This is a genomic window from Saccharopolyspora shandongensis (genome assembly GCF_900106995.1).
Lineage (GTDB): Bacteria > Actinomycetota > Actinomycetes > Mycobacteriales > Pseudonocardiaceae > Saccharopolyspora > Saccharopolyspora shandongensis.
Genome location: NZ_FNOK01000070.1, coordinates 1 through 45479 on the forward strand (window position 1 = coordinate 1; position 45479 = coordinate 45479).

The following is a 45479-nucleotide window of genomic DNA, read 5'->3' on the forward strand; positions in this document are numbered from 1 at the left end:
GAACCCGCGGCGGTGCCAGTTGCGAAGGGGCCCGAAAGCGCCTGACGGCGCTTGGCGACGGCACGCACGCAGGCGCAGGTCAGACACCGCAGCTGCGGTACCCGACCAGGATGAAAGAACCTCATTGAAATCGCGGACATCGTCCACGGGCCCCGGGTTCAGTAGGCCTTCGGGTAGACCACGCGCCCGCGCCGGATCGCGCGCGCCAGCATGCCGATCACGCCGAGCACGAGCACTCCGCCCAGCGCGATCGCCGCCCAGCGCGGCATCTCGTACAGCGGCGTCACGTCGTCGAAGACCGAGCCGATCACGATCTGCGACACGATGCACAGCGCGAAGGTCACCACTGCCGCAACGGCGTAGACCTGGTTGCGGGCCTTCGCGGTGAAGGCCGCGAAGAACAGCATGGTTCCCGACACGATCAGGACCAGCAGCGTCACCAAGGCCACCGTGTCCTTGAGCGTGTACGGAATCGTCGCGGCATCCGCGAAGAGCCCGTCCAGCAGGTAGTCCGAACCGAACATGGTCAGCGCCGCCACCGCCGCCCCGCTGGCCACGACCTCCATCGTGGACCTCTTCCCGGTGCCGCGATCGAGCTGCTCCGCGACCTGCGCGGCGTACTCGCGCGGTCGGCCGAAGGCCTCGACCGGGTCTTCACCGGTCTCCGTCACGTGCGCCTCGACCTCGGCGAGCACCTCGCCGACGCGTTCGCCGGAGATCTCGTGCATCCGCAGCGCGACGAGCAGCTCGTCCCGGTACTTCTTGTCCAGCGTCATCATTCCTGCACCCCTCGTTGCACGAGCCGGATCGAGTTGTTCGCGAACTCGATCCACCTCGGTCCCAGTTCGACCAGCGCCGCCCGCCCCTCATCGGTCAGCGCGAAGTACTTGCGGCCTGGCCCGCCTTCGCCGGCCCGCCATTCGGCCCGCAGCAACCCGTCCGCGGCGAGCCGGTTGAGCAGCGGGTAGAGCGTGCCCGCCTTCATGTCGGGCAAACCCGCCTCGGCCAGCCTCTGCAGCAGCGTGTAGCCGTAGCCCTCGCCTTCCTCGGCGAGCAGCGCTAGCACGGCCAGATCCAGCACGCCGCGCAGCCATTGCGTCTGCCTGGCCGAGATCGCCTTGTCAACCACGGGAACAAGGTAACACCAACTAGTGTGTCTCGCCAACTAGTAGGCGACGCGCAGTCTCCCTGGCTCGTCAATCAACCGGAAACCGGCTCCGCGCCGGAAGTCGCACACCTCGCCGCGAAGGCGGGTCGCGTCAGCGGATCTGCCAGTCGAGGCGGCCGTCTTCGGTGACGGTCGGATAGCTGTGCCCCGCCGGAATCCCCTCGGTCAGCGACCGGTGCACGTCCGCGAGCATCGACCCGACGCCCCGCCACTCCGGCCTGAGCACCTGGGCTGCCTCCTGCTCCCACTCCAGCACGCAGCCCGTCAGCGGCCCCGGCCGCAGATCCACCACGAGCTCATCGGCGAAGCCATCACCGGCGATCGGGATCCACGACGGGTGGAAGCTGGAGCCCGGCGAGCCCGCGTAGTAGTCGCAGGCCGGCCGGTCCCACTGCGCCGTCCAGTTCTTGCGGTGATCCCGCCACGACTGGAGTGCCTGCGCCGCGCTGTACGGCGTGTAGAAGGGCGGCAGGACGTCGGCCAGCACATCCACATCGGTGCCGCCGCAGCACGCCCACAGCTCGCGAAGTTCGACGGGCAACTCGACCGCGTACTCCGCTTCCAGCTCGGCGAGGTCCGGCGGCTCCGGGGAGCGTAGGGCGGCTGCGGTGACGGGCGCGTGCTCCGAAAGCCACAGCACGATCTTCGTCCACAGCTCCGTGACAACCATTCCGATCATGGTCGTCCGGAACTCGCCAAACCGGTACCGCCAAAGGTGACCCCGCCGCCAGGTGCGAGCCACGGCTGCGCCGAAGGGCGCAATGTGGATTGGACCACCGCCGCAGTTCCGAATGGGGATCGTTACGAACTGTTCCGTCGACCGTTGCTTTCCGCGGGCTCGATACGGTGAGAGCCGGACCGGGGAACACGCTGTGAACGCGGAGCCCGTAGGCTTCCGCGAGGTCTGGTTCGGTGACCGGAGGTAGAGAGATGGCGCAGGACATCGTCCCCATCGAGCTTGGGCTCCCGCAGGGCGACGTCGTCACCCTGTGGGCACCGCGCTGGCGCGAGGACGGCGAGGAGTGGGAGGCATTCCTCGGACACGAGGACGACCTCTACGCATTCCCCGACGCCGCACACCTGGCGGCGTTCGTGCGCACCGCGGAGGAGCACGACCTCGACGACCACCCCGCGTGGCACGTGGTCCCCGAGCTCCCCGCCGAGGACCTGAGCCCGGACGAGGACCACCAGTACGACCTGGTCGGCGTCCCCGAGCTGGTCGCTGAGCCGATGGACACCTGGACCATCGGCGAGCTCGCCGACATCGTCGAGATCGCCCGCTCGCTGGCCGACGTCTGCGAGCTGGACGCGGTGCACGACGTGCTGGACGCGGCCGACGGGTTCGCCATGCTCGACCAGGGCACCTTCGCGTTCTCCGGCAAGGACGGGCAGCGCCGCTGGACCGACCTGTGCCAGGTCGTCGTCGAGCGCTGGGACGAGGTGCTGGACGCCATCGACGCGGTCGTCACCACCCCGGACGTGCCCGCCGACGCCCTCGCCACCGCCGAGACCGAACTCGCCGAGGCGCTGGAAGCCGACGACGAGGCGGCGGACACCGCCGAAGCGCCCGAGGTGGACGACATCGAAGAGGTCGAGGTCGGCTTCTGGGGCGAGGTCGGCATCGACCCGATCCTGATCATCACCAGCACCGGCGAGCACTACTCGCTGCGCTGCTACCTCGACGACGACCCGATCTTCCTCGGCAGCGGCGGCAAGATCGACGTGTTCCCGTCGGCGCGCGCGCTGGCCCGGTTCCTGGCCGACGAGAGCGCCATCGAGGACACCGACCTGGCCCGGGTCGCGACCTGGTCGCAGGTCGTGGAGAAGGCGACCGCCGGCGAGCTGCAGGTCGAGGTCGACTCCGAGAACACCTACGTGCTGACCGGACTGGACGCCGACCTCGGCACCGGACCGTCCGAAGTGGACCCGACCCAGCTGGACCTCGCCGAGGAACTGCTGATGGACGCGGCGGCGTGGGCCGGCGACGACACCGTCGAGCAGGCGCTGCAGCCGTCGGAGCGGCTCGGCTGGCTGGTTTCCTTCGTGCTCCGCCCGAACCCGAACCGGCTGCCGCCGAGCGCGCCGTTCGACGCCGAGGTCGAGACCTGGCGCAAGCTGGTGGAAAACCTGGAAGCGCGGTTCCGCTCGCACTGAACCCGAAGCGCGGGTGCCGGTTTCCGCGCGAGATCGGCACCCGGGCGTCAGGCCACCTCGGCGAGGAGCTGCCCGGGGGCCGCGAGCCTGCGGCGCGTCGGTTCGCCCGCGCACACCTGCGAATAGGCCTCCCGGAAGCCCTTTCGCGCGCGGTAGACGAGCGCGGCCGCACTGTTGCGGCTGATGCCCAGCCGGTGGCTCATCTCGGCCGTCGTCTCCTCCTCGACCTCCATGCACCACAGGACGTGCCGCCAGCGGCGCGGCAGCCGGGCGAACGCCTTCGCCACCAGCTCGCGCTCCTGCTTGAGCACCGCGGGATCGATGAACGGCACGTAGTTGTCGGGCCGGTAGAAGCCGTCGAGCTCGGCGGCCAGGAGCACCCGGCGGTCCCGGTTGTTCAACGTCATCGCCAGGTTCCGCACCGTGGTGAGCAGGTAGGCGCGGAACGCGGAGTCCGGGCCGCCACCGCGGCGCAGGACGTCCAGGATCTTCACGAACGCTTCCGCGACCAGGTCTTCCGCGTCGCTGTGGGTGCCGACGACCTGCTTGGCCATGGTGTGCGCCGCCATGCGATGCCGCGAGTACAGCTCACCGAACGCCTCGGTCGACCCAGTCCGAACCGCGTCCAGCAGCGTCCGATCGTCACCCGCGATCATCGTTCCTCTCACTGCTTTTGCACCGGTGGGGGACGTGCTGCAGCGCGAAAGCGGCGGCCGTCCCCCACCGGGTACGCCCCCACTGCGAGAGATGCTCGTCGGGACCGGGACGACGAACAAGGCAGAGAATTTCAGATAGTGATTACCCCTCGAAAGGGCGACGGTGCCCCGCCGAAACATCACCCGGCAGCCGGAAAACGGCCCGCCACCGCGAGGGTCCGGGAGATCTCCACGGCCGCGGTCCGCAACGGCCGCACGTAGGACTTGGTGTCGGCGAGCTTGCGCGCCGGGAACGAGATCGCCAGCGTCACCGGACCGCTGGCGCCGATCACCGGCGCGGCCAGGCACGCGGTGCCCAGCGAGTACTCCTCGGAGTCGGAGACCACCGGCCGGACCGGGCGGTTCACCAGGTCGCGGATCCGGGTGATCGTGCGCGGGGTCAGGTCGGCGGGCGGGTGCCGGAGGAAGTGGTCGGCGCGTTCTTCCTGGCTCAGCCCGGAGAGCAGGCACTTGCCGATCGCCGTGGCGTGCGCGGCCTCGCGGAAGTCGGCCCAGGTGTCCACCCGGGGCGTGCGCGGGCTGTCGACGATCTCGGCGACCTCCACCTCGCCCTCGTGGTAGCGGGCCAGGTAGATGGCCGCGTTCAGGTCCTCGCGCAGGCCCACCATGACGGTGCGGACCTGGCTGCGCAGGCCTTGGTTCTGGCCCGCGACGTGCAGCCCGCTCACCTGCTCGCCCAGGATGAAGGCGCCGTCGTCGAGCTTCTCCAGATAGCCCTCGTGCACCAGGGTGCGCAGCAGGTGGTAGGTGGTCGGCAACGCGATTCCGGTGCGTCTGGCGAGGGTTTTCGCGGTCGCACCGCCCGCGTGCTCGCCCACCACCTCCATCAATCGAAGCGCGCGCTGCACCGATGCGATCAACGTGGGTTCGCCGCCCCGTGCCACCTGTCCCTCCTGAGCTCCGCGGCGCCGTGGTGCTCGCGCCGATTGTGAAACAAATTCAGGCTTGGCAGTATCCACCGCCGCCGAGGGGCACGCACCCGTTTCGGCGGCGATCTCCGATCATTCCGACAGCGCCGCGTAGCCGGGCTTGATCACCTCGTTGATGATCTCCAGCCGCTCGTCGAAGCCGATGAACGCCGACTTCATCGCGTTCACCGTGAACCACTGCATGTCCGACCAGCCGTAGCCGAACGCCTCGTGCAGCGCGGCGAACTCACCGGACATCGAGCAGTGGCTCATCAGCCGGTTGTCGGTGTTCACGGTGACCCGGAACCGCAGCTTCGCCAGCAGGCCGATCGGGTGGTCGGCGATCGACTTGGCGGCCCCGGTCTGCAGGTTCGACGACGGGCACATCTCCAGCGGGATCCGCCGATCCCGGACGTAGGACGCGAGCCGGCCCAGGTGCACCGCGCCGTCCTCGGCGACCTTGATGTCGTCGACGATCCGCACCCCGTGCCCGAGGCGTTCCGCGCCGCAGTGCTGGATCGCCTCCCAAATCGACGGCAGCCCGAACGCCTCACCGGCGTGAATGGTGAAATGCGCGTTCTGCTGACGGAGATATTCGAAGACGTCCAGGTTCCGCGTGGGCGGGAATCCGGCTTCCGGTCCCGCGATGTCGAAGCCGACCACCTCCGCGTCGCGGTACCGAACAGCGAGGTTCGCGATTTCCGCCGACCTCGCGTGCTGCCGCATCGCGCAGAGCAAGGTACCGATTCGGATACGTTTTCCGGCGGCCGCGGCACGGCGCTCACCATCCCGGAATCCGTCTTGCACGGCCTGCACGATCTGGTCGAGCGCCAGGCCCCGCTCTTGGAAGAGTTCCGGCGCATAGCGGATCTCCGCGTACACCACTCCGTCGGCGGCCAGATCCTCGACGCACTCGGCCGCGACCCTGGCCAGCGCCTCCTCCGTCTGCATCACGGCGACGGTGTGCGAGAAGGTCTCCAGGTAGCGCTCCAGAGACCCCGAGTCCGCCGCCGCGGCGAACCATTCGCCCAGCTCATCGGCGTTCTCGTGCGGCAGGTCGGAGTACCCGACCGCCTGCGCCAGATCGATCACGGTCTGCGGGCGCAGACCGCCGTCGAGGTGGTCGTGCAGCAACACCTTCGGAGCCAGCCTGATGGAGTCCAGGTTCACCGGAGTCGACATGCGCCCACGTTACAGCGCGCAGGCAATCACCTCACGCACAGCTACGAACAACAAGCTCGAAGAAACCCCAGATACGCCCGGATTCAGGCCTCGTTCAACCGGACGGCCGTCACGCAAAACTCACCCAGATGGAGGCAATCGCGACTCTTAGAGCATTCAGCAGCGAGTTCATTGGTCTTTTCGGCCTAATAATCCACTGCCGAACGGAGTCATAATTGGCACCGCAGTCACGCAATGTATCGGGGGGTGGCTGGGAACGCGAGAACCGACTAGCTAGGCTCCTGGAGTCCTCACCCCCCTCGACGAAGGACGCCCCTAGCCGTGACCGAGAACATGTCGTTCGACCGCATGCGCAACATGCTCACGCGTGCGGCTGAGATCCGCGAGAGCGAGCAGCAGCAGATCTTCGACGCCCTAGACGAGATCCATGCCCGGCTGTCGCCGCTGGAGTCCCTGGGCTCCGTGCGGAAGCGCCTGTCCGAGCTGCCGGATCGCACCGAAGTCAGCGTGCTCGCCGAACGACTCGACGAGGCACTGGCCAAGCTGGAAGCGCACGACGGTGCGCTGGTCGAGCTGAAGAGCTCCGTCGACGGCCTGGTCGACAAGCTCGCCAAGCCGTTCGCCCAGCTGGATGGGCGCCTGGACGGGGTCGCGGGCCGGATGGACGGCGTCTCCGGCCGGATGGACGGCCTGGAGGACAAGCTCGGCCACATCCACAAGCGCCTCGACGAACTCGGCCTGCACCTCGACAAGCAGGACGGCCGGCTGGAGGCGCTGCCGACCGCGGTGCACGGGCCGGTGCGCGAGCGCATCGACTCCTTGGAGACCAGCCTGCGCGGCCGCTTCGCCGAGATCGACGAGGGCGTGCACGAGCACCTCGACGGCACCCGCGAGGCGCTGCAGCGCGCGGTCACCGACTCCACCGCCAACGCCCAGAGCACCCTCTCCGAGGCGGTCTCCGGCACCCGCGAGCAGCTGGACGCCAAGCTCGACCAGCTCGCCGCGCGTCCCGCCGTGGACCCGACCGACAAGCTGGACAAGCTGGCCGATCGGCTGGAGCAGCTCACCAACCGGCTGGACCAGGTCTCCGGGCGCCTCACCCAGGTCGAGGACAACGTCAACACCCGGATCGACTCCGTCGAGCAGGGCTTCACCAACCGCCTGGACACCGTCGAAGAAGGCGTCAAGAGCGGCCTCGGCGAGCTCGGCGGCACGCTGTCGAAGAACCTGTCGCAGCTGTCCGGCACGCTGTCCTCGCGTCCCGACAGCGAGTCGCTGGGCGCCCTGGTCCGCGAGGCCAACGAGGAGAGCGAGCGGCGGCACGCCGGTCAGCTCGACGAGGCGATGGCTACCTTCGCGGAGCTGATCCTCGGCGGCAGCGCGCCTTCCGCCCCGCCGCCGCCCACCACGCTGCCCCGGCAGCAGCGCCGCGGCCGGTCCAAGAGCGCGAAGCGCGACCCCGACAAGGCCCTGACCGCAGACGGCGACGAGGACTTCACCGCCGAAAGCGCCTAGTCCGAGCCGCGCGCCGGCCGTCCCCTGGATCAGGGTGGTCCGGCCGGTGCGCGGTCCGCGACCACTCGATCCAGGATCAGCGGCGTCGACACCTCGTCGGCGCCGCTGATCTCGTATGCACCCACCAACGCCTCCCGGGCGCCGGTGACGGTTTCCGGCCGGTCGGTGTGTAGTTCCAGCAGCGGTTGGCCCGTCGTCACGCGATCGCCCGGCTTCGCCAGGCACAGCACTCCTGCGGCGTGCTGGACGTCGTCCTCCTTGCGGGCCCGGCCGGCCCCGAGTCGCCAGGCCGCGATCCCAACCCCGTACGCGTCGAGCCTCGCCAGCGTCCCGGTTTCAGGTGCGGTGACGACCTCGACGTGCTCGGCTCGCGGCAACGCGGCCTCCGGGTCGCCGTCCTGGGCCCGGATCATCCGGCACCACGAGTCGTACGCCCGCCCGTCTGCCAGCACCTCGGCCGGGTCCACATCGGACAGACCGGCGTGCTCGAGCATCTCGCGGGCCAGCGCCAGCGTCAGCTCCACGACGTCCGGCGGCCCGCCGCCCTGCAGCACCTCCACCGCCTCCGCCACTTCCAGTGCGTTGCCGACCGCGCGGCCCAACGGGACCGACATGTCGGTGATCAACGCGCTGGTGCTCAACCCGTTGGCCATGCCGATCTCCACCAACGCGGTGGCCAGTTCCCGCGCCTGGCCCAGGTCCTTCATGAACGCACCCGAACCGCACTTGACGTCCAGCACCAGCGACTGCACGCCCTCGGCGATCTTCTTGCTCATGATCGAGCTGGCGATCAGCGGGATGGACTCGACCGTGCCCGTCACGTCGCGAAGCGCGTAGAGCTTGCGATCGGCCGGGGCCAGCCCTTCCGTCGCGGCGCACACCACCGCGCCGACGTCGTCGAGCCGGTCGCGGATCTCGTCGGGCGACAACCGGGCCCGCCAGCCCGGGATCGACTCCAGCTTGTCCAGCGTGCCGCCGGTATGACCGAGCCCTCGGCCGGACAGCTGCGGCACCGCCGCGCCGCACGCGGCGACCAGCGGCGTCAGCGGCAGCGTGATCTTGTCGCCGACGCCACCGGTGGAATGTTTGTCCACAGTGGGCCTTCGAACCCCGTCCAGCACCAGCGTCTCGCCGGAGGCGACCATCGCCGCCGTCCAGCGCGCCGTCTCCGCCGGCGTCATGCCGCGCAGCAGCACCGCCATCGCCAGCGCGGCCATCTGCTCATCGGCGACCTGACCCCGGGTGTACGCGTCGATGACCCAGTCGATCTGCGCATCGCCGAGCACCTGCCCATCGCGCTTCGCGCGGATCACGTCAACAGCGGAATGCACCGCCACCACCTCCACGGCTCACAACAACTTCCCGCCTATAAAGAGAACCGAACCCCACCTACAGATACACCCCAATCGGGTGATCTATGCCAAAAGCGTTGTGTACGACCGAGATGTGCAACCTACCCGTGCGCAATGTGGATCTCGACGGCCAGTCGGAGCACGTTCCCACAACGCTAGGCTCGCCGGGTGATCCTCCCCGCCGCAGCAGGCAACCAAGCCTTTGCCGACGAATCGTTCCACGAAGCCGAAGTCGGCGGTTACTACATCCTCGCTGCGGTGATCTTCGAGGTTGCCACGCACGATCCAGCGAGGTTAGCGATGCACGAGCTGCGTGGCAGGCGCAACGCGTACAAGTTGCACTGAGGTTTTTCCAACCTCGTTCTGCGTGGCGGTGCGGGTGGCGGAACCTCAGCGTCCGCCTGGACTGTGGGTGCCCTGACTTATGTATGCCAATACACGGCGTCAGGGCCGTCCTCGCCAGGCGAACGCTGAGAACCCGCGGCGGTGCCAGTTGCGAGGGTGGGCCCGAAAGCGCCTGACGGCGCTTGGCGACGGCGCGCACTCAGGCGCAGGTCAGACACCGCGGCTGCGGTACCCGACCAGGATGAAAAACCCTCAATGGAACGAGATGACTTCGCAGGAGAAGCACAATGCGGCGAAGATCGTGGCCGAACTCGAAGGATTTCACATCGTCGTGGTCGGAACCCCCGTGCCCAGGCGACGACAGGAACGCGCCCGCGCACTGTGCCTCGGCAAACTGGTACCCGAGCTACACAGCTACGGAATCGATCGCCTGCTGATGGAGGGCCGCTCGCGAGCGCTCAACGAACGAGGTGTTACGACCGTCCGCGGAGCCCGATACGAGCTCCCCAAAGGAGCCGTCTTCGAGATCGAACACCTGCCAGGAAGTAGCGAGGCGCTGCTCTGGGCGGCGGACATCGTGGCTGGTGCTGTCCGGTCCAGCAAAGAAGGATCGGACAACTGCCGCGAGCTCCTGGACGCCCGGCTCTACCAGATCGACTTGGCGATCGATTGCTAACAACCTCAGAGATGCGTAAGGCCAGGGTCCCGGTCTGCCCCAGGAAGCACCTGACCTTGCGACTCGCCCGACACCCACGATGCCGAACTCCCGCGCACACCATACACCGCTCGCGCAGCGGCCGCTTACAGTTCGAAGGCGTCGGGGAGGACTTCGGTCATCGGCAGTACTCCTCGCGGCGTGTCCACCAGGCAGTCCCGGCCGCCCAGTTCGAAGAGGAGCTGGCGGCAGCGGCCGCACGGCATCAGCAGGTCGCCCGTTCCGCTCCGGCAGGCCACCGCGACGAACCGGCCTCCGCCGGTCAGCCGCAGTTGGCCCGCCATCGTGCACTCCGCGCACAGCGTGAGCCCGTAGGAACCGTTCTCCACGTTGCAGCCGACGACCACCCGGCCGTCGTCGCACAGCGCCGCCGCTCCCACCTGCAACTTCGAGTACGGGCAGTACGCCAGCGCCGCGGCCTCGACCGCCGCGGCGCGCAGCGCCTCCCAGTCCACAGTGGTCGTCACTAGTCCTCGCCTCTGCGGTATTGCAGGCCGTCTGCGGCGGGTGGTCGTAGTCGTTGCGATGCCGCTGCGAGGATCACCAGGGTGACGAGGTGCGGCGTGTAGGCCGTCAGTTCGTCGGGGAGCTCGTCGGTGAACCAGTACACCGCGTACGTGACCGCCGCGAACACCAGGGCCACCCCGGCGCCGAACCACATCCGCCGCCACAGCTGCACAGCCACCACCACGACCAGCAGCAGCGTCGCCGCGTACAGCAGCGCGTGCACGCTGGTCTCGCCGCTGCGCAGCTGCAGGCCGTCGGCGTAGCCGAACAGCGCCGCGCCGCCCAGCAGGCCGCTGGGCCGCCAGTTGCCGAAGATCATCGCCGCCAGGCCGATGTAGCCCCGGTTGTTGGTCTGGCCTTCCAGGTAGCCGGCCTGCCCCGGGTTGAGGATCAGCGCCGCGCCGCCGATCCCGGCCAGCGCACCCGAGATGATCACCGCGATGTACTTGTAGCGGTAGACGTTCACGCCGAGCGACTCCGCCGCGACCGGGTTCTCGCCGCAGGACCGCAGCCGCAGTCCGAACGGCGAGCGCCACAGCACCAGGTAGCTCACCGGCACCAGCAGGTACGCCAGCATCGTCAGCGGCGAGACCTCGGTGACCAGGCCGCCGAGGATGCCCGCGAGGTCGGAGATCCCGACCCGCTGCAGGTCCTCCAGCTGCTGCAGCCAGGTGCCCAGCGGCTGCGCCGAGTAGGTGTCGAACTTCGGCACCGGCGGCGACTCCCGCGGGTTCCGCGAGATCGGCTCGAACAGCAGCGTCGACAGGTACTTCGCGGTGCCCGCGCCGAGCAGGTTGATGGCCACACCGGACACGATGTGGTTGACCCCGAAGGTCACCGTCGCCACGGCGTGCACCAGGCCGCCGAGCGCGCCGAACACCGCGGCGGCGACGAGCCCGGCCAGCGGTCCCCACTGGTAGCCGGCCCAGGCACCGCCCCAGGTGCCCAGGATCATCATGCCTTCCAGGCCGATGTTGATGACCCCGGCCCGCTCCGCCCACAACCCGCCGAGGGCGGCCAGCAGGATCGGGATGCCCAACCGCACCGCCGCCTGCACGGTGCCGGACGAGGTCAGCTGCGGCACGCCGGTCTGGTACGAGGTGATCGACACCGCCAGGAAGCCGACCGCCACCCACAGCAGGACGCGGGCCCAACTGGGCATCCGGCCGCCGAGGGCGCCCGCTTTCCGGTCCGCCGGTGCCGATGATTTGGTCGCGACCGCGGTCATGCCCGCTCACCTCCGGTTCCGGCGGCGGCCGGCGCGGCCGCGGTGCCCAGCGCACGCCCGACCCGCCGCTGCTCGGCGGCGAGTTCGCGGCGGCGCACCAACTCGTACGCGACGACGACCGACAGCACGATCGCGCCCTGCAGGATCGTCACGATCTCCTTGGGCACCCCGATGTTGTCGAGCGTCAACGAGCTCTTGTCCAAGAAGGACCAGAGCAGCGCGCCGAACGCCACGCCGATCGGGTGGTTGCGGCCGAGCAGCGCGATGGCCAGTCCCGCGAAGCCGTACCCGGTCGGGAAGTTGAGCGTGAAGGTGTGGTCGCGGCCGAGGATCTCCGGCAGGCCGGCCAGGCCCGCGACGGCGCCGGAGATCAGCATCGCGGACATGACCATGCGCTTGGAGTTCACGCCACCGGCGGTGGCCGCGGTCGACGACAGGCCGGAGGCCCGCAGCTCGAAGCCGTAGCGGGTCCGGTCGATCAGCACCGCGTAGCCGACGCCGACGGCGGCCGCGAGCAGCACGAGGCCGAACATGGTGCCCGCGCCGCCGAACGGGATGCCGGGCACCTGGCCGCTGTCCGGGATGATCTTGGTCCCCTGCGTGTTCCCGCGCAGCTCGCCGAAGGTCGGGACGAGGTAGGCGACCACGCCGATCGCCAGCATGTTGAGCATGATCGTGGAGATCACCTCGGACACCCCGCGGTAGACCTTGAGCAGCGCCGCGATGCCGCTCCACGCGGCACCGACGACGGCACCGACCACCACGATCACCACGGCGTGCAGCCCGAACGGCAGGCTGATGGCGCCGCCGACGATCGACGCCACGCAGGCGGCCAGCTTGTACTGGCCCTCGATGCCGATGTTCAGCAGGTTCATCTGGAACCCGATCGCGGCCGCGATCGCCACCAGGTAGTACGCCCCCGCCGTGTTGACGATGTCCACGGCGGTCGTGCCGCGGGCGACCTGCGCGATCATCTCCGCCAGCGTCGCGAGCGGGTTCGCGCCGGAGACCAGCAGCACCACGCTGCACAGCACCGCGGCGAAGACGATCGCCAGCGCCGGTGGCAGCAGCCGTGCGCGCCACGTGTTCATGCCGCCTCCCCTGCACCGGTCATCGCCGCACCGAGGTCCTCCGGGGTGACCGAGCGCGGGTCGGCCGTCGCGACCAGCCGCCCCCGGAACATCACCCGGATGGTGTCGGACAGGCCGATCAGCTCGTCGAGATCGGCCGAGATCAGCAGGACCGCCAGGCCGGCCGAGCGGGCGGCGCGCAGGTGGCCCCAGATGCCGGCCTGGGCGCCGACGTCCACGCCGCGTGTCGGATGCGCGGCGATGAGCAGCGCCGGGTCGCCGGAGAGCTCCCGGCCGACCACGAGCTTCTGCTGGTTGCCGCCGGACAGCGCGGCCGCGTCCACGTCGATGCCGGGCGTGCGGACGTCGAACTCGTCGATGATCCGCTGGGTGTCGGCCTTCGCGCCCGCCCGGTCCAGCCAGACGCCGCGGGCCGTCGGCCTGCGGGTCTGGTAGCCGAGGATCCTGTTGATCCACAGCGATTCCTGCAGCAGGAGACCCTGCCGGTGCCGGTCCTCCGGCACGTAGCCGATGCCCGCTTCCCGCCTCGCCAGAGTGGACAGACCGGTCAGGTCGCGGTCGCCGAGCACCACCCGGCCCGCGGTGACCGACCGCATGCCCATGATCGCCTCGACCAGCTCGGTCTGGCCGTTGCCCTCGACGCCGGCGATGCCGACGACCTCGCCGGCCCGCACCGTCAGGTCGACGTCCGAGAGCACCGCCCGGTCCTGGTCCGATGCGGACAGGCCGGTGACGACCAGCACCTCTCGGTCGGTCACGGTGGATTCGCCGTGCTCGGGCACCGGCAGCTGGCTGCCGACCATCATCTCGGCGAGGCCGCGGCTGCTGACCTCCGCGGCCGGCACCGTGCCGACCGTGGTGCCGCGCCGCAGGACAGTGATGGTGTCGGCGATCGCGCGCACCTCGTCGAGCTTGTGCGAGATGAAGAGGAACGTGAAGCCCTGTTCGCGCATGGTGCGCAGGGTGTCGAACAGCTCGTCGACCTCCTGCGGGACCAGCACGGCGGTCGGCTCGTCGAGGATGATGATCCGCGCGCCCCGGTACAGGACCTTGAGGATCTCCACCCGCTGCCGGTCGGCCACGCCGAGCCCTTCGACCAGCGCGTCCGGGCGCAGCTCGAAGCCGGCCTGCTCGGCGAGCTCCAGCACCCGCCGCCGCGCCTTCGCGCCGATGCCGTGCTCGCGTTCCGCGCCGAGCACGACGTTCTCCAGCACGGTCAGGTTGTCGGCGAGCATGAAGTGCTGGTGCACCATGCCGATGCCGGCCCGGATCGCCTCGGCGGGCGTGCGGAACCGGATTTCCTCGCCGTGCACGCGGATGGTGCCGGAGTCCGGCGCCTGCATGCCGTAGAGGATCTTCATCAGCGTGGACTTGCCGGCGCCGTTCTCGCCGCACAGGGCGTGCACCTCACCGGCGCGCACCAGCAGGTTCACATCGGAGTTGGCGACCACGCCGGGGAAGGTCTTGGTGATGCCGGTCAGTTCGACGGCCGGTGCCCCGGCCGTGCCGGGTGGGCCGCCGGAATCCGGCGCAATCGAGGTGTTCATGGGGCTCCGTGGTACGTCGACACCGGCAGCGAAGCAGAAAGACGCTCAACAATGGACGGTTTCAGCGAGAACGTGACGATCTTGGCGCGAACCCGCCAACCGACCCGTTGACGGATGAGGGGCACCCCCGACGCGTCGACCGCGCCGGAAGTGCCCCTCATCTGGGATGTCACGGCTTGTCGGAAACCTTGATGTCGCCGCGGGCGATGGCCGCCTTGTAAGCGTCCACCGTGGGGACCAGCTCGGTGATCTTGCCGCCGGAGGTGGAGTAGCCCACGCCGTCGATGCCCAGGTCGAACTTCTTCGGCAGCGTGCTCAGGTCGTTGCGCGCGACCGCCGCGATGTAGTCGTACACCGCGAAGTCGACCCGCTTGAGCATCGAGCTGATGATCACGTCCTTGTACTCCGCGACCGTCGGCTGGTTGTACTGGTCGGAGTCCACGCCGATGGCCTGCGCGTTCGAGGACTTCACCGACGAGAACACGCCCTTACCGGAGGCGCCCGCCGCGTGGTAGATCACGTCGGCGCCGGACTCCAGCTGGCTGGTCGCGACCTCGGAACCCCGGTTGGGGTCCTGGAAGCCGCTGAAGTCGCCGGCCGGCGACAGGTACTTGCTCTCGATCTTGATGTCCGGCGCGGCGGCCTTGGCGCCCGCCACGTACCCGGCCTCGAACTTCTCGATCAGCGGCGTCTTCACGCCGCCGACGAAGCCGACGTGGCAGTTCTTCGACCGGTGCGCGGCGATCACGCCGACCAGGAACGAGCCCTGCTCCTCGGCGAACACCAGCGACGTGACGTTCGGGATCCCCTGCACGTCCTCGTCGATGATCGCGAACTTGGTGTCCGGGAACTCCGGAGCGACCATCTTGATCGAGTCCGCGTAGGAGTAGCCGACCGCGATGACCGGGTTGTAGCCCTCGCGCGCCAGCTGCCGCAGCCGGGTCTGCTTGGCGTCCTCCGGCTCACCCGCCCCGGCGTCGAGCTCCTTGATGTCGCTGAAGCCCATCTGCGCCTTGGCGCGGTCCAGGCCCGCGACCGAGGCGTCGTTGAACGAGGCATCCCCGCGTCCACCGATGTCGAAGGCCAGCCCCACCCGCATCCCGGCGGCCTGCGGGGCGGGCTGCTGCTGCTCGTTGCCCGAAGTGGTCGGTGCGGCCCCGGCCGGCGGCGCGCTCAGCTGGCACCCCTGGCCCTGGGCGTTGTTGGTTCCCCCACCCCCGCTGTCCTTGGCACAACCCGCCAGCGCCAAGGCGCCGGTGAGCATCACTGCGACCACTGTGGCGCCGTTCCGGCGCACTCCTCCGGCACCCGAGCGCCTTCCCCATATCGGCGTTCGCCGCATGCCGTTCCCCTTTCCTGTCGGTCCCACCGCGCTCCCACCGCCGCTCCGGCTTGACCGGAGGTCCGCGGCGTCGGGTGAACTCCACACGAAGGTGTTGTCTCCGGTGAATTGTTCTTCCGGGGCGCGGCGCACGCCATTCGGTGACGTGGCTCTCGAAATTAAGTCTTGACGCTGCCGCTTGCGCATTGCTCGCATGTCACGAAATGGTTTCTACATCGATCAACCGAGATGGGGCGCTTGTCTGGTCGATCACAGACGGCGCAGGCGAGTAGGCCGGGGCGATTCGCCGGGTCTAGCATCCGATGAGTCAAGGCCCCAGTTCGTGGCCGGTGACGGGCGTGCACCCAATGCCAATTGGGACCAACTGCAACTCGGGGCCGGTCGCCCCTTGTTCCCGAACGGGGCCGTCAGTCCACCAGCGAGGTTGGAGGCCTTCCACCATGGCCAGCACCACCGCCTCCGCGGCCGAGGCCCCGCAGCGCGCCACCGCACCGCGCGCGAAGGGCCGCCTCTACCGCGGCGATCTGGGCATGTGGTCGTGGGTCGCCCACCGGATCACGGGCGTACTCACCTTCTTCTTCTTGTTCGTACACGTCCTGGACACGGCCCTCGTCCGGGTTTCGCCGAACGCGTACGACACGGTCATCGAAACCTACAAGCACCCCGTGATGATCCTGTTCGAGCTGGGTCTGCTGGCGGCCGTGCTGTTCCACGCGTTCAACGGCATCCGGGTCATGCTGGTCGACTTCTGGGCCAAGGGCACGCAGTACCAGAAGCCGATGCTGTGGACGGTCGTGGCGCTCTGGCTGGTGTTGATCATCCCGGCCGCGATCAGCCTGATCAGCCGCGCACTCACGGAACTCTTCGGGGGTTGAGCAAAATGACCGTCACCGACGCTCCGCTTTCCGTGGAGAAGCCGCGCACCCCGTCGCGCCCCGCCGCACGCCGCAACAACTTCGAGCTCTACAGCTGGTTGTTCATGCGGCTGTCCGGTGTGCTCCTGCTTTTCCTGGTGCTGGGCCACCTGCTGATCATGCTGTTCCTGGACGGCGGCGTTCACAAGATCAACTTCGCGTTCGTCGCCGGCCGCTGGGCGTCCCCGTTCTGGCAGTTCTGGGACCTCACCATGCTGTGGCTGGCGGGCCTGCACGGCGGCAACGGGCTGCGCACCGTCATCAACGACTACTCCCGAAAAGACGGCACACGCTTCTGGCTGAAGATGCTGCTGTACGTCTCGGTCTTGCTGACCGTGGGTCTGGGCACCTTCGTGATCTTCACCTTCGACCCGAACATCGGCTAGCGCCGCAGACGACCACAGCGTGGCGAGATCGACGCCCCACCCGCGGGTCCCGCCACAGCCCGAGGAGGCGACCATGCAATTCCACAAGTACGACGTGGTCATCGTCGGCGCCGGTGGCGCCGGGATGCGCGCCGCGATCGAATCCGGCCAGCGCGCCCGCACCGCCGTGCTGACGAAGCTCTACCCCACCCGTTCGCACACCGGTGCCGCCCAGGGCGGCATGTGCGCGGCGTTGGCCAACGTCGAAGAGGACAACTGGGAGTGGCACACCTTCGACACGATCAAGGGCGGTGACTACCTGGTCGACCAGGACGCCGCCGAGATCATGGCGAAGGAAGCCATCGACGCGGTCCTCGACCTGGAGAAGATGGGGCTGCCGTTCAACCGGACCCCGGAAGGCAAGATCGACCAGCGCCGGTTCGGCGGCCACACCCGCGACCACGGCAAGGCCCCGGTCCGCCGCGCCTGCTACGCCGCGGACCGCACCGGCCACATGATCCTGCAGACGCTGTTCCAGAACTGCGTCAAGCACGGCGTGGAGTTCTACAACGAGTTCTACGTCCTGGACATCATGCTCAGCGACGGCCCGGACGGCCAGCAGGTCTGCTCCGGCGCGATCGCCTACGAGCTGGCCACCGGCGAGATCCACGTCTTCCAGGCCAAGTCCGTCATCTTCGCCACCGGCGGCTTCGGCAAGGTCTTCAAGACCACGTCGAACGCGCACACCCTCACCGGCGACGGCATGGGCATCATCTACCGCAAGGGCCTGCCGCTGGAGGACATGGAGTTCTACCAGTTCCACCCGACCGGCCTGGCCGGCCTGGGCATCCTGATCACCGAGGGCGTCCGCGGCGAGGGCGGCATCCTGCGCAACGCCGACGGCGAGCGGTTCATGGAACGCTACGCCCCGACGATCAAGGACCTGGCGCCGCGCGACATCGTCGCCCGGTCGATGGCCCTGGAGGTGCTGGAAGGCCGCGGCGCGGGTCCGAACAAGGACTACGTGCTGCTGGACGTGACGCACCTCGGCGAGGAGCTGCTCGAGGCGAAGCTGCCGGACATCATGGAGTTCTCCCGCACCTACCTGGGTGTGGAGCCCACCAAGGAGCCGGTGCCGGTCTACCCGACCGCGCACTACGCGATGGGCGGCATCCCGACCAACATCATCGGCGAGGTGCTGCGGGACAACGACACCGTCATCCCGGGCCTGTACGCCGCCGGCGAGTGCGCGTGCGTCTCGGTGCACGGCTCGAACCGGCTGGGCACCAACTCGCTGCTGGACATCAACGTGTTCGGCCGCCGGTCGGGCATCGCCGCGGCCGAGTACGCGCTGGGCCACGAGCACGTGGAGATCCCGGCGGAGCCGACCAAGCTCGTGCAGGGCATGGTCGACCACCTGCGCACGGCGCACGGCGGCGAGCGGGTCGCCACGATCCGCACCGAGCTGCAGCAGACGATGGACGCCAACGCCTCGGTGTACCGCACCGAGGAGACCCTGAAGACGGCGCTGTCGGACGTGCAGGCGCTCAAGGAGCGCTACGGCCGGATCTCCGTGCACGACAAGGGCAAGCGGTACAACTCGGACCTGCTGGAGGCCATCGAGCTGGGCTTCCTGCTCGACCTGGCCGAGGCGCTGGTCAACGCCGCGCTGGCCCGCAAGGAGTCCCGCGGCGGCCACGCCCGCGAGGACTACACCGCCCGGGACGACGTCAACTTCATGCGGCACAGCATGCAGTACAAGGTCCTGCCCGAGGAGGAGGACCCGAACGCGCCGCTCGGGTTGACCGGATTCCAGGCCGACATCCGCCTGGACTACAAGCCCGTCGTCGTCACCCGGTACCAGCCGATGGAGCGTAAGTACTGATGACCGCCGCTACCACGAACAACGACACGACCCAGCTCCCGGCTGACGCACCGCCGATCCCGGACGGCGCGACGATGGTCACCGTCAAGATCCTCCGGTACAACCCGGAGGTCGACGAGGACCTGCACTGGGAATCCTACCGGATCCCGGCGCTGCCGTCGGACCGCGTGCTGAACCTGCTGCACTACATCAAGTGGTACGTCGACGGCACGCTGACCTTCCGCCGGTCCTGCGCGCACGGCGTGTGCGGGTCCGACGCGATGCGGATCAACGGCGTCAACCGGCTGGCCTGCAAGGTGCTGATGAAGGACCTGCTGGCCAAGGGCGGCGAGACCACGCTGACCATCGAGCCGATCAAGGGACTGCCGGTCGAGAAGGACCTGGTGGTCGACATGGAGCCGTTCTTCGAGGCCTACCGGGCGGTCAAGCCGTACCTGATGACCACCGGCAACGAGCCGACCCGGGAACGCATCCAGTCGGTCGCCGAGCGGGCCCGGTTCGACGACACCACCAAGTGCATCCTGTGCGCGGCGTGCACCACGTCGTGCCCGGTGTACTGGTCGGACGGCAACTACTTCGGCCCGGCGGCGATCGTCAACGCGCACCGGTTCATCTTCGACAGCCGCGACGAGGGTGCCGAGGAGCGACTGGACATCCTCAACGACGTCGACGGGGTGTGGCGCTGCCGCACGACCTTCAACTGCACGGACGCCTGCCCGCGAGGCATCCAGGTGACGAAGGCGATCCAGGAGGTCAAGCGGGCCCTGATGTTCCGCCGCCGCTGACCTCGGCAACAACCAACGGCGCTCGCCTCCCCGGAGGCGGGCGCCGTTCTGGTTTCACGATTTCGCCTGGGATCGGGCGCTCTTCGCGCCCCGGGCCGGTCAGCGGCGGGTGGCGCGGAAGGCCCGCCAGCCGAGGACTCCGATGATCGTGCCCAGGACCAGGGAGACGATCGCGATCACGAAGTGGACGATCAGGTAGGACGTCGGCGAGCCGCCTGCCCAGGAGCGGTCGCTGTTCCAGATGTTGCGCATGAAGTTCGGCCACAGCAGGTACGACCAGACGCCGAAGGACAGCAGGAACAGCGCAACGCGGCGGGAAATTGTCACGGCCCCCAGTATCCGCTGTAACCTGCTTCACCCACCTGCCCGGGTGGTGGTCAGCGTCTCGCCGCGCACCGGGATTGGTTAGCCTGCTTCGTGTGCCTCAGAGTGCCTGCGGTCCGCTCCGCATGAAGTCCGTGCTCCGCGTGGCCGTTTGCACCATCGCGGCCGCGCTCGTGCTGGGGACCGGCGGCACCGCCGCGGCCCAGCCGCCGGCCGCGTGCCCCAACATCGCCCCACCGCCGCCGGTGGACACCTCCGAGGTGCCCGCGCCGGGCATGCCGGTGCCCGAACCGGTGCCGGTGCCGGAGAACCCCGTCGGCGGCGACCGCCTGGTGGAGTGCGGCGTGGTCATCGCGCAGGGGCTGCCGGAGCCGCCCGCCGAGGTGACCGCCGCCAGCTGGGTGCTGGCCGATCTGGACAGCGGCGCCGTGCTGGCGGCGAGGGATCCGCACGCCCGGCACCGCCCGGCGTCCACCATCAAGGTGCTCACCGCGCTCACCGCGATCCACGCGCTGCGGCTGGACGACACGATCGTCGTCACCCAGGAGGACGCCAACCAGGAGGGCAGCCGGGTCGGGCTGAGCCCGGGCGTCACCTACACGGTGCAGCAGGTGCTGACCGGGCTGATCATGCGGTCCGGCAACGACGCCGCGCACGCGCTCGCCATGAAGATGGGCGGCGTGGAGGTCACGCTCGACAAGGTCAACGCGCTGGCCCGCGAGCTCGGCGCGCTGGACACCCGGGTCGCGACGCCGTCCGGCCTGGACGGCCCGGGCATGAGCACCTCGGCCTACGACCTGGCCGTCGTCTTCCGCGCGGCGATGAGCGAGCCCGCGTTCGCGTCGATCGCCGCGACCCACAACACGCAGCTGCCGGGCAAGCCAGACGGCCCGCCGCTGGAGGTCTGGTCCGACAACCAGGTGCTGCTGAACTACCCGGGCGGCATCGGCGGCAAGACCGGGTTCACCGACGACGCGCGGCACACGTTCATCGGGGCCGCCGAGCGCGACGGGCGCCGGCTGGTGGCGGTGCTGATGCGCGGCGAGAACCAGCCGGTCCGGCAGTCCCAGCAGACCATGCGCCTGCTGGACTACGGGTTCGGGCTCAGCGACGACGCCCCGGTGGGCCGGCTGGTGACGACGTCACCCGAACCGCCCTACGTGGACGCCGACGCCCCTGCCGCGCAGGCGAAGGCGGACGCGTCGGAGAACGGCCGGCCGCAGGAGTCGTCGATGTTCGGCACGGTCGGCGGGCCGTTGACGCTGATCGTGATCCTGGCCGTCGCGGCGATCGGCGTCTTGACGCTCCGCCGGCGCCGCGCGCGGCTCGCCGCCGCCGCGCGCCGCAGGCACAACGGCAACGACCACCCCTGACGGAAACCTCTTCCGGCGCGTCGCCGGATGTGCTCCAATTAGTTAACGGTACCGGTTCGTTAATTAATTGGAGCGGCCATGGAGACGACAACCGCACTGGTGGTGGGCGCCGGGCCGGCTGGCCTGGCGCTGGCCTGCGGGCTTCGACAGCACGGCGTCGCGGTGCGCGTGATCGACCGAGCGGCCGGACCGGCGAGCACCTCGCGGGCGAACATCCTGCACGCCCGCGGAGTCGAGGTGCTGAACCGGCTGGGAGCTCTCGGCGACCTGCCGGACCGCGCGCTGCACGCCGTCCGGATGACCTTCCACGTCGAGGAGAAGCCGCTGGCCACGGTCAGCTTCGGCCAGATCGAGGGCAACCAGCTCTCGGCCCTGCTGTTGTCGCAGGCCGAGGTGGAGGCCGTCCTGCGGGAGCGGCTCGCCGAGCTCGGCGGCACCGTCGAATGGGGCCGTGAGCTGACCGGCCTCGACCAGCGGCCCGACGGCGTCACCGCTGAGTTGCGGGATGGCAGCTTGAGCGCCGAGTACGTGGCGGGGTGCGACGGCGCGCACAGCGCGGTCCGAAAGCTCAGCGGCATCGGCTTTCCCGGCGTCCCGCTGGTCGACCAGTGGCTGCTGGCCGACGTCCGCGCCGACTGGCCCCTGGACCGCACCGGTTCATCCGGGTGGTTCCACCGGGACGGCTTGTTCTTCGCGATGCCGATGCGCAACGGAGCGGACGACGCGTGGCGGCTGATGGCCGACGTCCGCGCGGGCGACGCCGACGACGTCCTCGACCGGCTGCGGGAATTGCTGCCCGAGCGCACCGGCCGGACCGACGCGAAGATCCGCGACGTGGCTTGGACGTCGACCTTCCGCATCCACCGCCGCCTCGCCGACCGCTACCGCGACGGGCGCGTGCTGCTCGTCGGCGACGCCGCGCACATCCACAGCCCGTTCGGCGGCCAGGGCATGAACACCGGCATCGGCGACGCCGAGAACCTGGCCTGGAAGCTCGCGCTGGTCGTGCAGCGCCGCGCCGACCCGGCGCTGCTGGACACCTACCAGGCCGAACGGCGGCCGCTGGCCGAGGACGTGCTGCGCAGCACCACGGCGAACACCAAGATCATGCTGGCCGATGGCGCGGTCGCCCGGTTCGCCCGCGACCGGCTCGTCACCCCGTTGGCGAACCTCGGCGTGGTGCAACGGCGGGCGACCTGGCTGGCCTCGCAGCTCTGGGTCAGCTACCGCAAAGGCCCGCTCGGCTCGCGGCGAGGCCCCCGGCCGCGGCCCGGTGACCGGGTGCCCGACCTGGCGTGCCGGGGCGACCGCGGGCCGACCCGGTTGCACGCCGAGCTCGGCGGGAAGTGGGTGCTGCTCGCTCCGCCGGGGACGAGTTTGGAAGTCCTTGCGCCGCTGGGAGAACATGTCGTACGCCTCGCACCGGACCGGCCGCAGCGGGACGTCTGGCTGATCCGGCCCGACGCGCATCTCGCGTGGCGCGGGACGGAATTGCACTCCCTGGCGCGATGGCTCGGCAACGCGCTCGGCAACGGAAGGACGACATGACCAACCGTCGCGGACGACCGCGCAATCCCGCCGCGGACAAAGCGATCCTGCAGGCCGCGCTGGACCTGTTCATCGAGGGCGGCGTCGAAGGCACCAGCATCGAGCAGATCGCCAAGCGGGCCGGGGTCGGCAAGCTCACCGTGTACCGGCGCTGGGACTCCAAGGAAGCGGTGATCGCCGCCGCGATCGAGTCCGCCCGCGACGAGATTCCCGAGACGATGCCGGCGGACTTCGCCGACCTACCCGTCGCCGCGCTGGTCGAGAAGGCCCTGCCCGGGCTCGCCGAGGCGATCGCCGACCCCCGGCTGCGCGCGATGATCGCCCGCGTCTTCGGTTCCAGCGTCAGCAACCCGGCGCTGATGGCGACCTACTGGGAGAACTACGTCGTGCCGCGGCGGCGCATCACCCGCGCGTTGCTGGAACGCGCGCAGGCCGACGGGGTGCTCGACGCCGCCGCGGACCCGGACGTGCTGATCGACATGATGGTCGGCGCCGTGCTGTTCCGCCTCATCCAGCCGGAACCGCTGGATGCCGCCGGAGCCCGCGAGTACCTGGAGTCGGTCTACCGCCGGGCCGGACTGCTCGACACTCCGATCGAAACTCCGGTTCGAGAACGGCGATGAGACGCAGTTTCAATTGAAACCGTGCACGACGATCTCCGGTTGACCACAGTTTCAATTGAGCGTTTTTCATCTTGGTTGGTGGCCGCAGCCGCGACGGCTTACGGGCCGTGTCCCGGAAGCAGTCGCATGCGCCGCAGGCGCATAGCCCACCTACGCAGCTCGCACCGCCGCGGGTTCTCAGCGTTCGCCTGGCGAGGACGGCCCAAGCCGCCGTGTATTGGACATACATCAGGTTGGGCACCCACAGTCCAGGCGGGCGCTGAGGTTCCGCTACCCGCACCGCCACGCAAATCGAGGTTGGAAAAACCTCATTGAAACTGTGGTCACCCGTCCACAGCCGAGTCATGACCTGCCTGGGCCATCAGTCGGACCGCGAGCTCGCGCACGGCAGAGCGCAGTTCGTCCGGGCGGCGGATGACGAACGGCCAGCCCAGCCCGGCGAGCATCTGCGCCATGCCGTCCAGGTGCTCCACGCGCATCGACAGCAGCACACCATCGGAGGTTTCCGCGAAAGTGCCCACGGAGGGCGGAATCCGGGTCCGGGCCCGTTCCGGCGTGGTCTTCAGCAGCACCTCGACCTCGTGCGCGTACGGGACGCCGGCCAGCGACGTCGTGACCTGCCGCACCGGGTCGGCGTCGGGCGGCATCTCGAAGGTTTCGGCGCGCAGCTCGGTCGACCGGATCCGGTCGACCCGGAAGGTGCGGACCTCGCCGCGGCCGTGGTCGTACCCGGTCACGTACCAGCGCCCGGAATGGAAGACCAGCCCGTGCGGGTCGAGCTCGCGCTCGCTGGCCGAGCCCTTCCAGGACACGTAGTTCAGCCGCACCCGGCGACGATGCCGCGCCGCCTCCGCCAGGGTCAGCACCGCCGCGGTCGCCGGAGCCGCGCCGTCCCGCGTGCCCATCGTGAAGCCGAGCGTCTCCTGCAGCGCCTGGACGCGGTCGCGCAGCGCGGGCGGGAGGACCCGCTGCACCTTGGCCAGCGCGGCCTCCGCGGCCGGCCCGGGGAGGCCGAGGCGTCGCCCGGTCAGCAGGCCGAGCACGACGGCGGTGGCCTCGTCGTCGGTGAGCATCAGCGGCGGCAGCTTGTACCCGGGCATCAGCCGGTATCCGCCGTACCGGCCGCGCTCGGCGACCACGGGAATGCCCAGCTCCACGAGCCGCTCGGCATACCGGCGGACGGTGCGCTGGTCCACGCCGAGGCGCTCGGCCAGCGCCGCTCCGCCGACCCGCTGGTTCGCCTGCAGCAGCTCCAGCATCGCCAGCAATCGGCTCGTCGGATGTGACACGCGTCTCCCGGGGGATCAATCAGGGCGAGTTCTGACCGGTATCGAGCCTAATGTCCAACGCATCGAATCCCACGGGGAAAGGAACGTCGAAATGGCGACGATCGTGCTGGTTCCCGGCTTCTGGCTCGGAGCGTGGGCTTGGGAGGACGTGACGCGGGAGCTGCGGGAGCTGGGCCACGACGTCCACCCGGTGACGCTGCCCGGGCTCGCCGACCGCGCCGCCGAAGCCGGCCCCGAAGTCGGCGTCGAGAGCCACATCGCGGACCTGGTCGGGCGCATCGAGGGCAACGACCTCCGGGACGTCGTGCTGGTCGGGCACAGCGGCGGCAACGTGCCCGTCACCGGCGCCGCCGACCGCGTTCCGGACCGGGTCGCGCGCGTCGTCTACGTCGACGCCGGGCCGATGCCGAGCGGCATGTCCGTGCTCGATTCCAACCCGCCAGAGGTCCAGGCGGAGTGGCGCAAGGCGGTCGAGGCCGACGGCGACGGCTGGCGCCTCCCGCTGCCCGAGTTCGGCGCGGAGGACCTCGCCGGGCTGTCCGACGAGCAACTGGCCCGCATGCGCGCCATGAGCACGCCGCAGCCGTTCGCCACCGTGACGCAGGCCCTGCAGCGGCCGGACGCCGTCCCGGACGTGCCGATCTCGGTGATCGCGTCCACGTTCACCCCGGAAGAGGTCAAGGCCCTGGTCGACGCCGGGATCCCGATGTTCGCACTGCTGGCCGGGGCCGACCTGCACCACCTGCCGACCGGGCACTGGCCGATGTTCTCGCGCCCCGCCGACCTCGCGGCGATGCTGTCGGACATCGCCGGCTGACGCCCCGCGATTTCCATTGAGGTTTTTTCATCCTCGTTCCGCGTGGCGGTGCGGGTAGCGGAACCTCAGCGCCCGCCTGGACTGCGGGTGCCCAACCTGACGTATGTCCAAGTCGTCCACAACCTCCGGCGTGTCGTGCCCCGACTCGCCGGAGGTTGGTCAGCGCTTGCGGCGCCAGGCCCAGCCGGCGACGGCTCCGAGACCCACCAGGCCCATCGTGGCGCGGACGCCCGCCCGCTCCCGCACCTGGACGACCGGGCGGATGATCGCCGGGCCCGGCGGCTGCGGCGGCGCCACCTCCATGTTCTCCCGGGCCGACGCCGTCCACGCCGTCACGAACAGGATGAACCGCGAGGCCAGGTTCGCGAACACCAGCAGACCGAGGACCGGGCCGAACGCCACGCCCGCCGGCGAGCTGGTGACGCTGTTCAGGTAGACCACGCCGACCTGCTTGAGGACCTCGAACCCGACGGCGGCGAACAGCGCACCCCACACCGCGCTGCGCAGCGTGACCGGCTTTCGCGGCAGCCGCGAAAGCACCCACAGGAACACCAGCCAGCTCGCCAGCAGCGACAGCACTATCGACAGCGCCCGCAGCGCGAACACCGCGGCCGGGCTGTCCTCGATCCCGACCAGCTCGAAAAACCACCGCCCGACCCCGCCACCGAGGGCGCTGATGCCCAGCGAGACGGCCATCGCCGCGCCGAGCCCGATCAGCGATCCCAGATCGGCGGCCATCCGCCGGATCATCGACTGGTTGCTGCCCTCCTGCGTCCACTGCGCGGTCAGCGCCTCGCGCAGGTTCGTCATCCAGCCCAGCCCCGAGTACAGCGCGGCGAGCAGGCCGATCACACCGACCGTCCCGGCCTGGCTGATCGCCTGCTCGACGACGCGGTTGAGCATGTCGCTCATCGCCGAGCTGGGCACCGCCGCGGTGATCGACGTCTGCAGCCGGCCGAGCAGCTCCGGGTTCCCGCCCAGCACGAAACCGGCCGAGGCGAAGGCGATCATCAGCAGCGGCACCAGCGCGAGCACGCTGAAGTAGGTGATCGCGGCGGCGTAGTAGTCGCCGTACTGGCGCTGGTATCGCTCGAACGCGCGGATGAGGCGGTCCAGCCGCTCGTAGCGGCGGCGCAGCAGCGCTAGTCGTCCCGGTTTCGCTTCCTGCTCCTGACCGGCCACGGTGCGCCTCCCGCCGCAACGGCATCCCCCGAACGGTGGCAGGCTACCCGTGGATGATCAGTTCAGCCCATCGGCGGAAGGAAACCCACCCGATCGAAGACCGTCCGCAGCGTCTCCGCGGACACCGCCCGCGCCCGCTCCGCGCCCCGGTGCAGGACCTTGTCCAGCTCGGTCGGGTCGTCGAGGTACTCGCGGACCCTCTCCTGGAACGGGGTGACGAACTCGACCACGACCTCGCCGAGCTCCTTCTTCAGGTCGCCGTAGCCCTTGCCCTCGTAGGCGGTCTCCAGGTCGGCGATGCCGCGGCCGGTGAGCGCCGAGTAGATCACCAGCAGGTTGCTGATGCCCGGCTTGTTCTCTACGTCGTAGCGGATCTCCCGCTCCAGGTCGGTGACCGCGGAGCGGATCTTCTTCGCCGAGCGCTTCGGCGACTCCAGCAGTTCGACGACCCCGGCGGGCACCGACTTGCTCATCTTCGAGGTCGGGTCCTGCAGGTCGTAGATCTTGGCGGTGCCCTTGGGGATGTGCGCGGCCGGCACCGTGAAGGTCTTGCCGTAGCGGGAGTTGAACCGCTGCGCCAGGTTGCGGGTGAGCTCCAGGTGCTGGCGCTGGTCCTCGCCGACCGGGACCGCGTCGGCCTGGTAGAGCAGGATGTCCGCGGCCTGCAGCACCGGGTAGGTGAACAGCCCGACGCTGACGTGGTCGGCTTCCTGGCGGGCGGACTTGTCCTTGAACTGCGTCATCCGGCCGGCCTCGCCGAATCCGGTCAGGCATTCCAGGACCCAGCTGAGCTGGGCGTGCTCGGGGACGTGGCTCTGCACGAACAGCGTCGACCGCTCGGGGTCGATGCCGAGGGCGAGCAGTTGCGCGGCGGACAGCCGGGTGCGCTGGCGCAGCAGCTCCGGGTCCTGCGCGACGGTGATGGCGTGCAGGTCGACGACGCAGTAGAAGGCGTCGTGCTCGTCCTGCATGGTGACCCATTCCCGCAGGGCACCCAGGTAGTTGCCGAGGTGGAACGAGTCGGCGGTGGGCTGGATGCCGGACAGCACGCGCGGCCGCGCCGCGGGCTGGTCGCTGGTCTGGGTTGCGGGGCTGTCGCTGCTCACGTGCTGATTCTCGCAAGCCCCGCGAAAGTTGGTGGGAGCGACCTCTCCGGTTCTCCGGCGGGTCAGGTCTTGCGCTGGTTCTCCGGTTGGATCTTCTTCTTCCGGAACATGCCCGCGACCATGCCGACCACTCCGAGCCCGATCGCGGTGAGGCCGACCGGGGCGCTCAGCGAATCCAGGGCGCCGGCCGCTTGGGCGGTCGGCTCGGCGGCGGCTGCGGCGGCGGTCGCCAGGAGCGCGGCGGCGGCCGCGGCACCAAGCACGGAGACTCGCGTTGCCACGCGAGATATTCGGCTACGCACGGGCGTGCCCTCCCTGCGACAGTTGACCCGATCAGGTCAGCACTCGTCTGAGTTCGGTGGCGGACCGTACCGACCACTCACTACCGGCGTGGTCGCTTTGCGTAAACCGGCCACGACGCAATGATCATATTTTCCGGCCCGGGGCCGCTGTCGTCGGGTCCACGGATCCTGGAATCGCGCAGGCCAGCGGCCGGAATCACCCCGAGGGGCGATCCCGGCCGAGAATTCACCTGTGTTCCACAACACACCAGATCGAGCTATGCCGGGCTGATGCCCAGCTGAACCCGGCCGCTTCGCTCGTAAGTGGTACTGCGCTGCCGCGCCGAGCGGCCCGCCCGCGCGGCCAGTTCGTGCAGCTCCTCGACGCTGCGCTCCGAGCCGTGCTCGGAACCCGCCATCCGGCTGATGGTCTCCTCCATCAGCGTTCCGCCGACGTCGTTGGCGCCGCCGTTGAGCACCTCCGACGTGCCTTCGTCGCCGAGCTTCACCCACGAGCACTGGACGTTGTCGATCCGGCCGTGCAGCAGGATGCGCGCCATCGCGTGCACCGCGCGGTTGTCCCGGCGGGTCGGGCCCGGGCGCGCCAGCCCGGCGAGGTAGATCGGCGCGTTGCGGTGCACGAACGGCAGCGGTACGAACTCGGTGAACCCGGCGTTGCCGTGCTCGGCCGCGGCGTCCTGCACGCCGGCCAGGGTGCGGAGGTGCCCGAGCCAGTGCTCCGGGGTGTCCACGTGGCCGTACATCATCGTCGACGAGGACGGGATGCCCAGCCGGTGCGCGGTGCTGACGACCTCGATCCACTCGGCGGCGGGCAGCTTGCCCTTGGTCAGCACCCAGCGCACCTCGTCGTCGAGGATCTCTGCCGCGGTGCCGGGAATGCTGCCCAGCCCGGCCTCCTTCAGCTCGGCGAGCCAGTCGGCGATGCTCGCCCCGGCCTTCGCCGCGGCGCTGACGATCTCCATCGGGCTGAACGCGTGGACGTGCATCTCGGGAACCCGCTGCTTGATCGCGCGCACCAGGTCGGCGTAGCCGGACACCGGCAGCCGAGGATCGATGCCGCCCTGCATGCAGATCTCGGTCGCGCCGGCCCGCCACGCCTCGTCGGCCCGGTCGGCGACTTCCTCCGGCGAGAGCCGGTAGGCGTCGGCGTCGCGCTCGCGCTGCGCGAAGGCGCAGAAGCGGCAGCCGACGTAGCAGATGTTCGAGAAGTTGATGTTGCGGTTCACGACGTAGGTGATGTCGTCGCCCACGACGTCCCGGCGCAGCCCGTCGGCGATCCCGGCGAGCGTGTCCATCGCGGCTCCGTCGCAGGTCATCAAGGCCATCGCGGCGGCGGTGCGGCTCTCGTCGAGCAGCGCGGCGGGATCGGTCTCGGCCAGCCGCAGGCCCTCCCGCACGTCGGCGTCCAGCCGCTCCGGCGCCGCGTCGGCGGGCAGTTGCCTGCGCAGCTCGTCCCAGTCGCCGTAGACCGTGTCGAAGTCGCCGCGGCGATCGTCGGTGCGACCGGTCGTGTCGATGCTGCGGTGCAGGTCGGTGCGGCCGATGGACTCGAACCCGCCGTCCGGCTCCTGCCACTCCCGGCCGACCGGCGCGGCGTCCGCGGCGGCGAAACCGTCCGAATCGGACAGCGCCGCGACGTGGCCGGCCACCCGCAGGTCCAGCCACTGGGTGCTGTCCCCGGCCAGCCCGGCGCGCACGTAGCGCGGGTAGGCGGTGAGGCGTTCGCGCATCTCGAAGCCGCCCTCGCGGGTCTTCGCGGCGAGCTCGTCGATCTCCGGCCACGGCCGTTCCGGGTTGACGTGGTCCGGTGTCACCGGCGAAACCCCGCCCCAGTCGTCGATCCCGGCGCGCAGCATCAGCAGCTGCTCGTCGCCGATGAGGTTCGGCGGCGCCTGCACGCTCACGCCGGAGGGCATCAGCAGCCGCGCGACCGCGATGGTGGCGGCCAGGTCCTGCAGGTCGGCGTCGGGCATGCCGCGCATCGCGGTGTCCGGCTTGGCCCGGAAGTTCTGCACGATGATTTCCTGGATGTGCCCGTACTGGCGGGCGACGCCGCGCAACGCGAGCAGCGACTCGGCCCGCTCGGCGCGGGTTTCACCGATTCCGATGAGGATTCCGCTGGTGAACGGCACCGCGACGCGGCCGGCGTCGGCCAGCACCCGCAGCCGGACGGCGGGTTCCTTGTCCGGGCTGCCGAAGTGCGGGCCGCCCTTCTCCCGCCACAGCCGCTCGGACGTGGTCTCCAGCATCATGCCCATGCTCGCCGCGACCGGTTTGAGCCTGGTCAGCTCCGACCAGCTGAGCACGCCGGGGTTCAGGTGCGGCAGCAGGCCGGTCTCCTCCAGCACCGCGATGGCGCAGGCCCGCACGTAGTCCACTGTGGATGAGTAACCGCGCGCCTCCAGCCACTCCCGGGCGGCGGGCCAGCGCTCCTCCGGCCGGTCGCCCAGGGTGAACAGGGCCTCCTTGCACCCCGCCGCCGCACCCTGGCGGGCGATCTCCAGCACCTCGTCGCGTTCCAGGTAGGCGGACTCCACGCGGTGCGGAACGGTGGCGAACGTGCAGTAATGGCAACGATCCCGGCAAAGCCGGGTCAACGGGATGAACACGTTGCGGCTGTAGGTGACCACGGCTTCGTGGCCCTCGGCCACCAGGTGCGCGTCCCGCGCGCGACCGGCCGCCGTCAGCAGTCTTTCGAGGTCATCGCCGCGGGCGTGCAGCAGGACCGCGGCTTCGGCGGCGTCCAGCGAAACGCCGTCCGTGGCGCGGCGGAGCGCACGGCGCATCGCCGAGGCGCTCGGAGTGGGTTCCGGCGGGGCAAGTTCCAGGTCTGCAACCGACACCAGCCGACTCTAAGTCTCCGAGCACGCACCGCCCAACCTCGTAGACGTGCCACGCACCTCACTACCGGCTATTGAATTACTCCGTTCTGCCCTACCGATACTCACCGAATCAGGCGCAAAATCCGACGAATACCACTGGGTGGATCACACTCTGTCTCCATAGGAGGGACACGTGTCACGCACTAGAAGGAGCGGCCGGGCGATGCGTATCGCCGGCTCAGCGCTCGCTCTGGCGTTGCTGGTACCCGCGGGCATCGTCGGCGCTGCCGAATCCGCGCCCGCGGCCACCGCCGCGCCGGTGCACTTCGTCGTGCTCGGCCCGACCGGCGACGGCCTGCAGCAGACCGAGGAATCGGTTCGCGCGGTCGGCGGAACCGTCGTGCAGAGCTGGCCCCAGATCGGCGTGATCGTCGCGACCTCGACGGATCCCGGTTTCGCCGCCGCAGTTCGCACCCAGCCGGCCGTGGAGCAGGCCGGTGCCAGCCGCAACCTCGCCGAGCAGCTGCCGCCCGCGCAGTCGCAGCGGCTGGAGGCGCTGGAGGGCAAGGTCGGCGCCGTCCCCTTCGCCGCCGTTCCCGGCGAAGAACCGCTGGAGCCCGAGCAGTGGGACATGCGGCAGATCAAGGCCGAGCAGGCAAGCGCGGTCTCCCAGGGCAGCAAGGACATCACGGTCGGCGTGCTGGACTACGGCATCGACCCGACGCACCCGGACCTGAAGCCGAACCTGGACGTCACCAAGTCGGTGAGCTGCGTGAACGAGGGCGTCCCGGACACCCGGCAGGAGGCCTGGCAGCCGCAGGACCCGACGCAGGACCACGGCACCCACACCGCGGGCACCATCGCCGCCGCGCGCAACGGCGTCGGCATCGCCGGTGTCGCACCGAACGTCTCGCTCGCCTCGGTGCGGGTCATCGACGACGGCGGCTTCATCTACCCCGAATACGCGGTCTGCGGCTTCATCTGGGCCGCCGAGCACGGCTTCGACGTCACCAACAACTCGTACTTCGTCGACCCCTGGTACCTGTGGTGCGACAGCGACCCGGACCAGAAGGCCGCGGCCGAGGCGGTGCGCCGCGCCGTCGCGTACGCGCAGAGCAAGGACGTCGTGAACGTGGTCTCGGCGGGCAACAGCAACTGGGACCTGTCCAAGCCGATCCGCGACACCAACAGCCCGAACAACGGCGGGCCGACCCAGGACCGCAAGACCGGGCACGAGTGCCACGTCCTGCCCGGTGAGCTGCCGGGCGTGGTCTCGGTGTCCGCGGTGGGCTCGGACGCGGTGAAGTCGTACTACTCCAACTACGGGCTGGGTTCGATCACGGTCACCGCGCCGGGCGGCGACAAGAACCAGATCCCGCAGACGCCGTCGCAGAACGGCCGTGTGCTGTCCACTGTGCCCGGCGGCGGCTGGGGCTGGATGCAGGGCACCTCGATGGCCGGGCCGCACGCGGCCGGCGTCGTCGCGCTGCTGCGCAGCACCCACCAGGAGTGGAACGCCCAGCAGGTGGTCGGCGCGCTGACCAACCAGGCGGACGCCCTGGAGTGCCCGACCAGCTACGACCCGGACGGCGACGGCAAGCCGGACGCGGTGTGCTCGGGTGGCAAGGGCGGCGCCGGTTTCTACGGCGCGGGCCTCATCGACGCCCTGGACGCCGTCCAGAAGTAAGCCGCAACGAGTGACACCCGAAGGGCGCCTTCCACCGATCCGGTCGGGGGCGTCCTTCGCGTTGTCGCATTTCGCACGATCTGGGGTTGCCTGGGCGAGTTGGCCGCAGGACGCTGGCGGTCCGGAGGGTTGTCGCTCGGGAATGAGGCGCTGTCGTGGCTGATTCGGAGACCTTCGTGATCGTCGGTGCCGGCATGGCCGGCGCCAAGGGTGCGCAGGCGCTGCGCGATCTGGGGTTCGACGGGCGCATCGCCCTGCTCGGCGACGAACCGCACCGCCCGTACGAGCGCCCGCCGCTGTCCAAGGCGTACTTGATGGGCAACGCCGGGTTCGAGAGCGCGTACGTGCACGACGAGTCCTGGTACGCCGACAACCGGGTGGATCTGCAGCTGGAGGTGTCGGTGCGGCGCATCGACCGGGCGCTGCGGCAGCTGGAGCTCATTGACGGCGGGCGCCTCGACTTCGACAAGCTGCTGATCGCGACCGGGGCCAACCCCCGTTCGCTGCCGGTGCCCGGCATCGACGCCGAGGGCGTCCTGCACCTGCGGCGGGTCGAGGACTCCGACCTGATCAAGCGGACCCTGGCGGGCATCGAGCGGCTCGTGGTGGTCGGCGCGGGCTGGATCGGCCTCGAAGTCACCGCCGCCGCGCGCGAAGCGGGCGTGGCCGTGACCGTTGTCGAGACAACAGAGCTGCCGCTGCTGCGGGTGCTCGGCCCGGAGGTGGCCGAGGTCTTCGCGGCGTTGCACCGGGACCACGGCGTGGATTTCCGGTTCGGCACCGCGGTCAGCGAGATCCTGGTCGACGGCGATCGCGCGGCCGGGGTCCGGCTGACGGACGGCACCGAGGTCCCGGCCGGGGCGGTGCTGGTCGCGGTCGGCGTGGAGCCGGCGGTCGCGCTCGCCCGGGATGCGGGCCTGCGGGTCGACAACGGCATCCTGGTCGACGCCTCGCTGCGCACCGGCGACCCGAACATCGTCGCGGCGGGCGACGTGGCGAACGCGTTCAACCCGTTGCTGGGCAAGCAGATCCGCGTGGAGCACTGGGCGAACGCGCTCAACCAGCCGGCCACCGCGGCGGCGTCGATGCTGGGGCGCGACGGCAAGTACGCGGAGCTGCCGTACTTCTTCACCGACCAGTACGACCTGGGCATGGAGTACCTCGGCCACGTCGCCCCGGACGGCTACGACCAGGTGGTGTTCCGCGGCGACGTGGCGGCCCGCGAGTTCATCGCGTTCTGGCTGACCGACGGCCGGGTCCTGGCGGGCATGAACGTCAACATCTGGGACGTCCAGGACCAGATCAAGACCCTGATCACCTCGGGAACCACGATCGACCCGAACGCGCTCGCCGACCCGGACACGCCGCTCGACGAGCTCATCGCCCGCTGATCCGCGCGCCGCCGGATCACGACTCCGCGAGGGAGCGGTTCACGAACGCGGCGATCAGCTCGTCCACGTCGAACCGCGCCAGGACCTCGGGCACCGTCAGGTGCTCCAGGATCACGCCGGTCATCGCGTAGTAGAGCAGCACCGTCGTCGTGTCGTCGCCGGGAATGCCGGATTCGCGGCGGCCCTCGATGTTCGCGTTCAGGTTCGTGCGCAGCGTTTCGGTCAGCGCCCCCTGGAGCTCGGGACGCCGGATCGCCTCCAGGCGGAGTTCCAGCAGCGCGAGCCAGCCGGTGCGGTCGTCCGAGATGTGGTGGAACAGCGCGCGCATCACGTCGGTGAGCAGTTCCGGAGACGGCGGGCGCTCGAGGTCGTACTGCCCCGGATCGAGGGTCATCCGCTGGTGGATGTGCGCGCCGACCTGGTTGAGCAGGTCCGCGCGGTTGGCGAAGTAGTTCGACGCCGTCCCCTTCGGCACGCCGGCCTCCACGTCGACGGCGCGGAAGGTCAGGCCGCGCGCACCGTCCCGCGCCAGCACCTCGATCGCCGCGTCGACCAGCGCCGTTCGCCGCTCGGTGTTCTGCACCATCCGCTCCTCCTGAGCAACCCGCTTGCAATCACTACAGACATAGTACTAAATTTGAAGCACTACATTCGGAGTGGTTCTAGTTGGAGGCACCGTGCGAAAGCTGACCTACCTGATCGCCGCGACCATCGACGGCTTCATCACCGGCCCCACCGGCAAGCCGGACTTCTTCCTGCACGAAGGCGACCACGGCGATTTCATCCGGGCCGAGTACCCGGAGATCATGCCGACCCACATCCGCCCGCTGATCGGCCTCGCCGACGCGCCGAACAAGCACTTCGACACCGTCCTGCAGGGCCGCGCAACCTGGGAGGTCGGCATGCAGGACGGGATGACGAACGCCTACCAGCACATGCGCCGCAACGTCGTGTTCTCCCGCAGCGTCGCGGAAAGCCCGGATCCCACGGTGGAATTCGTCGCCACCGACCCGATCGAGCGGGTGCGGGAGCTGAAGCGGGAAGAGGGCATGGGGATCTGGCTCTGCGGCGGCGGGAAGCTGGCGGAGGCCCTTCGCCCGGAGATCGACGAACTGATGATCAAGCTCCACCCGATCGTCGCCGGCGCCGGGACCCCGCTGTTCAGCAGGGAATTCTCCCCCGAGCTGTTCGACCTGGCCGACACCGAGGTGTTCGACAGCGGAGTGATCCACCTGACCTACACCAAGCGCTGACCGGGACGGCCGATCCAGGTGGCCGCCCTCCCGATCACGAGCAGCCGGCCGTCGTGAGTGGAACTGGTCGCCCCAACGACGCCCCGACGACGATTTCCACTCACGACACCACAAACGGAGACGGTGACGATCAGCACAAGCGCATGGACCTCTAGTTTTATGGAGGTTTCAAGCTCTTGTCCATGACCGCTAACGCCACGCAGCCTCCCGTCATCGAGGACACCACCACCGACCACGAACGGGACGTCGCTGCGATCGAGCAGATGATCGCCGACGTCGAAACCGCCTTCAACACCAACGATCCCGACCTGCTGACCGCCCACTTCGCCCAGAACGCATCGGTCGTCAACGCGGCCGGAATCCTGATGTCCGGCCGGGACGCCCTGCTCGAAGCCAACCGCAAGGGCCTGGCCGGATTCCTGCGCGACGAGCACGCCCGCTACGAGGTCGGCGACATCGTCTTCCTCCGCCCCGACATCGCCATCGCGCACAAGAACGCGTGGGCCACCAAGGCCGACGGCGAGCTCATCGACGTCGCTCCCGCGATGATCGCCCTCTACGTCCTGGTCAAGGAACAGGGCCGCTGGTGGATCGTGGCCCGCCAGAACACCCTCACCCCGTCCTGACCTGTGCAAGAGTCGGCCCGAGCGGAAACTCCGCTCGGGCCGACAGCCGACTATTCAGAGCGTCTCCCGGTGGGCCACCGACGCGATGGGGCGTCGCCTTCGCATTGCCCACCAGGCGAAGCGAACGGGCACTGCGCCGATGCCGGTGGCGGTAGCCTGATCAACTGTTCGTGCCGAGCGCGAAGGGCGGGAGACGGTCATGACTTCGAGGCTGGCCGGTGACGTGGTCGGTGGACGCTACCGGCTGGCCGCCGAACTGGGGTCCGGTGGTTTCGGGCGGGTCTGGCGGGCCCGCGACGAGACCCTCGACGTCGACGTTGCGATCAAGGAACTGCAGCTGCCGCCGGGGATGCCGGAAGTCGAACGGGCCGAGCGGCTAGCGCGCGCCACTCGCGAGGCCCGCAACGCCGCCCGGTTGCGCAAGCACGACGGCATCGTCGCGATCCACGACGTCGTCATCGAGGACGGCCTTCCGTGGATCGTCATGGAACTGGTCGACGGCTGCTCGCTGAGCGAGCACATCGAGCAGCACGGACCGCTTCCGGCGGACAGGGCAGCCGAAGTGGCCACGGCGCTGCTGATGGCGATGGGCGCAGCACACCGGGAAGGTGTTGTGCACCGCGACATCAAACCGGCCAACGTCATGCTCGCCGAGGACGGGAAGGTCCTGCTCACCGACTTCGGGACCGCGATCCGCCACACCGACACCGCGCTGACCGCAACCGGGATGTTCATCGGCTCGGCGGAGTACACGGCGCCCGAGCGGTTGCGCGGCACCGATGGACTTCCCGCCAGCGATCTGTTCTCCCTCGGCGTGACCCTCTACCAGGCCGTCGAAGGCATATCGCCGTTCCGGCGCGAAACCCAGGAAGCGACGCTGGCCGCAGTACTGCTGGAGGAGGCCCCGGCACCGCGGCGAACCGGACCGCTCACGCAGCTCATCACCCGGCTGCTGGACAAGGACCCGGACCGCAGGCCGACGGTCGCCGAGGCGCTGACCATGGCAGGTGAGCAGCCCGCCACCAAGGTCCACGTGCAGCGCGGCACCAAGATCCTCCCGACGCGGCCGAAGAAGTGGCAGCCCAAAGGCGTTGCCGCGCTGATGGCGATCATCACCGGACTCGGCATCGCCGGACTCCCCGATGCCGGCGGCACGTGGGGGTACTTCGAGAGCTACGGGGACACTGACTTGGTCAGCGGCGCCGTATTGAGCCTCGCCGTTGCCGATGTCGTCATCGTCGGCTTGCTGTGCGCCGGTTTCGCTCGATTCCTGCCGAAGGGCATCGGCAAGACCGTCACCGTCGTCGTCATCGTCGGCGGGCTCGTCTTCGGTTGCGGTGCCGCAGCTTTCGCTTTCAACGGCGTCGGAGAGACCTTCCGGAACACGGCGGAGTTCTCAGGACAGGAGTCCGCGACGGCGTCGCTGGTCCTGATCACCAGCATCGTCCTCGTGGCGGCCGGTTTGACCTGGGAGTCCTGGAAAAAGTAATGCCTGGACCCACGCGAAACGATCAGAAGCCGAACACAACCGTGCCCGACGCGAGGCCCGACCAGCCCCGAATGCCTGGCTGATCGGACCGGCAGCATCGACGGCTACGGCACGAGGCCGACACCGACCTTGCCAGCGCGCGGACTCTGCTTCACGGCCTGGCTCCGGGGCCTCCGGGCTGTTCCGGCCGGTGACTGCTCGCGGCTTTGAAGTACTGGTTCGAGGGCTTGAGGAACACCAGGGCGAGGAACACCGGCATCGCGACCAGCACCATCAACAACTCGACGCTGGCGATGAGCGCGCCCGGCTGGCTGATGAGAGCCCCCAGCTGGAAATCGACCATGATGAGCATCTGGCTGATGCCGAAAAGGCCGTAGAGCAGCCAGATCCCGGCGAGGATCGCGAGTGTGGTCCGAGCCCAGTTCCGGCCGGCGCGCATCCGGAACGCGAAGATCACCCACAGCGCGGTGAGCGCGAAGTTGCCCAACGTGTTGAACACGTTGAAGATGAGCGGGCCTTGCCATGAATCGAGATATCTGATGACCTGCAGCGCGAGGACCACGAAGCTGATGCCGGTCAGCATCGACGAGAGGATCGGCACCACGATGCCGATCAAGGTCGCGAACGTCACCGTCCCGGGCGCTTTCGGTCGGCCGAACTGCTGCTGTGGCGGAAGCTCTTGGTTTCCCGCCGGCTGGGACTGCTGCTGCGACCAAGGATTTTGAGGCACTGTCACGCGGAGAGAGTAGACATCTACAACGATCAAGAATGTGCCTGTTTGCCGTCATCTTCAGATGAGCCGTAACTCGCGTAACTGCCCAGCACGCAGCCACAGACGGACGCAACAAGACGGAGCCGGTGTTGCGGCTCAGACCTCGAACGCCACCGTGACCGGAGCGTGGTCGGACCAGCGCTGGTCATAGGACTCCGCGAGCTCGACCACCGCCGACGCCGCTCGCTTCGCCAGGGCTTCGGAAGCCACCTGGTAATCGATGCATCAGCCGGTTAAAGCCAGATCGGCCGAACGCCCTCAGCGTTCCAAGAGCCGCCGCAGAACACTAGCCAGCCCTGGGAGCCTCTCGGTGAGGACTTGCCAAACCAGGGCATCGTCGACTGTCGCGTACCCATGGATGAGGATGTTGCGGAATGCCACGATACGGCCGAGATCCGGCACCTGCGCGGCAAGCACGGAATCCGCCTTTGACAGCTGGTTCAGAGCTTCGCCGATGATCTCGAACTGGCGCTCGACAGCAGAACGCAACATGGGGTTCGCTTGATAACCGGCGAAATCCTCGCCCTTGCTGAAGTCGCTCAGTAATTCCGCTGCCTGAAGCGCATCCCAGAGGTAGGCACGAGCGTCACGCTGCATAGAGGAGTTCCCTGCTGTCCAGCACGTGCTGTTTGAAATAGGGATTGCGAATGCTTGTGGCGCTCACGAGGTCGACCGGGCGATCGAGGATCCGCTCCAGCCCCTCCTTCAGATCGAAGTAGGTGCTGAAGTAGTCGAACCCCGGACCAACATCAAAGTCGACCAGCACATCAACATCGCTGGACACAGGATCGAACGAGTCCCCCACAGCCGAGCCGAACAGGTCGAGGCGACGCACCGAGAGCAAGCGGCAGAGCTCTTCGATCTCGCTGTGTTTCGCTTCGATCAACTCGTGCACAACCTCACCTCCCGAGGTCGATTGTGCCCGATCAGACCTGGCTGGTCACGGTCGCTCTGATGGGCCTGTCTGACGCTAACGATCGAACACGGCGGTTACCGGGGCGTGGTCACTCCAGCGCTGGTCGTAGCTCTCGGCCCTCTCCACGTACGCATCCGTGCAGCGGCTTGCCAGGTCAGGCGAACTCACGAGGTAGTCGATGCGCCAGCCGGAGTCGTTGTCGAAGGCCTTGCCCCGGTAGGACCACCAGGAGTACGGACCCGGGCCTTCCGGGTGGAGGTTCCGGACCACGTCCTCGTAGCCGCTCTCGAAGATCTCCGTCAGCCAGGCCCGCTCCTCCGGGAGGAAGCCCGCTTCCTTCTGGTTCGACTTCCAGTTCTTCAGGTCGATCTGCTGGTGCGCGATGTTCCAGTCGCCGCAGACCAGCACCTCGCGGCCCGCCGCCGCGGCTCGTCCGCGCAGGTCTTCCAGGTACGCGCGGAACTCCTTCATGAAGCGTTCCTTCTCGTCCTGGCGCGGGGTGCCGACGTCGCCGCTGGGCAGGTACAGGCTCGCGACCACGAGGCCCGGCAGGTCGATCTCCGCGTAGCGGCCGCTCTCGTCGAACTCCGCCGAGCCGAAGCCGATGCGCACCGCCTCCGGCTCCGCGCGGCTGTAGATCGCCACCCCGGCGCGGCCCTTCGCCGAGCTCGGGGCGAGCACGGTGTGCCAGCCGGCCGGTTCCAAGACCTCCGGCGCGAGCTGTTCGGGTTCTGCGCGGGTCTCCTGAAGGCAGATCACGTCGGCTCGGGTGGCGGCGAGCCACTCCACGAAGCCCTTCTTCGCGGCGGCGCGCAGGCCGTTGACGTTCACGGTCGACACAGTCAGCACGCCAGCGAGGGTAACCACCGGCACCGACGGTCAACCCGCCCGGTCGCCCCGCCGCGGCCGAACGATCTTCCGGGCTCAGGCCAGCCAGAACGCTTCGCGGGTGCGACGGCGCCGGTCGCGGCGGCGGGTGGGTTTCGGCGCCGCCGGTCGCTGCCACAGCCACATGCACACCCGGGCGCCGCCGAGGCTGGAGCGGTCGACCGCGAGCCGTCCGCCGGTGGATTCGGCGACCCGGCGGGCGATGTCCAGGCCGAGCCCGGTCGATCCGGCGCTGCTGCGCCCGCGCTGCACGGCGTCGGAGGACTCCGCCACCCCGGGCCCGGCGTCCTCCACGATCACCCCGACCACGCCGTCCCTCTGCTGCACCGACACCACGAACTCGGTCCGCTCCGGGGTGTGCCGGAAGACGTTGCCCACCACGGCGTCCACCGACGCGGCGAGCTCCGCTCTCGGCACCGGGACGTGCACCTCGCCCCCCGCGCCGCGCAGGCTCCACGGCCGCTGCTGGTCCTCGGCCAGCGCCGACCAGAACCCGAGCCGCTCGCGCAGCAGCTCCGCGACGTCGCAGTCGGCCTCCTCCCTCGGCCCGGTCCGGCGGGCGCTGGTGATCACCAGGTCCACCTCGCGTTCCAGCCGGTCGATGGCGACCCTGGTCTGCTCGGCCGCCTGATCGTCGCCCAGCGCCTCCGCGTTGAGCCGCAGCGCCGTCAGCGGGGTGCGCAGGCGGTGCGAGAGGTCCGCGGCCATCTCGCGCTCGGCGGCGAGCAGCTGGCGGACCCGGTCGGCCATGGTGTTGAACGCGCGCCCGGCCTCCACCAGTTCGGGCGGGCCGCTGGGATGCACCCGGACGCTGAGGTCGCCGGCGCCCAGCGCGGACGAGGCCTCGGCGAGCCGGGTCGTCGCGCGCACGACGCGGGCCGCCAGCCGGTCCGCGACCAGCAGCGACCCGATGACCAGGACCAGCCCGACGGCACCGAGCACGAGCCAGGCCCGCAGCACCCCGCGGGTCTGGTCCGCGGCGGGCACGAACACCTCGGCCAGCGCGGTGCGGCCGCCGTCCAGCGCGATGGGCTGCACGAACGCCGTGCCGCCGGCCACTTCCACGCTGGAGGTCCGCACGTCGGACATCGCGAGGTGCACGTCACCGGCACCGACCCGGCCCGAGCCCACCACGCCGCCGTCCGGCAGGTACACCGCGACCCGCCCGGACTGCCCGGCGCGCGTGCTGGCGACGGCCCTGCCGACCAGCGCGTGATCGGTCGTGGTGGCCAGCACCGGCGCCAGCGCGACGGCCTGCCGTTCGGCGTCGGACATCGCCTGGTCGCGGGCCATCTCCTTGATCATCAGGCCGAGCGGGATGAGGAACGCCAGGGCGACCATCGAGGTCACCGCCAGCGCCACCAGGACGATCGTGCGCCTCATTCCGGTTCCACGAGCTTCACGCCGACGCCCCGCACGGTGTGCAGGAACCGCGGTTCCGCGGCGCTCTCGCCGAGCTTGCGCCGCAGCCAGGACAGGTGGACGTCGATGGTCTGGTCGTCGCCGTAGGACTGCCGCCACACCTGGGCCAGCAGTTCCCGGCGCGGCACCACCCGGCCGGGCCGGGCCGCGAGGTAAGCCAGCAGGTCGAACTCTCGCCGCGTCAGCTCCAGCTCGGTGCCGTCCAGCGTCGAGACCCGGCTGCCCAGGTCGATGCGCAGCCCGGCGACCTCCAGCAGTTGCGCCGGCTGCGGGCCGCGGGCGCGGCGCAGCACCGCTTCGATGCGGGCGTTGAGGTGCTCGCTGGAGAACGGTTTGACGATGTAGTCGTCCGCGCCCGCGCGCAGCAGGCGGACGATCTCGCCCTCGTCGTCGCGGGCGGTCGCCACGATGGTCGGCACGTTGGAGACGCCGCGGATCATCTTCAGCGTCTCGCCGCCGTCGAGGTCGGGCAGGCCGAGGTCGAGGATGATGACGTCCGGCGGGTGCTCGGCCACTTCGCGCAACGATGCCAGGGCCGTTCCGACGCTGCGGACCACCCAGTCACGCGCGGTCAGGTCGCGGATCATCGCCGCCCGCACCACCGGATCGTCCTCAACAACCAGAACCACAGCCATGGCGGCGACGATACGGAACCTGTGAGAGTTCTTCGTATTCTGGTCGGCGGGGGGCCGCACCGCGAGCGGCGGCCGGCGTTCGGCGCCGCCGAATCACGCACCCAGGGAGGCATTACGCGCCGCAGTCGGGTAAACCCGTGCGCATGAAACGAGCGGTCGCCTACGTCGGCGTGTGGTTGGCCGCGACCACCGCCGCGGTCACGCTGTCCTGGCTCGGCGTCCGCGACATCATCCGCGGCGCGGTGTTCGAGCCGCCCGACGCGATCCCGGTGGTCCAGCCGGTCACGACGGCACCGCCCCCGCCGCCGACGGAGTCAAGACCCGAGCCGACACCGACCACAGTGGACGCTCCGCCTCCGCCGCCGACGTCCACCCCGAGCCCGTCGCGGACCGCGGACTCCGGCGACGTGCGCACCTACGACGCCAAGGGCGGCAAGGTCGTGCTCTCCGTGCACGCCGACGGCGCGAAGCTGGTCTCCGCGACGCCGCGCCCCGGCTACACGGTGCAGACCTGGGACCAGGCCGTCGGCTGGCTGCGGGTGGAGTTCACCGCCGGCCAGCACGGTTCGTCCGTGATCGCGACCTGGCACGACCACCCGACCTCGGTCCAGACCATCGAGTACTGACGGGCCGAAAGCGGTTGCGGCCGGTCAGGATTTGCGGGCGACGCCGCCGATCAGCAAGCGGTGGAAGGCGTTCACCGGCGCCCCCGGCCCGTCCGGCCACCACGTCGCCACCGGCACCAGGCCCGGTTCCAGCAGTTCGAGCCCGCAGAAGTAGCGCTCGATCTCCTCGTGGGACCGGAACCAGCCGCTGCCCATCGCGCCGAGGTACGCCTCCTCCATCAGGTCGGCCAGCCGGGCCGCCTCGGCGTCCTCCGGACGGCAGAAGTGGCTGATCCCGACGTAGGAACCGGCGGGCAGCGCGTCGATGTAGCGCGCCATCAGCTCCTCCGGGCCGTCCTCGTCGGCGATGTGATGCAGCGTGCTGAACAGGAACAGCGCGATCGGCCGGGACCACTCCAGCGACCTGGCGACGGGCCGCTCGGCGAGCAGGTGCTGCGGATCCGTGATGTCCGCGGCGACGAAGTGCGTGCCGTCGTTCTCCACGAGCAAGGCGCGGCCGTGCACTATGGCGGTCGGATCGTTGTCGACGTAGACGACGGCCGCATCCGGGTTGACCCGCTGCGCCACCTCGTGGGTGTTCTCCAACGTCGGCAGGCCGGATCCGCAGTCCAGGAACTGGTCGACGCCGACGGTTCCGGCCAGGTATCGGGTGACCCGTTGCAGGAAGGCGCGGTTGTCCTTGGCCAGCGCGCCGGGTTCCGGGGCGACTTCGGCGAGCGCGTCGCGCAAACCGCGATCGGCGCTGTAGTTGTCCTTGCCGCCGAGGATCGCGTCGTAGACGCGCGAACTGCTCGGCCTTGTGGGATCGATGCCCGACGGCACGCCCCCCCGCCCTTCGCCGGTTCGTGTCATGCCACTCCCCAACCCCGAATTTCCGCCCCCGACAACCCCAGGTTAGGGGATCAAGCGCCGATAACGTACGTGCGGGTGGATACCGCCAATCCGGGGAAGCCACTCGACCTGCAGCCGGATTCCACTACTATGCCCACGCGTAACGTTCAACCACTGGATCGCGACAGTGGGTCGTACAGCCCATTTCCACAGGAGGTTCCGCGTGGCTCCGGACAGTGCCACGGGAAGCGGCCCCACCGCCCGCCGTCTCGTGCTGGGCAGTCAGCTGCGCCGGTTGCGCGAGGCGAGCGGAATCTCCCGAGAGGACGCCGGATACGCCATCCGCGGGTCCGGGTCGAAGATCAGCCGCCTGGAGCTCGGTCGCGTCGGCTTCAAGGAACGCGACGTCGTCGACCTGCTGACCCTCTACGGCGTGACGGACCAGTCCGAGCACGAGTCCTTCCTGAACCTCGTCCGCCGGTCCAACGAACCCGGCTGGTGGCACCGGTTCAACGACCTGATGCCCTCGTGGTTCCAGGACTACGTCGGACTGGAGGAGTCGGCCGCCCGCATCCAGACCTACGAGATCCAGTTCGTGCCCGGCCTGCTGCAGACCGAGAAGTACGCCCGCGCGGTCGCCACCCAGGGTCGTCCGGAGTTCCCGGAGGACGAGCTGGACCGGCGCGTCCGGCTGCGGATGCAGCGTCAGAAGCTGTTCACCCAGCCGAAGGCGCCGCGGTTGTGGGCGGTGATCGACGAGTCGGTGCTGCACCGGCCGATCGGCGGCCGCGAAGTACTGCGCGAGCAGATCCAGTTCCTGCTCGATGCGACGGCGATGCCCGCGGTGACGCTGCAGATCCTGCCGTTCGAGCTCGGCCGGTCGGGCGCGGAGGGCGCGTTCACGATCCTGCGGTTCGCCGAGCCGGAACTGCCGGACATCGTCTACCTGGAACACCTCTGCGGCGCGCTCTACCTGGACAAGCCGGACGAGGTCGAGGTCTACAGCAAGGTCAGCCACCGGCTCGCGGTCGACGCGCAGACGCCGGAGCAGACCCGCAAGACGCTGCTCAAGGCCCTGAAGCACAGCTGATCGACGTGCCACCGGGATCTCACCCCGGTGGCACTTCTGCGTGCGCCGGTGACTGCGCATAGCACTCATTCACTGACCGCGGGTCACTTAACTGGGAACAAGATTCCTCCTGTTGAGTGATCAAGGTCTCATTGAGATGCACGTGCATTCAATCGTGCATCTGCACCTGCTACCTTGAGTGCACGATCAACTGCACGTGCAGATGATCGTGCAGCGTTAAGTCGGGGAAGGGTGGGGTTCGGATGACGAACATCCAGAACGGTATGCCCGCGCAGCAGCTTCCCAACGCGGTGTGGCGTAAGAGCCGCCACAGCGGAGCGGTGGGCAACTGCGTCGAATTGGCACCGTTGGTCGACGGCGGCATCGCCGTCAGAAACTCGCGCTACCCCGAGGGTCCAGCACTGGTCTACAGCCGGGATGAGATCGCCGCATTCCTGCACGGGGCCAAGGACGGCGAGTTCGACGACCTCGTCTGACGAACCGTCCGACGCTCCGCGCGGAGCCATGGTTGAAGCCCTTGATGACGAAACTCGGTGGCGCCATGAACGAGATTACCAACGGCCTGCAAGCCCTGGTAGCCCGCGATTTCCAGTTCGCGCACCCGCGCGATGCCGACGGCGGCCTGGTCGCCGTGGTGGGAATCCGGGTCCACCGCGGGGTTTTCGACATCGTGCAGCTGTTCAGCGAGCACGAAGCCGATGCCGCGCGGATCCCCGGTGACGAGCCGGACGTGCTCTTCCCGAGCAAG

Annotated in this window: 46 protein-coding genes and 2 pseudogenes; 21 read left to right on the forward strand and 27 right to left on the reverse strand. The window is 69.4% G+C overall.

The window, feature by feature from the left end:
• Positions 1-158 precede the first annotated feature (158 nt).
• From BLW84_RS40575 to BLW84_RS40585, 3 genes are all read right to left on the reverse strand, one after another.
• On the reverse strand, positions 159-779 hold the full coding sequence (locus tag BLW84_RS40575) for an HAAS signaling domain-containing protein (RefSeq protein ID WP_143061282.1): 621 nt from the start codon (positions 777-779) through the stop codon (positions 159-161).
• Positions 776-1129 (reverse strand): PadR family transcriptional regulator, encoded by a 354-nt coding sequence (locus BLW84_RS40580; RefSeq protein ID WP_093277083.1) that lies wholly within the window; start codon positions 1127-1129, stop codon positions 776-778. Before BLW84_RS40580 ends, BLW84_RS40575 begins: the two co-directional genes overlap by 4 nt.
• Before the next feature lie 130 nt (positions 1130-1259).
• Positions 1260-1838, reverse strand: a complete 579-nt coding sequence (locus BLW84_RS40585) for an SMI1/KNR4 family protein (protein WP_093277199.1) — start codon at positions 1836-1838, stop codon at positions 1260-1262.
• A 260-nt stretch (positions 1839-2098) separates the two neighbouring features.
• On the opposite strand from BLW84_RS40585, the gene BLW84_RS40590 reads away from it, so the two are divergent.
• Positions 2099-3322, forward strand: a complete 1224-nt coding sequence (locus tag BLW84_RS40590; RefSeq protein ID WP_093277086.1) for a primosomal protein — start codon at positions 2099-2101, stop codon at positions 3320-3322.
• Positions 3323-3369: 47 nt separating this feature from the next.
• Here the strand turns inward: BLW84_RS40590 and BLW84_RS40595 are convergent, their stop codons facing one another.
• The 3 genes from BLW84_RS40595 to BLW84_RS40605 form a co-directional block, all read right to left on the reverse strand.
• Positions 3370-3978, reverse strand: coding sequence for an RNA polymerase sigma factor (locus BLW84_RS40595; protein ID WP_093277089.1), 609 nt, complete (start codon positions 3976-3978; stop codon positions 3370-3372).
• Positions 3979-4157: 179 nt separating this feature from the next.
• Positions 4158-4922, reverse strand: coding sequence for an IclR family transcriptional regulator (locus BLW84_RS40600; protein WP_093277092.1), 765 nt, complete (start codon positions 4920-4922; stop codon positions 4158-4160).
• Between the two features lie 117 nt (positions 4923-5039).
• Positions 5040-6128, reverse strand: coding sequence for an adenosine deaminase (locus tag BLW84_RS40605; protein ID WP_093277095.1), 1089 nt, complete (start codon positions 6126-6128; stop codon positions 5040-5042).
• Between the two features lie 321 nt (positions 6129-6449).
• On the opposite strand from BLW84_RS40605, the gene BLW84_RS40610 reads away from it, so the two are divergent.
• Positions 6450-7643 carry a coiled-coil domain-containing protein gene (locus tag BLW84_RS40610; RefSeq protein ID WP_093277098.1) on the forward strand — a complete coding sequence of 398 codons (1194 nt, stop codon included), beginning with the start codon at positions 6450-6452 and terminating at the stop codon, positions 7641-7643.
• Positions 7644-7672: 29 nt separating this feature from the next.
• On the opposite strand, the gene BLW84_RS40615 is transcribed toward BLW84_RS40610, so the two are convergent.
• Entirely contained in the window at positions 7673-8974 is a 1302-nt protein-coding gene (locus tag BLW84_RS40615) for a thymidine phosphorylase (protein ID WP_425441822.1), read from the reverse strand.
• 189 nt (positions 8975-9163) lie between these two features.
• Here BLW84_RS40615 and BLW84_RS48080 point away from each other — a divergent pair, with 189 nt between their 5' ends.
• Both BLW84_RS48080 and BLW84_RS40620 read left to right on the forward strand, forming a co-directional pair.
• Entirely contained in the window at positions 9164-9340 is a 177-nt protein-coding gene (locus tag BLW84_RS48080) for a hypothetical protein (RefSeq protein WP_177226973.1), read from the forward strand.
• 265 nt (positions 9341-9605) lie between these two features.
• Positions 9606-10016 (forward strand): hypothetical protein, encoded by a 411-nt coding sequence (locus tag BLW84_RS40620; RefSeq protein ID WP_093277101.1) that lies wholly within the window; start codon positions 9606-9608, stop codon positions 10014-10016.
• A gap of 125 nt (positions 10017-10141) precedes the next feature.
• Here the strand turns inward: BLW84_RS40620 and BLW84_RS40625 are convergent, their stop codons facing one another.
• From BLW84_RS40625 to BLW84_RS40645, 5 genes are all read right to left on the reverse strand, one after another.
• Positions 10142-10522, reverse strand: coding sequence for a cytidine deaminase (locus BLW84_RS40625; RefSeq protein WP_093277104.1), 381 nt, complete (start codon positions 10520-10522; stop codon positions 10142-10144).
• Positions 10522-11724, reverse strand: coding sequence for an ABC transporter permease (locus BLW84_RS40630; RefSeq protein WP_245761732.1), 1203 nt, complete (start codon positions 11722-11724; stop codon positions 10522-10524). The genes BLW84_RS40625 and BLW84_RS40630 overlap by 1 nt, the downstream gene beginning before the upstream one ends.
• Positions 11725-11786: 62 nt before the next feature.
• Positions 11787-12881: an ABC transporter permease gene (locus tag BLW84_RS40635; RefSeq protein WP_093277109.1), complete on the reverse strand. Its 1095-nt coding sequence runs from the start codon at positions 12879-12881 to the stop codon at positions 11787-11789.
• Complete coding sequence (locus tag BLW84_RS40640) at positions 12878-14428, reverse strand: ABC transporter ATP-binding protein (RefSeq protein WP_093277112.1); 1551 nt, start codon at positions 14426-14428, stop codon at positions 12878-12880. Before BLW84_RS40640 ends, BLW84_RS40635 begins: the two co-directional genes overlap by 4 nt.
• A 169-nt stretch (positions 14429-14597) precedes the next feature.
• The gene (locus BLW84_RS40645; RefSeq protein ID WP_177226975.1) at positions 14598-15692 is read right to left on the reverse strand and encodes a BMP family lipoprotein; all 1095 of its coding nucleotides are present in this window, start codon (positions 15690-15692) and stop codon (positions 14598-14600) included.
• Between the two features lie 518 nt (positions 15693-16210).
• Here BLW84_RS40645 and sdhC point away from each other — a divergent pair.
• From sdhC to BLW84_RS40665, 4 genes are all read left to right on the forward strand, one after another.
• Positions 16211-16645 carry a succinate dehydrogenase, cytochrome b556 subunit gene (gene sdhC / locus BLW84_RS40650; RefSeq protein ID WP_093277115.1) on the forward strand — a complete coding sequence of 145 codons (435 nt, stop codon included), beginning with the start codon at positions 16211-16213 and terminating at the stop codon, positions 16643-16645.
• Between the two features lie 5 nt (positions 16646-16650).
• Positions 16651-17070 carry a succinate dehydrogenase hydrophobic membrane anchor subunit gene (locus tag BLW84_RS40655; protein WP_093277117.1) on the forward strand — a complete coding sequence of 140 codons (420 nt, stop codon included), beginning with the start codon at positions 16651-16653 and terminating at the stop codon, positions 17068-17070.
• A gap of 73 nt (positions 17071-17143) precedes the next feature.
• Positions 17144-18934, forward strand: coding sequence for a succinate dehydrogenase flavoprotein subunit (gene sdhA / locus BLW84_RS40660; protein ID WP_093277120.1), 1791 nt, complete (start codon positions 17144-17146; stop codon positions 18932-18934).
• Entirely contained in the window at positions 18934-19719 is a 786-nt protein-coding gene (locus BLW84_RS40665) for a succinate dehydrogenase iron-sulfur subunit (protein WP_093277122.1), read from the forward strand. Before sdhA ends, BLW84_RS40665 begins: the two co-directional genes overlap by 1 nt.
• Positions 19720-19818: 99 nt before the next feature.
• On the opposite strand, the gene BLW84_RS40670 is transcribed toward BLW84_RS40665, so the two are convergent.
• Entirely contained in the window at positions 19819-20046 is a 228-nt protein-coding gene (locus tag BLW84_RS40670) for an SCO4848 family membrane protein (RefSeq protein ID WP_093277125.1), read from the reverse strand.
• 122 nt (positions 20047-20168) lie between these two features.
• Between BLW84_RS40670 and BLW84_RS40675 the strand changes: the two genes are divergently transcribed.
• The 3 genes from BLW84_RS40675 (at position 20169) to BLW84_RS40685 (ending at position 23587) form a co-directional block, all read left to right on the forward strand.
• Complete coding sequence (locus BLW84_RS40675; protein ID WP_177226974.1) at positions 20169-21416, forward strand: D-alanyl-D-alanine carboxypeptidase family protein; 1248 nt, start codon at positions 20169-20171, stop codon at positions 21414-21416.
• A gap of 78 nt (positions 21417-21494) precedes the next feature.
• Positions 21495-22964 (forward strand): FAD-dependent monooxygenase, encoded by a 1470-nt coding sequence (locus BLW84_RS40680; RefSeq protein WP_093277128.1) that lies wholly within the window; start codon positions 21495-21497, stop codon positions 22962-22964.
• Entirely contained in the window at positions 22961-23587 is a 627-nt protein-coding gene (locus BLW84_RS40685; RefSeq protein WP_093277131.1) for a TetR/AcrR family transcriptional regulator, read from the forward strand. Before BLW84_RS40680 ends, BLW84_RS40685 begins: the two co-directional genes overlap by 4 nt.
• A 323-nt stretch (positions 23588-23910) precedes the next feature.
• On the opposite strand, the gene BLW84_RS40690 is transcribed toward BLW84_RS40685, so the two are convergent.
• Positions 23911-24876: a helix-turn-helix transcriptional regulator gene (locus tag BLW84_RS40690; RefSeq protein WP_093277134.1), complete on the reverse strand. Its 966-nt coding sequence runs from the start codon at positions 24874-24876 to the stop codon at positions 23911-23913.
• 91 nt (positions 24877-24967) lie between these two features.
• Between BLW84_RS40690 and BLW84_RS40695 the strand changes: the two genes are divergently transcribed.
• Positions 24968-25693, forward strand: a complete 726-nt coding sequence (locus tag BLW84_RS40695) for an alpha/beta fold hydrolase (protein ID WP_093277137.1) — start codon at positions 24968-24970, stop codon at positions 25691-25693.
• A gap of 159 nt (positions 25694-25852) precedes the next feature.
• Here the strand turns inward: BLW84_RS40695 and yhjD are convergent, their stop codons facing one another.
• The 4 genes from yhjD to BLW84_RS40715 all read right to left on the reverse strand — a co-directional run bounded on the left by yhjD (position 25853) and on the right by BLW84_RS40715 (position 31069).
• A complete protein-coding gene (gene yhjD / locus BLW84_RS40700; RefSeq protein ID WP_093277140.1) occupies positions 25853-26875 on the reverse strand; it encodes an inner membrane protein YhjD in 1023 nt (340 codons plus the stop codon).
• Positions 26876-26937: 62 nt separating this feature from the next.
• Entirely contained in the window at positions 26938-27981 is a 1044-nt protein-coding gene (gene trpS, locus BLW84_RS40705; protein ID WP_093277144.1) for a tryptophan--tRNA ligase, read from the reverse strand.
• Between the two features lie 62 nt (positions 27982-28043).
• The gene (locus BLW84_RS40710) at positions 28044-28262 is read right to left on the reverse strand and encodes a hypothetical protein (protein ID WP_143061283.1); all 219 of its coding nucleotides are present in this window, start codon (positions 28260-28262) and stop codon (positions 28044-28046) included.
• Between the two features lie 278 nt (positions 28263-28540).
• Positions 28541-31069: a bifunctional FO biosynthesis protein CofGH gene (locus BLW84_RS40715; RefSeq protein ID WP_245761733.1), complete on the reverse strand. Its 2529-nt coding sequence runs from the start codon at positions 31067-31069 to the stop codon at positions 28541-28543.
• Positions 31070-31328: 259 nt separating this feature from the next.
• On the opposite strand from BLW84_RS40715, the gene BLW84_RS40720 reads away from it, so the two are divergent.
• On the forward strand, positions 31329-32792 hold the full coding sequence (locus BLW84_RS40720) for a S8 family peptidase (RefSeq protein ID WP_093277153.1): 1464 nt from the start codon (positions 31329-31331) through the stop codon (positions 32790-32792).
• 155 nt (positions 32793-32947) lie between these two features.
• Positions 32948-34183 (forward strand): NAD(P)/FAD-dependent oxidoreductase, encoded by a 1236-nt coding sequence (locus BLW84_RS40725; protein ID WP_093277156.1) that lies wholly within the window; start codon positions 32948-32950, stop codon positions 34181-34183.
• 16 nt (positions 34184-34199) lie between these two features.
• Here the strand turns inward: BLW84_RS40725 and BLW84_RS40730 are convergent, their stop codons facing one another.
• A complete protein-coding gene (locus BLW84_RS40730) occupies positions 34200-34769 on the reverse strand; it encodes a TetR/AcrR family transcriptional regulator (RefSeq protein WP_093277159.1) in 570 nt (189 codons plus the stop codon).
• Between the two features lie 91 nt (positions 34770-34860).
• On the opposite strand from BLW84_RS40730, the gene BLW84_RS40735 reads away from it, so the two are divergent.
• From BLW84_RS40735 to BLW84_RS40745, 3 genes are all read left to right on the forward strand, one after another.
• Positions 34861-35436: a dihydrofolate reductase family protein gene (locus tag BLW84_RS40735; RefSeq protein ID WP_093277162.1), complete on the forward strand. Its 576-nt coding sequence runs from the start codon at positions 34861-34863 to the stop codon at positions 35434-35436.
• A 182-nt stretch (positions 35437-35618) separates the two neighbouring features.
• Positions 35619-36062, forward strand: coding sequence for an SgcJ/EcaC family oxidoreductase (locus BLW84_RS40740; RefSeq protein ID WP_093277165.1), 444 nt, complete (start codon positions 35619-35621; stop codon positions 36060-36062).
• Positions 36063-36261: 199 nt separating this feature from the next.
• Positions 36262-37551, forward strand: a complete 1290-nt coding sequence (locus tag BLW84_RS40745) for a serine/threonine-protein kinase (protein ID WP_093277168.1) — start codon at positions 36262-36264, stop codon at positions 37549-37551.
• Between the two features lie 151 nt (positions 37552-37702).
• Here BLW84_RS40745 and BLW84_RS40750 read toward each other — a convergent pair whose 3' ends face one another.
• The 7 genes and pseudogenes from BLW84_RS40750 to BLW84_RS40775 form a co-directional block, all read right to left on the reverse strand.
• Positions 37703-38182, reverse strand: coding sequence for a hypothetical protein (locus tag BLW84_RS40750; protein WP_093277171.1), 480 nt, complete (start codon positions 38180-38182; stop codon positions 37703-37705).
• A 237-nt stretch (positions 38183-38419) separates the two neighbouring features.
• A pseudogene (locus tag BLW84_RS50570) lies at positions 38420-38545 on the reverse strand (exodeoxyribonuclease III); the annotation flags it as partial.
• Positions 38546-38581: 36 nt separating this feature from the next.
• A complete protein-coding gene (locus tag BLW84_RS40755) occupies positions 38582-38920 on the reverse strand; it encodes a HepT-like ribonuclease domain-containing protein (protein ID WP_093277174.1) in 339 nt (112 codons plus the stop codon).
• Positions 38910-39218, reverse strand: a complete 309-nt coding sequence (locus BLW84_RS40760; RefSeq protein ID WP_093277177.1) for a nucleotidyltransferase family protein — start codon at positions 39216-39218, stop codon at positions 38910-38912. The genes BLW84_RS40755 and BLW84_RS40760 overlap by 11 nt, the downstream gene beginning before the upstream one ends.
• A gap of 75 nt (positions 39219-39293) precedes the next feature.
• Entirely contained in the window at positions 39294-40088 is a 795-nt protein-coding gene (locus tag BLW84_RS40765) for an exodeoxyribonuclease III (RefSeq protein ID WP_093277179.1), read from the reverse strand.
• A 75-nt stretch (positions 40089-40163) separates the two neighbouring features.
• A complete protein-coding gene (locus tag BLW84_RS40770) occupies positions 40164-41510 on the reverse strand; it encodes a sensor histidine kinase (RefSeq protein ID WP_093277182.1) in 1347 nt (448 codons plus the stop codon).
• A complete protein-coding gene (locus BLW84_RS40775; protein WP_093277185.1) occupies positions 41507-42184 on the reverse strand; it encodes a response regulator transcription factor in 678 nt (225 codons plus the stop codon). Before BLW84_RS40775 ends, BLW84_RS40770 begins: the two co-directional genes overlap by 4 nt.
• Before the next feature lie 143 nt (positions 42185-42327).
• Here BLW84_RS40775 and BLW84_RS40780 point away from each other — a divergent pair, with 143 nt between their 5' ends.
• Positions 42328-42810 (forward strand): hypothetical protein, encoded by a 483-nt coding sequence (locus BLW84_RS40780; RefSeq protein WP_245761731.1) that lies wholly within the window; start codon positions 42328-42330, stop codon positions 42808-42810.
• A gap of 24 nt (positions 42811-42834) precedes the next feature.
• Here BLW84_RS40780 and BLW84_RS40785 read toward each other — a convergent pair whose 3' ends face one another.
• On the reverse strand, positions 42835-43662 hold the full coding sequence (locus tag BLW84_RS40785; RefSeq protein WP_093277191.1) for an SAM-dependent methyltransferase: 828 nt from the start codon (positions 43660-43662) through the stop codon (positions 42835-42837).
• A gap of 202 nt (positions 43663-43864) precedes the next feature.
• Between BLW84_RS40785 and BLW84_RS40790 the strand changes: the two genes are divergently transcribed.
• From BLW84_RS40790 to BLW84_RS40800, 3 genes and pseudogenes are all read left to right on the forward strand, one after another.
• Positions 43865-44731 carry a helix-turn-helix domain-containing protein gene (locus tag BLW84_RS40790; protein ID WP_093277194.1) on the forward strand — a complete coding sequence of 289 codons (867 nt, stop codon included), beginning with the start codon at positions 43865-43867 and terminating at the stop codon, positions 44729-44731.
• A gap of 242 nt (positions 44732-44973) precedes the next feature.
• Positions 44974-45207: a DUF397 domain-containing protein gene (locus tag BLW84_RS40795; protein ID WP_093277197.1), complete on the forward strand. Its 234-nt coding sequence runs from the start codon at positions 44974-44976 to the stop codon at positions 45205-45207.
• A gap of 65 nt (positions 45208-45272) precedes the next feature.
• A pseudogene (locus BLW84_RS40800) lies at positions 45273-45479 on the forward strand (hypothetical protein); the annotation flags it as partial.

Bases quoted from the DNA above. Each gene is read 5' to 3' on its own strand.
- BLW84_RS40575 (WP_143061282.1), bottom strand. From the start codon at position 779: ATGATGACGCTGGACAAGAAGTACCGGGACGAGCTGCTCGTCGCGCTG.
- BLW84_RS40585 (WP_093277199.1), bottom strand. From the start codon at position 1,838: ATGGTTGTCACGGAGCTGTGGACGAAGATCGTGCTGTGGCTTTCGGAG.
- BLW84_RS40590 (WP_093277086.1), top strand. From the start codon at position 2,099: ATGGCGCAGGACATCGTCCCCATCGAGCTTGGGCTCCCGCAGGGCGAC.
- BLW84_RS40595 (WP_093277089.1), bottom strand. From the start codon at position 3,978: ATGATCGCGGGTGACGATCGGACGCTGCTGGACGCGGTTCGGACTGGG.
- BLW84_RS40605 (WP_093277095.1), bottom strand. From the start codon at position 6,128: ATGTCGACTCCGGTGAACCTGGACTCCATCAGGCTGGCTCCGAAGGTG.
- BLW84_RS40620 (WP_093277101.1), top strand. From the start codon at position 9,606: ATGACTTCGCAGGAGAAGCACAATGCGGCGAAGATCGTGGCCGAACTC.
- BLW84_RS40630 (WP_245761732.1), bottom strand. From the start codon at position 11,724: ATGCCCAGTTGGGCCCGCGTCCTGCTGTGGGTGGCGGTCGGCTTCCTG.
- BLW84_RS40635 (WP_093277109.1), bottom strand. From the start codon at position 12,881: ATGAACACGTGGCGCGCACGGCTGCTGCCACCGGCGCTGGCGATCGTC.
- BLW84_RS40640 (WP_093277112.1), bottom strand. From the start codon at position 14,428: ATGAACACCTCGATTGCGCCGGATTCCGGCGGCCCACCCGGCACGGCC.
- BLW84_RS40645 (WP_177226975.1), bottom strand. From the start codon at position 15,692: ATGCTCACCGGCGCCTTGGCGCTGGCGGGTTGTGCCAAGGACAGCGGG.
- sdhC (WP_093277115.1), top strand. From the start codon at position 16,211: ATGGCCAGCACCACCGCCTCCGCGGCCGAGGCCCCGCAGCGCGCCACC.
- BLW84_RS40655 (WP_093277117.1), top strand. From the start codon at position 16,651: ATGACCGTCACCGACGCTCCGCTTTCCGTGGAGAAGCCGCGCACCCCG.
- sdhA (WP_093277120.1), top strand. From the start codon at position 17,144: ATGCAATTCCACAAGTACGACGTGGTCATCGTCGGCGCCGGTGGCGCC.
- BLW84_RS40665 (WP_093277122.1), top strand. From the start codon at position 18,934: ATGACCGCCGCTACCACGAACAACGACACGACCCAGCTCCCGGCTGAC.
- BLW84_RS40675 (WP_177226974.1), top strand. From the start codon at position 20,169: ATGAAGTCCGTGCTCCGCGTGGCCGTTTGCACCATCGCGGCCGCGCTC.
- BLW84_RS40680 (WP_093277128.1), top strand. From the start codon at position 21,495: ATGGAGACGACAACCGCACTGGTGGTGGGCGCCGGGCCGGCTGGCCTG.
- BLW84_RS40685 (WP_093277131.1), top strand. From the start codon at position 22,961: ATGACCAACCGTCGCGGACGACCGCGCAATCCCGCCGCGGACAAAGCG.
- BLW84_RS40695 (WP_093277137.1), top strand. From the start codon at position 24,968: ATGGCGACGATCGTGCTGGTTCCCGGCTTCTGGCTCGGAGCGTGGGCT.
- BLW84_RS40715 (WP_245761733.1), bottom strand. From the start codon at position 31,069: ATGCGCCGTGCGCTCCGCCGCGCCACGGACGGCGTTTCGCTGGACGCC.
- BLW84_RS40720 (WP_093277153.1), top strand. From the start codon at position 31,329: ATGCGTATCGCCGGCTCAGCGCTCGCTCTGGCGTTGCTGGTACCCGCG.
- BLW84_RS40730 (WP_093277159.1), bottom strand. From the start codon at position 34,769: ATGGTGCAGAACACCGAGCGGCGAACGGCGCTGGTCGACGCGGCGATC.
- BLW84_RS40740 (WP_093277165.1), top strand. From the start codon at position 35,619: ATGACCGCTAACGCCACGCAGCCTCCCGTCATCGAGGACACCACCACC.
- BLW84_RS40745 (WP_093277168.1), top strand. From the start codon at position 36,262: ATGACTTCGAGGCTGGCCGGTGACGTGGTCGGTGGACGCTACCGGCTG.
- BLW84_RS40755 (WP_093277174.1), bottom strand. From the start codon at position 38,920: ATGCAGCGTGACGCTCGTGCCTACCTCTGGGATGCGCTTCAGGCAGCG.
- BLW84_RS40770 (WP_093277182.1), bottom strand. From the start codon at position 41,510: ATGAGGCGCACGATCGTCCTGGTGGCGCTGGCGGTGACCTCGATGGTC.
- BLW84_RS40775 (WP_093277185.1), bottom strand. From the start codon at position 42,184: ATGGCTGTGGTTCTGGTTGTTGAGGACGATCCGGTGGTGCGGGCGGCG.
- BLW84_RS40780 (WP_245761731.1), top strand. From the start codon at position 42,328: ATGAAACGAGCGGTCGCCTACGTCGGCGTGTGGTTGGCCGCGACCACC.
- BLW84_RS40785 (WP_093277191.1), bottom strand. From the start codon at position 43,662: ATGACACGAACCGGCGAAGGGCGGGGGGGCGTGCCGTCGGGCATCGAT.
- BLW84_RS40795 (WP_093277197.1), top strand. From the start codon at position 44,974: ATGACGAACATCCAGAACGGTATGCCCGCGCAGCAGCTTCCCAACGCG.